We start from the raw sequence: 55,576 nt of genomic DNA on the forward strand, positions 1-55,576 counted from the left end.
CAGGAAGTACAGCGGAATCCAGCTCAGGAACAGCCACAGCGTCCAGCCGTAGCAGAAGTAGACGATCGTGACCGGCGTCATGCGGCGAAACAGCTTGCCCCACGGCAGGCCGGAGACTTTCGGCTTCGGCGTGGGCAGCACCGCGAGTTCCTCGGGCGTGATGCGCGGATGATCTTTCGGATGCTCGGTGAACGTGAGCGCCCACATGACGACCCACACCAGGCTCAGCGCGCCGCAGATATAGAACGATTCGCGCCAGCCCCAGTTGGTCATCACGATCACGATGAGCGCCGGCGCGACCGCGTTGCCGACTCGCGACGCCGCGTGCGTGATGCCCTGCGCGAAGCCGCGTTTTTCTTTCGCGACCCAGCGCGACATCGCCGATGTTGCAGCCGGGAACGTCGCGCCTTCACCGAAACCGAGCACGAGCCGCGCGGCGAGCAACGAAGCGAGTCCGCCCGCGAAGCCCGTGAGCACCGTCGCGAGACCCCAGATGGCGCCGCAGAACAGCAGCGTGCGTCGCGCGCCGAAGCGATCGCTGACCCAGCCGCCGATCACCTGAAACAGCAGATACGGATACGCGAAGGCCGAGAACACGAGCCCGACCTGCGTATGCGTGAGATTGAATTCCTTGCCGAAACCCGCCGCCGCGGTGCTGACGTTCACGCGATCGAGGTACGTGATGAAGTACATGATGCAGAGCATCACTAGAACGATACTGGTCGCACTGGTCAAACGAAACCGCTTCATCGTCTCTCTCCATGGCATCTGTCGACGGCGCGCCTGAAGTGGCGCGCTGCGTCTGTCGCCCGTCGGCCGCGAGGGCCTCTATGGACGCATTGCATGTTGTTCTGGCCGCGTTCTGCGCGCGGCTCGATGAGGGAAGCGCTCCCTGCGCCCGGCAATCAAGCCGCGGCCTTCAACCCCGGCGTCTTCGGTGCCTGGCTCAGCCACTCCATCGCGGCCGGCATGCCGCTTTCCCTGAGCGGCACGCCAGCAAGCCGCAGACCCATTTCGCAGCCAGCCAACGTCGCGAGCAGCATCAGATCGTTGCAATCGCCAAGATGGCCGATGCGGAACATGCGGCCTTTCATCTTGCCGAGGCCCGTGCCGAGCGACATGTCGAAGCGTTTGTAGATCAGCTTGCGCACCGCATCGGCATCGACGCCGTCGGGCGTCATCACGCCCGTCAGCACCGGGCTATAGACGGCAGGATCGGCGCACTGGATTTCGAGCCCCCACGCGCGCACCGCGCGGCGCGTCGCTTCGGCAAGCCGCTCGTGACGCGCGAACACGTTGTCCAGCCCTTCGCCGAGAATCATTTCGATCGCTTCGTGCAGCCCGTACAGCAGGTTCGTGTTCGGCGTGTACGGCCAGTAGCCGGATTTGTTCATCTCGACGATTTCCGCCCAGTCCCAGAAGCTGCGCGGCAGCTTCGCGTGCTGGCTGGCGGCCATCGCCTTCGGCGAGATCGCGTTGAAGCTGATGCCCGGCGGCAGCATCAAGCCCTTTTGCGAGCCCGACACGGTCACGTCGACACCCCACTCGTCATGACGATAATCAGCGCACGCGAGACCGGAGATCGTGTCGACGAGCAGCAGCGCCGGATGGCCCGCGGCGTCGATCGCGCGACGCACGGCGGCGATGTCGGACGTGACGCCGGTCGAGGTTTCGTTGTGCACGACGCAGACCGCCTTGATCGCATGCTGCGTGTCGGCGCGCAGACGCTCTTCGATCATCTGCGGCTGCACGCCGCGCCGCCAGCCTTCGATGCCTGGCAGCCCCAGGAATTCGGGCTTCAGGCCAAGCTGCACGGCCATTTTTTTCCACAACGTCGCGAAATGGCCGGTCTCGAACATCAGCACGTGATCGCCGGGGCTCAGCGTATTCGACAATGCGGCTTCCCATGCGCCCGTGCCGGACGCCGGATAGATGACGACCGGCTGCAGCGTCTTGAAGATCTTCTTGATGCCGTCGAGCACCTTGAGACCCAGCTCGCCGAATTCGGGTCCGCGATGGTCGATGGTCGGATAGCTCATCGCGCGAAGGATGCGATCCGGCACCGGACTCGGCCCCGGAATCTGCAGGAAGTGACGGCCAGCGGGATGAAAGTCTAGCTTTAGCATCGAACTCCTCCAATTGAATTTTGCATGCAAAAAACTATATCAGACGAACCGTGATGCTCCCAAGACGAAAATTGGCCTCTAAGGCCCGTGTTTACCCGCGTGTGCGCATGGATTAACTAATCGATATGGTTCCGATAAAATCCTATTCATGTGAAGCTGAGGATTTTTGTATGCAAAATTCGGATCTCGACGCGGGTCTGACCGCTGCCCCGCTGATGCCGAAGGTCGAGCGTCAGCGCCTGCACGACACGGTGGTGGAGCACATTCGCCGCTTTATCGTCGAGGGAGCGCTGGAGCCCGGCAAGAAACTGAACGAGCGGGAGTTGTGCGAAACGCTCGGCATTTCGCGCACGCCGCTGCGCGAGGCGCTGAAGGTGCTGGCTGCCGAAGGTCTGATCGAGATTTCGCCGAACCGGGGCGCGTCGGTATCGAAGATGTCGGAAGCGGAGGTGCGTGAGACCTTCGAGCTAATGAGCGGCCTCGAAGCGTTTTCGGGCGAACTCGCGGCCGAGCGCATAACGGCGGCCGAACTCGCAGAGATCAAGGCGCTGCATTACGCGATGCTGGCGTGCCGCGCGCAGAACGATCTGCCGGGCTACTACAGTCGCAACCAGGCGATCCACGACAAGATCAACGAAGCGGCGAGAAATTCGGCGCTGCGGCAGACGTATGTGTCGGTCAACCGGCGGCTGCAGGCGCTGCGCTTTCGCTCGAACTATCAGACGCCGAAGTGGGACCGCGCGATTCACGATCACGATGAAATGCTGAAGGCGCTCGAGGCACGCGACGGCAAGAAGCTCAGCGCGATTTTGCGGCAGCATCTGCTCGATAAGCGGGATGCGGTTTTGCAGGTGCAGGTGCAGGAGGAGGTGGTCGCTTCGGCCTCCGGGTTGAAGGCGTGATGCGGACAACTGATGCCGAATCCCGCTCCTCGCCACTCCGTCGGCAAACAATACTTGTCCACCTAAATTGTTGGCAAGCCTGTGGACAACCTTCGCACAGCGAGCTTAAGTGCTTGAAGCATGAGAACTATCCGCGCGCGGTGCACGCGTAGGCAGTGAGCGTCGCTACGGAGTCCGTGATACTGGCGAGTGGGCTTCGCAAGGATGCCGTTTCACTCGCGCCGACCTCGAAGTCCAGTTGTCCACATAATTTGGGAACAAGCTTGTGGACAACCTGCGCACAGGCCTGCCAAGTGTTTGATACGGCAGGCCTATCGTGCACGGATGCGGGAGCGGGCAGCGGCGCGGCACCTCACGCGATGCAAGCCAACGGCCGCGCCCTCCACCCTCGATTTCACTGCGTCGTTTCATGACTGCGCAACGACTCCGGCAACCCATACAGCACGATCAGCGCGCACACCACGCTCATCGCGCCGATCACATACAGCGCCGGCGTCGTGCTGCCGGTCAGATCCTTCACACGTCCGACCATCACCGGGCTCACGATCCCGGCGCGAACGGGCAGCCGCCAAGCCCGCCGAGCGCCGCGTCGAAACGGCGCACGCCGGTTTCATACGCGGCGAGCACGTTGGCGAGACCGAGGCCGCGCGTGTTATGAAAGTGCAGCGTGAGCGCGGCGGCCGGCAGCCGCTCGAGCGTGCGCTTGACAAGTCGCGCCAGCTGGCGCGGATTCGCCATACCGGTGGTATCGGCGAGGGTGATGCCCTCGATGCCCATCTCGCGATACGCGTCGACGATGCCGATCACGCGGTCTTCGTCGATGCGCCCTTCGAACGGACAGCCGAACGCGGTCGCCACGGTCGCGTTGAGCCGCACGCCCGCGGCCATCGCGCAACGCACGATGTCGTCGAACGACGCGAGCGACGACTCGCAGCTCATGCGCATGTTCGCGCGGTTATGCGTCTAACTCGCGGACATCACGAGGTTCAGTTCATCGGCGCGCGTGATGCAACAGCGTTTCTCCGGCCGGCGTCAGCGTCATGCCGCGCGCGTTGCGCTGGAATAGCGACGCGCCGACCGCCTGTTCGAGTTCGACCAGCCGCTTGCTGGCGGCGGACACGGCGATCGCCTCGCGCTCGGCGGCACGCGTGAGCGTGCCCTCTTCGAAGACGGCGAGAAAAAGCTGCAACGTGGTGAGGTCGAGCTTGCGGAGAAGATTTTTGATGACCATGGCGCGGCGACGAAAGTTCGGTCAGTGATAATCATCCTCTAGCTGATGGCGCACCGCCAACACGGTCACGGTTTGGCTGTCGTCGATTTCGAACAGCGAGACGTAGCCCGCGCGACCGAATGGGATCAGCAGCTCGCGCAAAAACGGCGTATCGCGCTGAACCTTTCGGCAAGTGAACGGCGACGTACGCAGCGTGGCGATACCATCGCGGATGGCTTGCAACGCGCGTTCGGCGAGCGGGAAATCCGTGTCGTCCCGCTCGAGGATGAAATCGTACAGTCTCAGCAGGTCCGCCGCCGCTGCGCGTGTGAAACGAACCTGATACGTCATCGGTGCTTCTTCGCGCGGGCCTTCGTTTTTGCTTCGCGGAGCCGCGTTTCAAGACCGGCGAGCACGTCGTCGGCCGATACGTAGTCGCCGCTTTGCTTCGCTTCAGCACGCGACTCGAGCCCTCGCACGACGAATTCACGCACATTCAGGCGCCGCGCGATGTTGTCGCGGATCGCCTGCTCGACGAAACTGGACAGGCTTTCGCCGTCCTGCAGCACGTCCTCGGCCGCGGCCCGCAGCTCGGGCTTGACCCGAACCGACGGGAAAGTAGCGCTTTTCATCGTTCTCTCCATGCATCGCATTAGCGATGCATTATCGCGCTACCTCATTTCTGCCGCAAGCAGCCCTTCACGACTTCCACGCCGAACCCAGAATCATCGTGCAGAAATTCTCGCGATGATAATGCGGGTCTTTCAGCGCGAGCACGTCGGCCTTCACGTTGCCGAACGTCGTGTGCGGCTTGTGGATCGTGCCGTGCGCGAACGCATCGATGATACCTTCCTTGAAGTGCGCGCCGCGCGGATGCGCATGCGTGACTTCCTCGCGCCGCTGCTCGCTAAATTCGTCGTAAGCGAGACCGAGCACGTCCATTTCGACACCCGCAGTGACGAGCGCGATCACCGGCTTCATATGCTGCGGAATGCCTGGTGTCGTGTGCAGCGCGATCGCGGTCCACACCTGCTCGATGTCGTTCTCGCCGATCCGATGCCGCCGCAGAAATTCACGCGCGGCATTCGCGCCGTCGACTTCGAAGCGCTCCTGCTCGCTGCTGTATGGCGCGACGAGACCCATGTCGTGAAACATCGCGCCGATGTACAGCAGTTCGGGGTCGTACTTCAGCTGCTTGCGTTGCCCGGCCAGCGCGCCGAACAGAAACACGCGCCGCGAATGGTGATACAGCAACTCCGTTTCGGTGTCGCGCACGAGCTCGGTGGCTTCACGCGCCATCATGCTGTCGGGAATCTGGATACCTGCGATCGTCGTAGTCATGCGGCGTACTCCTTCGTATGCGAACGTGAATGTGAAAGTAATCAACGGGACGCGCGCCGCCGCTTCCGAGCGCGTTTTGGTATGCTGGTCCGCGCCGTGATGTCGATGCCTGTCGTCTGCCTGTGAGACCGCGCGTCCGACCGATCCAGTATTGGCCAGCGCGGCGCCGCGAACAATTGCCGCGAGCCGTTGAACACTGCCAAACGCACAGCGTTGACTGCCGCGGCGTGCCCTTCACGTTCCCCGTCAATGGAAGTCATCCGATGCCCACCGTCGCGATCGCGATCTTCCCAGGAGTGCAGGCACTCGACGTCGCCGGTCCCGTCGACGTGTTCTCCGAAGCGAACCGCTTTGTCGCGCCCACGCGGCACTACGAGGTCAAACTGCTGGCCGCGGACCCGGCGCCGCTGCGCGCGTCGAACGGGATGACCCTGGTGGCGGACGCGACCTTCGAGCAGTCGCGCGAACCGTTCGATCTCGCGTTCGTCGCCGGCGGCCCCGCGCTACCGCGCAACGAAGTGCCGGACGCGCGCCTGCTCGACTGGCTCGCCAACGTCGCGACACGTTGCGCTCGCTACGGCTCGATCTGCACCGGCGCTTTCGCGCTCGGTCACGCGGGCCTGCTCGATGGGCGCCATGTGACGACGCACTGGCAGCACGCCGCGCAACTCGCCGCGCAGTTTCCGCGCGCGCGCGTCGACTTCGATCGCATCTATCTGCGCGACGGGCCGCTGGTCACCTCTGCGGGCGTGACGGCCGGCATCGATCTGTCGCTCGCGCTGGTGGCCGAGGATCACGGTGCGCATAGCGCGCTCGCGGTCGCCAAGCGGCTCGTCGTGTTCGCGCAGCGGCAAGGCGGTCAGTCGCAATTCAGCCCCTATCTGACCGCGCCCGCCGACGACACCTCGCCCGCCGCGAAAGTGCAGGCGCACGTGATGGCGCGTATCCATGACAGCTTCACCGTCAAGCAACTCGCCGACGTCGCGGGCATGAGCGCGCGTAACTTCGCGCGCGTGTTCGTGCAGGAAACCGGCGTGACGCCGCATGAATTCGTCGAACGCGCGCGCGTGGATGCCGCACGCAAGCTGCTCGAAAGCAGCGCCGCGGCGCTGAAGACGATCGCCTACGATTGCGGCTTCGGCACCGCCGACCGCATGCGCATCGTGTTTACGAAGCGGCTTGGCGTGACGCCGATGCAGTATCGCGAGCGCTTTCGCCCGGTGTGAATACGGCGTGAGAAAATCGTCGACTCTGCACGTCAACGATCACCAGGAACGACATGACCTCCTCTTCTCCGATTCGCGCGATCGTCACCGGCCATACGCGCGGCCTGGGCGCGGCGCTCGCCGAACAACTGCTCGCACGCAACGTCACGGTGCTGGGTCTGTCGCGCTCGCGGCATGCCGCGCTGAAGGCGCGCTTTGCCGCGCGGCTCGAAGAGATCGAGCTGCCGCTGGCCGAGCCCGCACGCGTCGCGCAATGGATCGCCACCGACGCACTGAGCAACTTCGTGCGCGGCGCGCAGACGGTGCTGCTGATCAACAACGCGGGCATGATGCAGCCGATCGGGCCCATCGAAGGACAGGACGCCGCGAGCGTCGCGGACGCGGTGAGCCTGAACGTCGCGACGCCGCTGATGCTCGCGAGCGCGCTCGCCGCCGCGGCCGTCGACGCAACCGACCGCCGCATCGTGCACATTTCGAGCGGCGCGGCGCGCAACGCGTATCCGGGCTGGAGCATCTACTGCGCGACCAAGGCCGCGCTCGATCATCACGCGCGCGCCGTCGCGCTCGACGCGAATCGCGCGCTGCGCATCTGCAGCCTCGCGCCGGGCGTGATCGATACGGACATGCAGGCGCAAATTCGCGGTAGCGGCGAAGAGCAGTTCCCGATGCGCCAGCGCTTCGACGAGCTGAAGCGCAACGGCCAACTGTCGACGCCCGAGCAATGCGCGGCGCAGCTGATCGACTATGCGCTCAGCGATGCGTTCGGGCAGACGCCGGTCGCGGACATTCGCGAGATCGCGAAATCGGCCTGAACGGGCTAGTGCTGCCGGGTATTTGCGCTCCCGAAAATCCTCACCTCAAGCACCGAGCAGTGGCGGATCGGCGTCAGCTACCGTCGTCGTTTCTCCCGAAAAGCCTCACCTTTGAGGTGAAAAGAGGACTCGATGAGGCATTTCAGCGAGCGTATTACGGCGCTCACACACCGCTCCCGAAATCCCTCACCTTTGATCGAACGCAGCCGGATCGCTTCGCCGATGCCGGCCGCGTACGCGGCAGATCGCCTGGACATTCAACGACTTACGTTAACCAGCCGGCGCACGGTCACCCCGACGGATGCCATGATTGGCGACTGCATGAAGCGCGTTTTGTACGTCGGCACGACGGGCCGTCGCCCGATACAGCATCGACGGCTCCCGAATATCCTCACCTATGGCTGACAGGCATGAATGCGCGCATTCCCGCGAGCCTCTTGCCGCGCGGTTTGTGCCGTTCCTGGCCCGGCCGGTTAGTTGCAAAAGAACCGCCCGCGCGCGACTCCCGAAAGTCCTCACCTTTGACGCGATGCACGCGCCACGTTCATTCGATCGGCACGTTCTTCAGCCCCACGCACCGCGACGACGTTCTTCATCGCGTCGACGAACCTGACGAGAATGAAGCAACGTTGGGAATGCGATATGAGTTTCAGAGGAAACCATTCGCAATTTGTAGCGCCGTCCGGGCGACTCCCGAATTCCCTCACCTTCAGTTTTGAAGTGCGCGTACAGGTGCGCATATTCTCACCTCGGCGGCTCCCGAATCTTCTCACCTATCAGGATCGGCGCGTGCGCCGCAGAATATAATCGGGGCCGACGGTCGATGACTCGTCGCGAGGCGGTAGTGCGTTGCGCCGCCTCTTCCCCGCTGGCAGCACGCGGCTCGAACGGCAGTTCCTGACAAACCGGCAAAGGAGGAAGAATGAAAACAAACGGCGCGAGCAGAATCCTCGGTGCAATGTTCTCGGTGGCCATCGCGACTTGCGCGACCTATGCAAACGCACAGACGCGCGAGATGCCGAACGATGCGTCGATGCAAAGCCAGTCGGTCCCAGCGACTTCGAACCGGAACAACAACCGGTCCGACAGCGCAATCGTCCGCGACGTCCGCCGCGCTTTCACGCGCACCACGAACCTCAATTCGGCGAACATCCGTGTCGAAGCGCGTCACGGCGTCGTTACGCTGACCGGCACCGTGCCGCGGCAATCGCAAATCGCGCGAGCCGGCAACGCCGCGCGATCGGTTCGCGGCGTCAGAAGCGTGCATAACCGGCTGACCGAGCGACGGCGCGCCAATCAGTGAGCACGGCGTGGTGGCATCGGCCGGACGGATCGGTGCCGCCTGTTCGACCTCCCCCCTATATCGGCCTCGACCCGCATGTCATTCAAAGTGCCCACCGTCGCGCGCCGCACATTTTTTCTGCTCTGCTTAAGAAACAGGTTGACCTCGGCGGAAGGCGAACCCTAGAATTCAAAAATCATCACCAATGGGGCTCATGCCTTGGACACCTGCAGTAGCCGACTTTCGAACAGATTCGCTGCCTGACCGGCAGGACGTCCGCGCTCTCTTCATCAGCCGCCGTCTTGCCAGTTGGCAGACGGTGCGCGCCGCAGTTTCTTCCCGTGCACCTAAAGTAACGTCGTATCCGCATGACAGGAACGCCGCGTTCACGCGCGTTCACGCGCCGATACGGCGTCGCATCGCGAGCCTTGCGCTTGCGGTCGCGTTTGCGCGCGCGTTGTCAGTCAACGCAAACAGTTCAACGCAATGCGCGCGAACGCGTGGATAAACACGTGTGTAGCGAACGTGTGTAGCGAACGTGCGTAGCGAACGTGCGTAGCGAACGCTTCAGACGCTCGAACGCAGTCCCCGCTACACACCGACAAGGAGCCGCCATGCCCGACAGTGACAGTTATCCCTTATGCCGCTTCCCCGTTCTATCAACTGAGGAAAGCGAGTAGACCTCCACCGCCGCGCCCGGATATACGCGGCCTCCGTGTCTGCTGGCTTTCCACCAGCGCGTCGAAACCGGCGCACGGAGATCCCTCATGCAATTCGGCCTCCTTCTTTCGCAGTTCCCGCGTGTGCAGGAATCGCGCGCCCATTACGACGGCATGCTCGTGCTACACGCACCGCATCCGTTCATCGCCTTCTGCCGTCGCGTGATGTCGCGCGTGGCATAGCGTTTCGCGATCCGACCTTCGACAAATACAACCAGGAGAGAACAACATGTCTACTCCGACGAACATTTCCTCCGCGCGCAGCGCCGTGCTCGATTCGGCACACGTCGGCGATATCAAGGGCGCGCTCGGCACGATCGCTCACCATGACATCGCGCCACGCACGAGCTGGTGGGCGCGCCTGCGCACGCTGCTCGCGATCCTCGGCCCCGGTCTGATCGTGATGGTCGGCGACAACGACGCGGGCGCATTCGGCATCTATACGCAGGCCGGCCAGAACTACGGCACCACGTTGCTGTGGACCATGCTGTTGCTGGTGCCGGTGCTGTTCGTCAATCAGGAGATGGTGTTGCGGCTCGGTGCGGTCACGGGCGTGGGCCACGCGCGGCTTATTTTCGAGCGCTTCGGCAAGTTCTGGGGCGCGTTCAGCGTCGTCGATCTGTTCCTGCTGAACGCGCTAACCATCGTGACGGAATTCATCGGCATCACGTTCGTGCTCGACTTCTTCGGCGTCTCGAAGATCGCGGGCGTGTGTATCGCCGCGGCGCTGACGATGGCCGCCGTCAGCACCGGCGACTTCCGCCGCTTCGAGCGTTTCGCGGTCGCGCTGTGCGTGTTGAGCCTGCTGCTCGTGCCGGTGCTCGTGTCGATTCATCCGCCGGTCGGCCAGATCGCGCGCGACTTCTTCATTCCTAACTGGCCCGCGCACTCGAAGCTGTCCGACGTGATGCTGCTCGTAATCGGCATCGTCGGTACGACGGTTGCTCCGTGGCAGCTGTTCTTCCAGCAGAGCTATGTGGTCGACAAGCGCATCACGCCGCGCTTCATGAACTACGAAAAAGCCGACCTGTGGATCGGCATCGTGTTCGTACTGATCGGCGCGGTCGCGATGATCTCGTTCAGCGCGGCGTTGTTCGACGGACGGCCCGGGTTCGGCAACTTCACGGACGCGGGCGGTGTGATCGCTGGTCTCGAGAGATACGCGGGACGTACCTCGGCCGTGCTGTTCGCGATCGCGCTGTTCGACGCGTGCGTGATCGGCGCGGCGGCTGTGTCGCTATCGACGGCGTATGCGATCGGCGACGTGTTCAAGATTCGCCATTCGCTGCACCGTAGCGTGTCGGATGCGAAGGGCTTCTACGTCGTGTACTTCGCGATCGTCGCGGCCGCCGCGGCATTGGTGCTGATTCCGGGCAGCCCGCTCGGTCTGTTGACCGAAGCGGTGCAGACGCTCGCCGGCGTACTGCTGCCGAGCGCGACCGTGTTCCTGCTGCTGCTGTGCAACGATCGCGCGGTGCTCGGTCCGTGGGCCAATTCGAAGAAGCTCAATCTGTTTACCGGCGCGGTGATCTGGGTGCTCGTGATGCTGTCGATCATCCTGACCGCGTCGGTGATCTATCCGGACATTGCGGCGGAAACGATCGTCGAAGTCCTGGCGGGCGGCACGTTGCTCGCGGTCGTCGGGTATGTGGCGAGCTTCGGGATGCGCAAGCTGCGCGGCGAGTCCGCGGCCGAGCCGGCTCCGGTCTATGCGAAGGACGCGCGCAACACGTGGCGCATGCCGCCCCTCGACGAACTGCCGCCGCCGCGTCTGACGCTCGCCAAACGCGTATGGATGGGGGTGCTGCGCGGCTATCTGCTGCTCGCGATCGCGCTCGTGATCGTCAAGGTCGTGCAGATGGCGTTGCTGAAGTAGTGCGAATGGTGAGGAGTTCCAGGAGGTCCGGGCAATGGTGAGGTTTTACGGGAGCCATGTCCGGAGCGACAACTCAAGCGCTGCCGGAGCCCGAGCTGGCCGGCAGCGCTTCAAATGACTCATTGCCCCTTCCACGCGCGCGGCACCCGGTGAAAATTCCGGTCGAAGTAAATCAGGCTGTCGCCGTCGGCGCGCACGCGAATCTGCGTGGTCTCCACGAACATGACCGAGTGCGAGCCGACTTCGTCGAGAAGCCGTACAACTCGCAGCAGATGCTCGAGCGCATTCAACGCGCAATGAAACTCGCGTCCCAGCGTCACGCGAAACACATGCGCCAATTCGAACTGCGTGAGCGGATCAACTCGCTCACGTCGCGCGAGAAGGAAGTGCTGCACGGTTTGATCGAGGGGAAGCCGAGCAAGGTCATTGCGGCGGACCTGTCGATCAGCGTGACCGTGGACGTGCATCGCGCGAGCATCAAGGAAAAGCTCGGCGCTTCGTCGATTCCGACCCTCGTGCGCCGCGTGCCCGAAGTATGGAGCCCGTCGGACGAGCAGCCGGAATGACCCGGCCGCCTCGGCCCTTGGCAGACGCATCAGCGCATGTACAGGCCTCCGTTGACGTCCCAGCACGCGCCATTGGCGAAATAAGCGTCACCGGAAGCGAGCATCACGGCGACATCGGCAACATACGACGCGGCCCCGAGCTTGCCGACCGGTATCGCTTCGATCACTTTTGCCAGCTTGTCCGCCGCTACGCTCTCGTGAACGATCGGCAGATCGAGCGGCCCCGGCGAGATCGAGTTGACTGTCACACCGCACGCGGCGAGATCGCGCGCGAAGACCTTGGTCAGCGTCAGTACGCCGCCCTTCGCGGCCGCATAGTGCGCGCCCGTTGCCGAGCCGCCATTCTGCCCCGCCAGCGACGCGATATTGACGATGCGGCCCACGCCGCGCTGCGCGAAGTACTGCCCGAATACCTGGCAGCCGAACAGCACGCTGCGCAGATTCACGTTGATGACCTGATCGAACTGCTCGGCGGTAATGTCCATCACGGGCACGACCTTCGAAGCGCCCGCATTGTTGACGAGCGCGTCCACGCCGCCCCAACGTTCGAGCAACGCGTCGCGCGCCGCTTCGAAGTCCGCCTTGCGCGTGACGTCGAGCCGGATTGCGCAGGCGCTCGAGCCGTCGCTGCTGAGTTCATGCGCGAGCGCTTGCGCGGGTTCGATCGCGATATCGGCCAGCGCGACCCTGTAGCCTGCCTCGTGAAAACGACGCGCGACAACGGCGCCAAGTCCGCGCGCGGCGCCCGTCACGAGCGCGACTCTGTTCGACATGTTGCTGACTCCTGGATTGCGTTCAGACGGATTGCGCGAGGCGCGCTTCGAGGTGCGCGGCGACCGCGCACACCGTTTCGTCGTCGTTCTTGCGACCGATGATTTGCAGGCCCGCCTTCAGCGTCGAGCGTTCGATCGGAACGGGCAGGCTCAGCGCCGGATGCCCGCTCAGGTTGAACGGCCGGATCAACGACGACATGCCGATCACCGACGTGCCGGCGCGCGCCGCTTCGAGCGTGATCGGCAATGAGGGCAGCGTCGGCAGCACGAGTACGTCGAGCCGGTCGAGCGCGCGGTCCACTTCGTCGGTGAAGGTGCGGCGCACGCGTTCCGCCGCGTCGAGATCGGCGGCGCTCGTGGCCGCGGCCGCGCGCAGGCGCGCTTCGATATCGGCGCCGAGCTTGCCGCTTGCCACCAGATGGCCGAATGCGCGCGATGTCTCCGCGTTGATCACCGCGAGGCCGGCCGTGAATGCGTCCTTCAGCGATGCGAGTTCGATCGCTTGCGTGGCGAGTTCGGACTTTCCGACCGCGTCGGCGATTGCTTTGGCGATGTCGTCATCCGCGTCGACTGCGACCATGCCAATGCGCAACTGCGAAACGTCTCGACGCGCATCGTCAGCGCGAAACGAAGGATCGATCGCCGTCATCACGCGAATCAGCGTGTCCGTCTCGCGTGTGAATGGTCCAACGCAGTCGAGTGTCGTGACGCGCGGCGCCACGCCGTGCCGCGACACGCGGCCGAACGTCGGCTTCAGCCCGATAACGCCGCAGCATGCGGCGGGGCCGCGGACCGAGCCACCGGTGTCGGTACCGAGCGCGGCGTCCACGAACTTCTGCCCGACCGCCGACGCGGACCCGCTCGACGATCCGCCCGGAATGCGTGCCGCGTCCTGCGGATTGACCGGCGTGCCGGAAAAGTCGTTGATGCCGGTCATGCCGAACGCGAGTTCGTGCATGTTGGTCTTGCCAGTGACGCGCCAGCCGGCGTCGAGCAAACGCCGCACGACTTCGGCGTGCTCCGATGCAAGCGGTGCGTCGGCAAGCGCGCGGCTTGCCGCTGTCGTCGCGTAGCCGGCGACGTCGATGCTGTCCTTGATCGCGATCGTCGGCGCGTCGGCGTTGTCCGTCGCGCTCAGATCGAATGTCTGCAGAAATGCGCTCATGCCGAAACTCCCTGGGCCGGGTTGACTTGCCACGGTGCATCGAAAAGACGCTCGGTACGGAAATGGCGGATCAGCCATGTCGCGCCCGCATCGTGAGCGGCGGGCACGAAGTCGACTTCGAGGCGCGCCGCGATCAGTTCCGCTTTCGCATCGACATAACCCGAAGCCTGCAACATGATCCAGCGACCCTTCGCCGCGTCGCCGTTCACCTCGATATGCTCCGCAGTCAGAAAGTGCACATTGATCGCGAAGTGCGGCGTGGGCGGCAGATAACGCTGCAGCATCGCGACGATCTGCGCCGGCCCTTCGAGACGCCCGAACTTGTTCGCGTACTGCGGGCCGATGCCTTCCCAGATCGCGTCTTCGGCGAACAGCGCGGCGGGCACCTCGCCTTCGAGCGCGCGCATGGGCACATCGCACAGCGCCATGTAGCGCGCGATCGTCTTACGCACCGCGTTCTGTGCTTCTAGCGCTTTGACGCGCGCGAGCAGCGCGTCGATGGCCGGATCGGTCATCGCGTCACGCATGGTTGGCGACCGCTGGCGGCACCGTCAGTGCACGGCCCACGCGCGCCTCGATCTTGCCGTAGCGCCACAGGTTGTAGTCGCCGACCGGCGTCGTCCGATACAGATTGCACACGGCCACCGCGGTATCGAAGTCGACGACGTCGGCCATGATGTAGAACGTCCACGGCGCGCCATCGGCGTTGCCGACCACGAGCCGATCGTCGTCCATCACGCCCAGCACCCGCACGTTTTCCATCGCTTCGATCGCGTTCAGCATCTTGCCGTACGCTTGCCACACTTCGCCGATCTGTTCGCGCGGCAAGTCGAAGAAGTTCTGCGAGACGCCGCAGCAGAACAGCACACGCAAAGGCAGGTTTCGGTTGTCGCTCATGAGAACGTTCCTTGGTTCGGTTGATAGCCTTCGAGTGTCGGCATGATGACCGGTCAGAGCAGGAAGCCGATCGCGCTCAGCGCATCGATGGAATCGATCAGGCGGATCACTTTCTCGACGAGACGCGGCTCGCCGCTCGCCATGCTGATCTTGTGCGTCAGATCGGCCGCGAAGATCGTCGACGTGCCCCGCTTGTAAGCGATGATGATCTGCGACGACTTCACTTCGACCACGTCCGCGCTATCGCTCGCGAGCGTGAAGCGCGACACCGTGCGCACCGTGCGCGCGGCATCCGACGCGGATGCCGAATAGCCCGACGTCATGCGCTGCACGCGCAGCTCGCGCATATGCTGATCGTCGTACGCGTAGTTCAGCGTTGCCGCGTAATCGATCGCCTTCGGATCGATCGGCACCACGTAGTGGCCCGCCGGGTCCCACAACTCGAGCCACTCGCGATAGTCGCGTCGATCGAGCAATTCGGCTTCGCGCCAGATGAATTCGATCGCGCGCGCAAAGGTCTGGTGGGAAAAGAGTGCGTTTCTGTCGTCCATCATGCCTGCTCCATCATTGCGCGCCATTGCCTGTAGGCTTCGCGCATGCCGGTTTCATCGGTTGCGTGGGCGGTTTTCTCGCCGTTCGCGGCGGTCGTTTCGCGATTCAGACCGCGATTGACGAGGATCGGTACGTCCGGTCCCGCATGCGAGCCGCGCTGCACGCGCTCCCACGCTTCGGCGTCGTCGGGACTGCCGAAGCCGAACGGGCCCTGGAAGTGCTCGTGAATGCGCAGGCGCACGCGGTTCGCTTCTTCAGGACCGCCGTCCATTGCGAGCGCGACGTGGCGAATCTCCGTTTCCTCGGCGGAAATCGGCCGCAGCACGCGGAAGAACGCCATCGACAGCGCGAGATTCGGGAACAGGTTCAGATTGAAGCCGACGCCCATCAGCGAGCGCACGATGCGGCGCACTTCTTCCGGCGGGTGCTTTTGCGCGAGTTGCGCGGCGAGTTCGCTGAAGCGCTCGGCCAGCGGCGCGCCATCGTCGCGGTCCAGATCGACGATCTCGGGCATCAGCACCGCGAGGCTGTGACCGTTGCCGAGCGAGCGGCAGAACGCCTGGTCGCTCGTCATGAAGCTGGTGATCGCGGCGGCGGTTTCGTCGTCGATCGACTTCATCCACGACTTGTGCACGACCGGGAAGTGGTACAGATCCGTCGTGTTTTCGAGCTGGATCTTCCAGTTGCCCTTGAACTTGAACTTGTGCTCGCCGTTGGCCTTGATCGGATAGCCCGCGCCCTGCTTCATGAACAGGTCGATCCACGGCTTCGCGCCGCCGAGGAAGTCTTCGAGCGGTTCGATCGTTTCGTTGAAGCTGGCGAAAATGAGGCCCTGATAGACGCCCACGCGCAGCTTCTTGAGCGGCAGATCGCCCTTTTCGCATACGCCTTCGTAACCGTCGCCGTACGGCAGAGCGCGCAGCGTGCCGTCGAGCGCATAAGACCAGCTGTGATACGGGCACGTGAAGCCCTTCGCATTGCCCTTGTGCTCTTCGCACACGGTCGCGCCGCGATGCCGGCAGCGGTTTTGCAGCACGTTGACCGCGCCGCTCTTGTCGCGCACGACGATCACCGGCTGCCGGCCGATCGTCGTCGTGATGAAATCGCCGGGCTTCGGCAGCTCGCTGTCATGCGCGACCCAGATCCACGTCTTGTAGAAAATGCGCTCCAGTTCGACTTCGAACAGCTCGGGATCGTAGTACAGGGAAGGCGCGATGCGATCGGCCTCGGCGCGCCTGGCTAAAGCGCTGGTGTCGATGGTTTGATAGGTCGGCGTACTCATCGTATGCGGGGGCAGTTGCGTGGTTGGAATGAAGACGCACATCGACGCGACGAGTCGCGTGCAACACATCAGCGCATCCTCTCGTTGACATCAGTCTCGCTTTGCGACGATCATGCGTCAAATCGATTAAAAACAGGTTGTCGAATAAGTTCGGCTGATATCACAAGAGACCCCATGACCTCCATCGACCACGTCGATCTCAATCTGCTGAGGGTGTTTCAGGCGATCGTCGAGGAGCGCAGCCTGACGAAAGCGGGCGAACGCCTCGCGCTGTCGCAGCCCGCGGTCAGCTACTCGCTCGGCCGTCTGCGCGCGATGTTCGACGATCCGCTCTTTATCCGTACGCGCGCCGGTATGCAGCCGACCCCCGTCGCGCTCGAGCTCGCGGAAATCGTCGGCCACGCGCTCGATACCGTGCGTCAGGCGCTGCGTTACGCGGAGCGTTTCGATCCGGCGACGAGCACGCGCACGTTTCGTCTGTCGCTATCGGATGCGGGCGAAATGGCCTATCTGCCCGCGCTGTGCGCGGCGCTGCAGAAGTCCGCGCCGCGCGTGAAGCTGGTCGTCGAGCCGTTGCCGGTGGAGGAGATCGAGGAGGCGCTGCGCTCGAGCCGGTTGGACTTCGCGATCGGCAATCTGCCGTCGCTGCTGCCGCGCACGCGGCATAGCCTGCTGTTCGAGGAATCGTATGTTTGCATGACGCGCAAGCGCCGCGACCTGCCGAGCGGTGACACGCTGAAGCTCGAACGGTTTCTGGCCGCGTCGCACATCCAGGTGCGCTCGCTCGAACATAGCCACCATGCGCTCGACGACGCGCTGCGCGCGCAAGGCGTCGGCCGCAATATCGCGTTCGCGTTGCCGCACTTCGTCGCGGTGCCTGGCGTGCTGGCCGCGACGGATCTGTTCGCGACGCTACCCGAACGGCTCGCGCATATCCTCAATCGCGGCGACGCGTTCCGGATCTATGCACTGCCCGTGCCGCTGCCGAAGGCCGCCGTGACGATGCACTGGCACGAGCACTTCCACGAAGACGAAGGCATCGCGTGGATGCGCGGCCTCATCACCGAGATCCTCGCGGGCTTCGAGAAGATGTGATTGCGCGGAGGCAAATCAGAGGTCGAGCACGAGCACGGGAGTGCGCGAGCGCGACACACAGCAGCAGATCACGCTATTGCTCGCGCGCTCGGCCTTGCTCAGGCAGTGATCGCGATGCTCGGGCTCGCCGCTGACCACATCGACCATGCAGGTACCGCACACGCCTTCGCCGCATGACGTGTCCACTTCGACACCGATCGACGCGAGCGCGTCGACGATCGACGTGTTCGCATCGACTCGCACCGTCTGACCGCTGCTCGCCAATTGCACGTCGAAGCTATCGAGCGATGCTTCGGCCACGGGAGCCGGCTCCGCCTTGAAGCGCTCGAGATGAATCGCTTCCGCGGGCAAGCGTTGCTGAGCGCCGGCGACGACAAAATCCATGAACGGCGAGGGACCGCACGTGTAGACATGCGCGTTCGCGCCTGCATCGAGCAGGCACGCATCGAGCGCGGGTTTCAGCTCCTCGGGCCTCACGCCGAAATGCAGCTTCACGTGCCGTGCGAACGGCTCGCGCCTGAGCAGCGTCATGAAGGCCGCGTGCGCCTCGCTGCGGGCGAAATAGTGCAGCGTGAAGCGCGCGTGCCGCGCGGCGAGCCGAAAAGCCATCGACAGCAACGGCGTAATGCCGATGCCCGCGCCGATCAGGATGTGCTCGTCCGCGCTTTCTTCGAGACGAAAAAGGTTGCGCGGCGCGCCGACCGATAGCTCGGTGCCGACCCTCACCTCTTCATGAAGCGAGCGCGAGCCGCCGCGCGATTGCTCCTCCTTCTTCACCGCGAAAATCTGCGACTCGATACACTCCGGGTCGCCGCACAACGAGTATTGCCGCGTGACGCCCGAAGGACTCGTGACGTCGATATGTGCGCCGGGTTCGTAGCGCTCGAACGGCAGCCCATCGAGCCGCGAAATGCTGAACGAGCGGACCCCGTGCGCTTCTTCGCACAAGGCGTCGACCCGAACCTTCAGGGTTTGCGCTTGCATGATTGCCTTCCGATGTATTCCTGGCGGGGACGATATGCCGAGATTAGCGCCCCGCATCGGATAAGCAAAATAGATTAAAAAACCGTGCTTGCATCAATGCGATTTATTTTATGCTGAAGTGTCAAGCGCCCGACAGCGCGTCCTCCTTGCGTTGCGGTTCGCTGCGCGGCTGCGTCGCGTCATTCGAAAACGGCATGTTCGGCTTCACGAAGAAGCTCAGCACGATGCCGAAAAGCATCACGGCGATCGACAGTACGAACGTCAGATCCCAGCTGTGCAACCGGTCGGCGACCAACCCGGCGATGACTGGGCTCACGATCGCCGCAGTGAAGCCGGTGCCGCTCATGATGCCGCTGGCCGTGCCGGAGCGGTCGTAGGCGACGTCCATCGGAATCGCCCACATCGGGCCGACGTTCATTTCGTTGAAGAACATCGCCGCGGCAAGGAAGATCAGCGAAATCGTCGGATCGTGCAGCCATCGCGCTGGTCGAGGCCGGAAACGTCGCGCCTTCGCCGAGACCCAGCAGCAGGCGCGCCGCGATCAGCGAAGCGAAACCGCCCGCCATGCCGGTCAGCGCGGTCGCCACGGCCCAGATTGCCGCACATGCAAGCAGCGTGCGGCGCGCGCCGAAGCGGTCGCTGACCCATCCGCCGACAAACTGGAAGATCACGTACGGATACGCGAATGCCGAAAAAATGATGCCGAGCTGCGTATTGCTGAGGCCAAGCTCGCTCTTGAACTGCCCCGCTGCCGTACTGATGTTGACGCGATCCACATAGGTGATGAAATACATCAGGCACAACATCACCAGCACGGTGGTGGTGGCCTTCAGCGACAGGCGTTTCATGTGTCGTCCTCCAGATGTCATTTATTTTTTGCGGTGAAGCCCTGCCATTGCGCGTGCAGCGCAGGACGCTCAGCCCTTCGGCGTTCCCGAGCCGAAGGCCGCGACGGCGTCGCGGAACCGCTGGCTGCCGTACACCTGCTCGACGAGATCCTCGTCTGCGAGGCTTTGATCGATCACGATGCGCCGCAAGCTCTCCTTGACCGCATGCTGCGTCACGGGCGATAGCGCAACGAGCCGCGCGGCGAGCGCGCACGCCGCGTTGCCGACCTGTTCCTTTGCCGTGACGTCATACACATAGCCGCACGCGTGCGCTTCGGCGGCGCTGAGGAAATCGGAGAGCAGCAGCATCTTCTTCACGCGCGGCACGCCGAATGCCGCCACGAGCCTCGCGAGATTGCGTGACGACAGCGTGTTCGATAACGTCTTTGCGATCGGCGCGCCGAAGCGCGAGCCCTCCGCACAGATGCGGAAGTCACACGCGGTAGCGATGGCGAGTCCGCCACCCACGGCCCAACCGTCGATCGCGGCGACGGTGGGCACCGCAATGCGTTCGACCGCGTCGATCACCTGTTCGACGAGCGCTTCGTATTCGACGCCCTGCGAGCCTGCCGTAAAGTCGCGGAAGTAGTCGATGTCGGTGCCCGAGATAAAGGACTTGCCGCCCGCGCCGCGTAGAACGATGCAACCTACGGTTTCGTCCGCACGGCATTGGTCGATCAATGCCAGCAAGGTCTCGTACATCGGCATCGACATCGCGTTGTGCCGCTCGGGGCGGTCGATCACGATCTGCGCGACCGACTCCGTCAGACGTTCGAGCCTGACTTTCTCACTCGTCGCTTCGCTCATTTCGCGGCCCCGTTGATCTCTGCGTAAAGCTCGTCGTTGTGCTCGCCCAGCCGCGGCGGATGGCGTCGCACGCGCTGCGGCGTACCGAGCATCTTGACCGGAAAGCCGATGTTCTTGACCTTGCCTTCAACCGGATGGTCGATCTCCATGCACATGCGGCGATACTGCGCATGTTCGCTGCTGAAGGCTTGCGGATACGACAGGATCGGTCCGGCAGGAATGCCCGCGGCCAGCATCGTCTCGATCCATGCCTCGCAGTCGCGCTGGCCGAACGACTTCTCGAGCGATTCGATCAGCGCCTCGCGGTTCTTCAGGCGCAGCGAAACGGTCTCGAACTCGGGATTCGTCAGCAGATCGGTCCGCTCCAGCAGTTCGCAAAGACGCGACCACAGCTTCTGGTTGGTTGCGCCCATCACGAAGTAACCGTCGCGCGCCTTCACGGCCTGATACGGCGCGCTCATCTTGTTGCTGGTGCCAAGCGGCGTCGGCTCGACACCCGTTCCCCAGTAATCCGACATGTCCCAGATCGAGAAGGCCATCGCCGAATCGAACAAAGACGCGTCGACGTGTTGCCCCTGCCCGGTCTTCTGCGCGCCGATATAAGCGGAAAGCACGCCGTACACGGCGAACAGCGCACAGCCGATGTCCGCCACCGGCACGCCGGCCTTCACGGGCTTGCCGCCTTTGTGGCCCGTCACGCTCATGACGCCGGACATGGCCTGCGCCATCAGGTCGAAGCCGGGGCGCTGCGACCACGGGCCGCTCTGACCGAAGCCCGAGATGCTCGCGTAGACGATCTTCGGGTTGATTTCACGGATCGTCCCGTAATCGATCCGCAGCCGCTGAACCACGCCGGGCCGATAGTTCTCGACGATCACGTCGGCGGTCCTGGCCAGCTTGTAGAAAAACTCGCGCCCTTCGTCGGTCTTCAGGTCCAGCGCGACCGAGCGCTTGTTGCGGTTCATGTTCAGAAAACCCATGCTGTCCGGGCCTTTCATCTTGAAGCCCATGGCGCCGCGCGTCTGGTCGCCTTCGAGGGGTTCGACCTTGATGACGTCCGCGCCGAGATCGGCGAGCATCATGCAGGCGAACGGGCCGGCCATCACCTGGCTGACGTCGAGCACACGGATGCCCTGCAGCGGCAACGGCCGGTTGTCCGTATCCGCGTCGTCGCTGGATGGTGTTTGTGCGTGGTTTTGCGTCATGTCGTCTCCTGTTTTTCCTGCCGGGCCGCTGTCGCGCGGCCGGCCGTTGCAGCACCGTGTTGGCGTGCGTCAACTGTCGCGCACGCGAGGGTGCCGCCGCAAGAATGCGACGGTCATACCTGGTTTCGCAAAAGACGAAGGGGGTGCCTTGCAGTCGAGGGCGTCGAGCGCAGGAACTGCTGCGCCCGCGCTTCAGCGGCCGGCCACGCGCCGTCCGGCCGTGAGCGCGGCTTCGACGTTGCGCAGCGTCTGCGCCTGCGCATGTCCTTCCACACAAGACAGTACGTAGCTACGTTGATGCCAGTCACCCGCGAGCTCGACGACACCGAGGCCGTCCTCGGGATGGAAGCTGCGCAGCACGTCGGGCGGCATCAGACCCACGCTGAGCCCGTGCCGCACGACGGCGAGCATCGTGTCGAAACCATTGACCAGATAGTCGCAATCGAAGCGGCGGCCGCGGCTGTGAAACGCGCGCTGCACGGCGGCAAGGATTGCCGAGCCCTTGCCGAGGCTGACGAGCGGAAGCTCGAGCAAGGCGTCGAGCGTGATCGGCTGCGGGTCAAGATGGAAATGTGCGCGGCTATAAACGAGCACCAGCCGGTCCTCGCGATAGCGCATTTGCGGCAGATCGAGAAAGCCGCTCTTCTTTTCGTAGATGCCGATGTCGATCATCTTGTCGCGCAACATCTGCTGCACGATGCGGCTGTTCTCTTCGACGATCTTCAGCGAGATGCCCGGATAGGCATTCCGGATCGCGGCGATATCCGCGGCGAGAAACTCGATGATCACGGCTTTCGGCGCGCCGATCACGATGCGTCCGTCGAACCCGCTCACGAGTGCCTGCGCCTCGCTCGCGAGCCGGTCAACCAGCGTGTCGACCTGCTGCAGATAGCCGAGCAGCTTGCCACCCGACTCGGTCATTTCTACGCCATGCGGTACGCGCCTGAAGAGCTTCGTGCCGAGTTGCTCCTCGAGATCCGACACGCGCCGCGACGCCGCCGCCACCGCGAGCCCCAGCCGGTTGGCCGCCCGCGAGATGCTGCCCTCTTCGACCATCGCGACGACGAGACGAACGGTGGTGGTGTCGACTTTCATGCGCTGACATGAGGACCGGGTCTTGAGGGAGTGCCATGTTACCGCACTCCTTTACCTCGGACTGCGCGGGCCAAAGCGAAGCCTTCGCGCGATACACGTCACCGCGCGAAGGCTTGCACGCCAGGCAGGCGAAGCATTACGGCTGACGCGTTTCGTGCGTGAACTTCAGCGTGACGACGGTAACGAGACCGAGCAAGATCAGGAACACGGCAACCGGCCAGTAGGCCTGGTAGTGCGCGAGCAGCGCGGTCGCGACCAGCGGCGACAGGCCGCCCGCGAAGATCGACGCGACTTCGTGACCGAGCGCCACGCCGGAATAACGGACTTCGGTGCTGAACAGTTCGCCGACGAGCGCTGGCAGCGTGCCGATCATCGCGCCGTGGCAGACGGCCGTGCCGAGCAAAAGCGCGAGCCAGATCAGCGGCGTGGACTGCGTGTTGAGCAGCCAGAAGAACGGAAACGCCATCACCACGAGCGACACCGCGCCGATCATATACACCGGCTTGCGCCCGATGCGGTCCGACAGCTTGCCCCACGCGAGCATCGCGCCCATTTCGACCACCATCGCGAGCATCACGCCGGTCAGCATCACCGAATTCGAAATGCCGACGAACTTGCCGTACACGAGCGAGAACGCGAGAAAGATATAAGCGCCGCCGTTTTCCGCGACCCGCAGACCCATCGCCATCAGGATCTCTTTCGGGTGACGCTTGATCGCTTCGAGCACCGGCATATGCGCGGTCTTGCCGGCTTTCTCCGCGTTCTCGAAGTCGCGGCTCTCCGGCAGGTTGTGACGGATGTACACGCCGAGCGCGAAAATCACGATGCTCGCGAGAAACGGCAGACGCCATCCCCATGACATGAACTGATCGTGAGGCAGCGCTTGCACCGCGAGGAACGCGCCCGCCGACAGCACGAAGCCGCCGCCCACGCCGAGCTGACTCCACGCCGCGAAATAGCCGCGTTTTTCGGGCGGCGCGTTCTCGCTGATCATCAGCACGCCGCCGCCCCATTCGCCACCTGATGCGATGCCTTGCAGCAAGCGCAAGCCCGCGAGCGCCGCGGGGGCGGCCAGACCGACGTGCTCATAGGTCGGCAGCAGCCCGATGCCGAAGGTCGCAAAGCCCATGATCAGCAGCGTCCAGACGAGCGACGCGCGGCGTCCATAGCGGTCGCCGATATGCCCGAACACGATGCCGCCCAGCGGACGCGCGACGAAGCCGATCGCAAACGCGGCAAACGCCCCGATCGTGCCGATCAACGGGTCCGCGTGCGCGGGAAAGAACAGTTGCCCGAGCACCAGCGCAGCCGCGGTGCCGTACACGAAAAAGTCGTACCACTCCATCGCGTTGCCGGCCACCGACGCAATGATGATTTTCCTGAGTGCGCGATCCGACTCTGCCGTGGCGCGCCCGGCCGCGATCGGGGATTGAACGGAGGACATGTCTGCTCGCATTTGAATTGGGGGGATGGCGGCCTTTCAGAAAAGGCTTCGCACGATACGCAGTGTCGAGGCGACAGATAGTGGCGTCAAATTAGCCGAAAAGCAGGGCGGGTATCAGTGCAGCTAATATGCCCGGCGTGTCCGGGCACCCGCGGGCAAGCTCACGCTCGCTCAGCGTGCCGGCTGATGAAACATCGTATGGATGGTCTCGCGCAGCCACGCGATGCCGGGGTCCGCCGCGAACTGCGAGTGGCAGTGCACCTGAATTTCGATCGGCGGCAGCGGAAACGGCAGCGGCAGAATCCGGAACGCCTTGCCGCGGTTGAAGCGCTTGGCGATGCTTTTCGGAAAGATCACGGCAAGATCGGTATTCATCACGATCTCGGGCGCGACGACGAAATGCGGCAGCCGCAGCACGACCTCGCGCTTCAGGTTCAGCTCGTCGAGCCATTGCTCGACCATCCGATGCCCGGTCGCATTGGTGCTCGCGTACACGTAGCGTAGCGCGGTCAGATCTTCGCGGCTCGGCCTCGTCTTGCGCAGCGGATGACCGGCGCGCACCACGCACACGTGCTCGTCGACGAACAGCGTCCGGCTCACGCAGCCCGCGTCGAGACCAGGCACATAGCCGAGCGCGAGATCGACTTCGCCGGCGCGCATCGCCGCGCTGACCGACTCGACCGCCACATTGGCAACCTCGATGCGGATGCCGCGCGCTTCGCGATCGAGCAGCGCGGCGAGCGGGGGCAAGAAGTAGAACTCCGACATGTCCGACATCGACACGCGAAACACCCGTCGCGCGGTCGACGGCTCGAACTTCGCCAGCTGCTGCACGGCTTCGTTGATGATCGCGAACGCTTGCGCGAGCGGCGGATAGAGGCGGTACGCGGCATCGGTGGGGACCATGCCGTTGGGCGTGCGCGAAAACAGCGGGTCTTCGAACAGAGTGCGCAGGCGGCGCAGCGCATGACTGACCGCCGGTTGCGTGAGACCGAGCCGATCGCCGGCCGCCGTCAGACTGCGCAGGTCCCAGATCGCGAGGAACACGCGCAGAAGATTCAGATCGGCGATGCCGGGATTCAGCTTGTTCATGCGCAGCTCTCGCAAACTAAGGCATGTCGCTGGCCGCGCGACGCGCCGGTCAATATGCGGCGAGGTTACCGTAGATGCTGCGCATTGCAAAATGCGGCGTCGCGCCGCTGTACGGCGGCAGCGCGTGGAAGTCGCGGCGCATCGCATCGCGCACCGGCGACGCGAGCGCATCGGTGAGCGCGCTCGCATCGTCGAACACGACCTTGTTGCGTTGCATCGCGCTCGCGCGCGCAAACGGCAAACCGCTGCGGCTGTCGATGCGCGTGTAGATCTCCATTTCGCGCAGCGCCAGCAATTGCAGCATCAACGGCGGATGATGCGCCAGATAGTGCGTAAGCCACGCGTTGAAGTCTTGCGCGACGCCTTCGTATGCGACCAGATAGGTGCAGCGTTGCGCGTTGTCTTCGACCGACGCAGCCTGCGGTGGCGCGAAGATGCGCACGGCCATCACCTGCTGCGAGAAGCTTTGCGGGCTGAATTCGGCGCGCATGGCCGAATGCAACGCGTGCGCGATCGCGCCGTCAGGTTCGAGCGCGGCTTCGAGCGGCTCGAGTTCGTCGAAGTACCACTGCAGCACGCACGACGGCGCATCCGCCGCCGGCGCGATACGCGCATCGACCTGTCCCGCGATCGGCTCGTGCACGATCAGCTTGCGCAGGCCCGCGACTTGCGTGGCGGCCCGCAGCAGCGCGCGCGGGTCCGTGAGCGATTGCCGCGCGTCGCTCGTGCCGATCAGAAAGAGACAGACCTGCATCGTCATGCCGCCTCGCAAGCCGCGACACCGGCACGCGCAAGCCGGTGGAACTGCCTGCCGAAGTAGACGAGGCCATCGCCGTCATCGCGCGTGGCGATCCGCTCGATCCGCACGAACATCACCGAGTGCGAGCCCACCGTCCTGCTGTCGACGATCTGTCCTTCGAGGCTCGCGAGCGCGTCGCCAAGCACTGGAGCGCCGAGCGCTCCCGGCTGCCACGCGCATTGATCGAAACGTGCGTCCATCGAGCAACCCGTCATGCCCGCGAACACGCGCGCCAGGTCCTGGCAGTGCGCGCCAAGGATGTTGATGCACAGGTTCGCGTTTTCGTGCATCACGTCATGCACATAGCTCGATTGATTGATGCACACCAGCATGGTCGGCGGCGTATCGGTCACCGAACAGACCGCGCTCGCGGTGATGCCGCAGCGCCCGCGCGGACCATCGGTCGTGATGATGTTGACGGCCGCGCCGAGGCAAGCCATCGCGTTGCGGAAGTGCGTGCGCGTTTCGTCGTGCGTCATGACAGTCGCTCCTATGTCGCTCAGGGATAGGGCGTGACCGGCGGTATGCCGACGAACAGCGCGCCCGACGCGTCGTAGGTGCCTTCGCCGAGAAACGCGTGCTGCGTGACGACGATCGAATCGCGCACCATCCGCTGCATGCGGCTCTCGCGATAGATCGCGCCGATGCCAGCCATCTTGTATGCCTGCATGACCACCTCGGCGCACGTATGCGCTGCATGCGTCGCGGAGAGCCGCAGCAGATTGGCCTCGCTGGGCGATACGGGGTCGCCCGCCATGACCGTGCGCCACGAAGTTTGCGCCGACTCGAAGAAGAACGCGCGCGCGCTGCGCAGATTCGCTTCGGCCTGCGCGAGACCCGAGCGATAGTACGCGCGGTCGGCAAGACGCGGCGCGCCGGTCGTCGTTCTGGTTACGCCGGACATACCGGCCAGCAGGTCGAGCGCCGCGCGCGCGAGCCCGAGGTTCACAGCCGCATGCACCTGCGCCTGATATGCGACGGCGGGGTAGCGGTAGAGCGGCTCGTCGATCAGCGGCGCACCGCCGCGCACGAAGGTCCATTGCTCGTCGACGAACTTGTTTTTCAGGCGCAGATCGTGGCTCCCGGTGCCTTGCATGCCGACCACGTTCCAGTTGTCGACGATCTCGACTTCGCTCGCCGGAAACACGGCCGTGAACGGCTTGCCCGCGTTCGCGTCGCCGACCTTGCCCGGCGCGCCACCGATGCCGACGCCGAGCCAGTCCGCGCCCTTGCAGCCGCTCGCGAAACGCCATTGACCCGACACGACGTAGCCGCCGGGCGCACGCTCGGCCGGTTGCAGGGGATACAGGCCGCCCGCGAAAACCTGGTCCGGACCGGATGCGTAGATGCGGGCCTGAGTCTCGACCGGCAGCGACGCAAGATACGTGTTCGCGGAGCCAAAGGCCGCGACCCATGCGGTCGACCCATCGGCGATCGCGATGCGTTCGAGCATCGCCAGAAACTGTGGCGGCGGCAGCGCGTCGCCGCCGAAGCGTTTCGGCGTGCTCGCGCGGAAGATGCCCGCGCGCTTCATCTTCACGATCATGTCGCGCGGGACGTGTGAAACCGCGTCGAACTCGTCGCGGCGACGCTCGACTTCGGTGATCAGGTCATCGAGCGACAGCGGGCCCGTGTATTCGGGGTAGTCCTCCTGCGTGTCGATGATGGGTGCGTCGGCGGTGCAAGCGCGGGCGCTGGCGGTATGAACGGCGTGCATGCGCGTTACCTCTTGATTCGGTGATGTGAACGATGTCATTCGGTTTTCTGATGCGCTTCGATGCGCATCGCTTTCGGATAGGTCTCCCGGGCGAGCAGCGTCGCGATCACGGTAATCAGGCCGAGCACGCCGAGGTACAGAGCGACCGGCGTCGCGCTGCGATAGTGCGCGAGCAGCGCCGTGGCGATCATCGGCGACAGGCCGCCGCCGAGCACCGAGGAGACTTCGCGCCCGATGCCAAGCCCCGAGAAGCGCAGATGTACCGGCAACAGTTCGCTGATGAACGCGGGCTGCGCGCCTTCGAGGATGCCGAGCGTGAGGCTGTTCGCCAGCACGAGGGCCGTGATCACTTTCCAGTATTCGCCGGAGCCGAGCAGCGCAAAGTACGGCCATGCGACGAGCACCAACGCAATCGCGCCGGCGAGATACACGGGCTTGCGTCCGACCTTGTCGGTCAGGTAGCCGAAGAACAGCGAGAACGGAATCATCAGCAGCATCGAAAGAGTCAGGCCGCCGAGGATCCAGCTCGATTTGATGCCGAGGAACTGGCCATACGCGATCGAGAACGCGAAGAAGATGTACGACGCACCGCCTTCGCCGAAGCGCAAACCGAAGATCGTCAGCACTTCGCGAGGACATTGCCGCAACACTTCGATCACCGGCATGCGGGTGTCGCGACGCGTTGCCTTCGCTCGAGCGAACGCGGCGCTTTCGCCGACCGAGCGGCGCATCCACAAGCCCAGTGCGACGAGTGCGGCGCTGCAGAGAAACGGAATGCGCCAGCCCCAGCTCAGGAAATCGGCAGACGACAGGTTCTGCACCAGCAGGAACGCACCGGTCGACAGCACGAAGCCGAGCGCCGCGCCGCACGGACTCCATGCGGCGAGCGCGCCGCGCTTCGATTGCGGCGCGTTCTCATGGATCAGCAGGATGCTGCCGCTCCATTCGCCGCCCGCGGCGAGCCCCTGCACGATGCGCAGACACACGAGCAGCGCCGGCGCGGCGAGGCCGATCTGCTGGTAGGTGGGCAGCACGCCCATCAACATGGTCGCCGTGCCCATCGCGAACAGCGTCAGCATCGTCACGAGCTTGCGCCCGTAGCGGTCACCGAGATGTCCGCACAGCACACCGCCGATCGGCCGCGCGATAAAGCCGACCGTGAAGCCGCCGAACGCGGCGATGGTGCCGGTGAGCGGATCGCTGCCGACGGGGAAGAACAGCTTGTCGAATACCAGCGCGGCGGCCGTTCCATACAGGAAGAAGTCATACCATTCGAGGATTTGACCCAGCACGGCGGTCGTGACCGCGCGTCGTACGCCGCTCGTCGCGGCGGCGGATCGGCGTGATGCGAGCGGGGCACTCAGATCGGAATTCACGGCGTCAGAGTTCATGGCTCAGGGAGAACGAAGATTGAGGTTCCCGCGTGACGATGGCTCTACGCAGCGGGGCGAATCACATCCGGACGACATGGCTGCACGATATGAGCGGCGATAAACGCGGTCAAATTCGGGCCAAAAATGGTCGATATGAATGGCGTGCATGGGCGAGGCCCGGATCGAGCGACGCGCGAATGGTGAGGAATTCCAGGAGGTGGCGCTACGGTGAGGGTTTACGGGAGCAGTGGGCGGGATGCGCGACGGCTCACACGGTGTGCGTCGGAACGGCGATGGGGATGAGGTGCGTCGAAGTGCGCAGCGCGTGCTTCGCTGGCTTCAGCGTTGCGGTCAACGATTGCGTTTCGAACCAGCGAGCGCGGAGCGCGTCGGTGTCCAGTGCGCGAGAAACACGCTGAAATGCAGGGCTAAAAGTTGAAGCGAGCCTGTTGAGGTGAGATCTTCCAGGATGGTGAGGATTTCCAGGAGTCGAGAGAACGACGCTTTGTGCGCCATGGTGAGGAGTTCCAGGAGGTCGGCCCCGCATTCGAGACCTCGCGCTCGCGGCAATTGCTCAATCCGGGTAGAACGGAAGCCTTTGGCTCCCGAAAAACCTCACCTTGGGGGCAATCGCCCACGTTGCTTACGGCGCCTCTCAGTTATCAAAAAAGTGGCGACTTGCAATCTCTGCTGTGCAGGGGATTTAGCCGACCAACGCTTGACGCGGCAATTGGGCAATGTCGCGACCTACATCGCAAGTTTTGGCTACTGCGCCACCGAGTTTGGCGAAAGTTGCGACTTGGACCCTCACATAACGCTTTGCGCCACACTGAAAAAAGGGCGAGCTTTCATCCTTAGTCGACGCTGGGGTTCGAGACCGTCGCTTGATGTTCAATCGCCACCTATTTGGCACGCCGCATTTTTTACTCTGATTGGTGCGACAGTGGCTTGCCGCGCATACGATCGAGATTTGCGACGGTTTTGCTGTCGAGGTTAAGAGACGCTCCGATTTCCCGACGAGTCCTTCCTTGTGCGCGCAGCGCAAGTACTGCTTGCCCCAAAGATGAACGCAATACGCCGCTTGCAGGTCGGCAAGGTTCGGCGTCGGTGGCATTGTGCCCGACCCATTTGGTAAATTTGAAATGCGCGCCACAGGTACACTGAGCTGCATAATGATCGCCTCGCCGTCTTAAAGCGTCGACAGGATGGCGAGAGCCATGGGCGGCGCCGACATTCATGCAGTAGATCACCAGCCGCGGCCTCTTCACGCTAAAAGTAAGTTTTCCGACGTTCTCCCCGCTCATCGCATCGCAACATGCAGCCAGCATGACTATCGAAACCGGCATTAGCGAATACGTACTTCTGCTTCCAAACCGCCTTCGCCCTACATGAGGATCCTGCCTGTCTGGCACTCCGACCCACCGCAGGAAAGCAGAGCACCGACGCTGCACGACGCCGGCTGGCTCGATGGCACGGGGGGTAGTAACATGCGCGCCAGGGCGGTACGCCGCAATCGCGCCAGGCTCGTTTTAGAGAGCAAGACACGCTTTCACAAAGGAGTGTCAACCATGATGCAAGTCAGCGAAATCCAGAAGCGTTTCACGCACCTGCAGCAATCCATCGAGCAGGCTTCACAAACCTGTCATGCCGACGCAACCCTCCCCAAGGACCTCGTCAAGTGCGTTGATGAGCTAGATCAACAATCCGCGTCGGCAAAGAAAGTGATAGCTTCGAACGATCAGGATCGCATGCGCCAATGGGTGGACGATCTTGAGCGGATCGGCGACAGCGCGGAAAAAGCGTGCGAACGCGCTGCGAATGTCAATGCCAGGATCAGGAAAGCAGTCAGTTCGGTTCATGCCGAACTGAGCGATCTAAAGAAGCAGTTACATTAGTCTCATTCACGTCATGTGAGCGGTCGCCGCGTGCGTGAGCGACCTGCGGCGGGGACATTCACGCTGATCGGCCCCGCCGCCAATATTTCACGCAGTTCTTCCCCGCGTCGAACACGATGCCGATCGCGACGTTTGGCTGGTGCGAGCAGGAATGCCTTACTTGCGTATAGGCTTTCAAAGCCTGATGCTCTCCGGTGGCGCCACAAGGAATAAACGTCCAGTGCTCCAATGGCCGTGCCGCAGTCTCAGCTTCACACTACCGCTGTCGACGGGCGCTGAACGATCCGCTGCTGCCACTCGGACTGCGTCCTCCGTAATGGCCGCTTGCAAAGGGCTATTTCGGTCATCCACATAAGCCGCCTATCCAGTCCAGATGCGCGGTGGCGCTCGCATACCCATCGCCCCCGAAATCCGTCATGTACTGGTTAGATGGCTTGGCCGAATCCGATCCGAGTTCTGTGAGGGCCGAAGGCGTTCCTTGACAGTGCGTCCATGCCCCATGATTGGGCGCCGCTGCCCCTGTATCGCCGGCTCGGACAGGCTTGCAACGACACGAGGTACGCCAGTCCCGGCAACGAATCTCTGGCATGGATATCGCTTAAAGCGTTGCAGAGTATAAGCGGCTAGCGTCGGCGTATCTGACCGGCGTGGGGCATTGCTCTTGGGGCGCATCGCGCGCCTACGTCGACCAGCCTCGACGTTCGAACGGAATCGTCCGGATTCCGTCGACAGGAAGCGTTGCGTGAATCGCCCCGAATCTTCCTCGATCGTCATCCGGCACGCCGAGCGCATCGCGCCCGACACGTTCTTACGTCCGCATGGTCTTCCTACGTTCTAACAGGGGAGCCCTTTTCATGCGTGTATTGAATCGCATCTTGAGCAGCATCGTTCTGGCCGCGAGTATCTGTTCGACGACATCGGCGCACGCCGACGATCACATCACCATCCTGACGAGCTGGTATGCGCAGGCCGAGCACGGCGGCTTCTATCAGGCGCAGGCCACGGGCCTCTACAAGAAAGCCGGGCTCGACATCACGATCAAGATGGGCGGCCCGCAGGTCAACGGTATGCAGTTGCTCGTCGGCGGCCAGGCTGATTTCATTCTCGGCTACGACTTCCAGGTGCTGTCGAGCGTCGAGGCGGGGATTCCGGTGACGACGGTCGCCGCCTCGTTCCAGTTTGACCCGCAAGGCATGCTCACGCACGACGACGTGAAGAGCCTCGCGGACCTCAAAGGCAAGACGATCCTCGTCGCGGGCTCGGGCCGCACGTCGTGGTGGCCCTGGCTCAAGGAGAAGTATGGCTATAGCGACGGTCAGACGCGTCCCTATACGTTCAACATCCAGCCGTTCTTCGCTGATGCGAACGTCGCAATGCAGGCGTATCCGTCATCCGAGACGTTCCAGGCCGATCGCGCGAACGTGAAAACGCACTTTTTCCTTTTTGCCGACGCCGGCTATCCGCCCTACAACACCACCATCGTCGGCATGAAGAAGACTCTTGCCGAGAAGCCCGATGTGGTCGCGCGCTTCGTGAAGGCGTCGATGGAAGGCTGGAAAAGCTATCTCGCCAATCCGGCGCCGGGCAACGCGCTCATCAAGAAGGACAATCCCGAGATGACCGATGCGCAGCTCGCGTTCGGCGTGGCGCAACTGAAGAAACTGAAGCTCGTGACGGGCGGAGATGCATCGACGCTCGGCATCGGCGCGATGACCGACACGCGCTGGAAGAAGACCTACGACTACATGGTCGGCGCGAAGCTGCTCAAGGCGAGCACCGACTACAAGAGCGCCTATACGCTGCAGTACATCCAGAACGCGAAAGTCATGCCCTGAGCGGGCTTCACGGAATCAAGGAGTCCGATCATGCTGGTCACACGTCAGAAAGTCTTGCGCCGCTTCTGGTACGCGGTCATGCCGATCTCGCAACTGGACGAAGGTCCGCAGCCGTTCACGCTGCTTAACGAACCGATCGTCCTGTGGAAAGGCGCGGGCGGCAAGCCGCATGCGCTGCGCGACCGCTGTTGCCATCGCACGGCGAAGCTGTCGAAGGGATTCGTCGATGCCGATGGCAACATCGCTTGCGGCTATCACGGCTGGACCTACGACTGCAGCGGCAAGTGCGTGCGCATTCCGCAAAACGCGGGCGGCGAGATTCCCTCGCGCGCGATCGTGCAGTCGTATCGCTGCGAGGAGCGCTACGGTTACGCGTGGGTTGCGCTCGACGATCCGCTGCAGCCGATTCCCCAATTTGCCGAGGAAACCGCACCGGGCTACCGGCGCATCCTACAGTTCTACGAACAGTGGAACACGAGCGCGCTGCGCATGATGGAGAATTCGTTCGACAACTCGCACTTCAGCTTCGTGCACAAGTCGAACTTCGGTCTCTTCGACAATCCGAAGCCATCGAAGTACGAGTTCCGTCCGAGCGAATGGGGCTTTGAGGCCGAGACGCGCGTGCCGATCCGCAACCCGCAAGCGAGCTTCCGCATCACGGGCACTACCGACGACATCACCGAGCGCCATCTGATGAACCGATGGTACGTGCCGTTCGCGCGGCGCTTCGGCTGCATGTATCCGGCAAGCGGCGTGCATCACATCATCTACAACTGCGCAACGCCGATCGACGACAGGACGATGATGCTCGTGCAATGGCTCTATCGCAACGACACCGAAGCGCAATGTTCGACCCAGGAGCTGATCGACTGGGACCGGCCGATCACCGATGAAGACCGCGAGATTCTCGAAGCCACCGACTACGACGCGTGCATCGACGTGCGCCGCCAGCAGGAATGCCACATGGCATCCGATCAGCCCGGACTGCTGATGCGCCGCATGCTGCTCGAGCTACTCGAAGAGCATGGCGAGCGCGAAGTGTTCCGCATCGATACAGAGGAGGCATGAGGCCATGAGCGATGACAGCAAAGACACGGCGCTCGCCGTCCAGCGTATCGACAAGGTATATCCGAACGGCACGATCGCACTGGACGATGTATGCCTCACCATCGGCGCGGGAGAATTCGTCTCGCTGCTCGGACCGTCGGGTTGTGGCAAGAGCACGCTGCTCAAGATGTTCGCCGGCATCGAGACACCCACGCACGGTCACATGCGGTGGTGGGGCCAGTCGTTCAGCGTCGTCGGATCGGTTGGGCGGCGCATGTCGATGGTGTTCCAGGAAGCCACGCTGATGCCCTGGGCGTCGATTGCCGACAACGTGCGCCTGCCGCTCGACCTCGCGCACGTACCGCGACGCGAAGCCGACGCGCGTGTCGCCATTGCGCTCGCGAACGTCGGTCTTGCCGGCTTCGGCACGGTGCGTCCGCGCGAGCTGTCGGGCGGGATGCAGATGCGTGCGTCGCTGGCACGGGCGCTCGTCACGGAACCCGACCTGCTGCTGCTCGACGAGCCATTCGGCGCGCTCGACGAATTCACGCGCAACAAGCTCGATGCTGATCTGCGCGCGCTCTGGAGGAAGCGCGGCATGACCGTGGTGTTCGTCACGCACAGCATCTACGAGGCGGTGTATCTGTCGGGACGCGTGGTTGTGATGCAGGCGCGGCCAGGACGCATGATCGCCGACGTGCCGATCGGCGGGCCGGCCGAACGCGACGAAGCGTATCGCGTTTCGACACCTTTCATGCAGCATTGCAAGGCGCTGTCGGACCTGATCACCGACGCGCATCTGGCATCGAGTGAAAACAGGCAGGTCGATACCCAGGGAGCGCAATCATGAGTAGTCAGACGCTTGTAACGAAGCATGCGATGCATTCGAAAGCCGAGCGCCGGCGCAGCCCTCCGCTGTTACAGCGGCCCGGCGTGGCGAAGGCGATGGCGCCCTGTGTCGTCGGCATATTGATGCTGCTGGTCTGGGAAGGCTGGTGCGCGCTCTTCAAGGTGCCGGTGTATCTCGTGCCCGCGCCGCATGACATCGCGCTGCAATTGGTCGCCGATGGTCCGATGCTCGTCATGAGTCTTCTCGCGACGCTCAAGATCACGCTGCTCGCCTTCGCACTCGCAACGGTCCTGGGCGTGGCGATCGCACTGCTATTCGCGCAAAGTCCGCTGATCGAGGCGAGCTTTTTTCCTTACGCGATCTTGCTGCAGGTCACGCCAGTTGTCGCGATTGCGCCGCTCATCATCATCTGGGTGAAGGACACGACGTTCGCGCTCGTGATCTGCGCGACGCTCGTCGCGTTGTTCCCTATCATCTCGAACACCGCACTCGGCTTGCGCAGCGTTAATCCGGGCCTTGTCAGCCTGTTTCGCATCAATCGCGCGACACGCTGGCAGACGCTTGTGCGTCTGCGCGTCCCGAGCGCGCTGCCGTATTTCTTCGGCGGCTTGCGGATTTCGAGCGGACTTTCGCTGATCGGTGCGGTCGTTGCGGAGTTCGTCGCGGGAACCGGCGGCAGCGGTTCGGGTCTGGCTTATCAGATTCTGCAGGCGGGATTCCGGTTGAACATTCCGCGCCTTTTTGCGGCGCTTTTTCTGATCACGCTGACGGGCGTAGTGCTGTTCGGTATCACCGTGTGGGTCGCGCGCATCGGCTTGCGCGGCTGGCACGAGAGCGAACTCTGAGACCATCGATATGAGCATACTGATTCGCAACGCAGCCGCCATCATGACCGGCGGCGACGGCAGCGCCGAAGAACCGGCGCGCGTCGACGGACCGGACATCCGCATCGAAGGCGAGACGATCGCAGCGATTGGCAGGCTCGCGCCGCGCGAAGGCGAGACGATTGTCGATGCCACCGATTGCGTGGTCTATCCGGCGTGGGTCAACACGCATCATCATCTCTTCCAGTCGCTGCTCAAGGGCGATCCTGCGGGACTCAACGCCTCCCTCACGCCGTGGCTCGCCGCGACGCCGTATCGCTTTCGCGCGCTCTTCGATGAGAAGCGCTTCCGCCTCGCTGCTCGCATCGGGTTGATCGAACTGATACGCTCGGGATGCACGACGGTCGCGGACCACAACTACCTGTACTACCCGGGCATGCCGTTCGACAGTTCGGCGATCCTCTTCGACGAAGCGGGCAAGCTCGGCCTGCGCTTCGTGCTGCTACGCGGCGGTGCGACGCGCACGCGCCAGCTCGAAGCCGAGTTGCCGACCGCGCTTCGGCCCGAATCGCTCGATGCATATATCGCCGATATCGAGCGGCTGGCATCGACTTATCACGATGCCTCGCCGCGCGCGATGCGTCGTGTCGCGATGGCGCCGACCACCGTGCTCTATTCGATCTCGCCGCACGAGATGCGCGAGACCGCCCGCGTCGCGCGCAGGCTCGGCTTGAGGATGCACAGTCATCTGTCGGAGACGGTTGGCTATCAGGACAGCGCGAAGGCGATGCATGGCGCGACGCCCGTCGAGTTCTGCGGCGAACACGACTGGCTCGGCGACGATGTCTGGTACGCGCATCTCGTCAAGCTCGATGCGCGCGAGATCGCGCTGCTCGCCGAGACCGGGACCGGGGTCGCGCATTGTCCGCAATCGAACGGGCGGCTCGGCAGCGGCATCGCGCCGGTGCGCCAGATGGCGGACGCGGGCGTGCCGGTGTCGATCGGCGTCGATGGCGCGGCGTCCAACGAAGCCGCCGACATGATCTCCGAGGTCCACATGGCGTGGCTCGCGCAGCGCGCGCGGCGCGGCATGGCGGCGCAACCTGTCTATCGCGGCGGCACGTTCGAAGGCGGCGCCGACGTCGCTTCGGTGGAAGAGGTCGTGCACTGGGGGACGGCGGGTGGCGCGCGCGTGCTTGGGCTCGAAGGCGTCGGGCGGATTGCGCCGGGCTACTCGGCCGATATCGCCGTGTACCGGCTCGACGATCCCCGCTACTTCGGCCTGCACGATCCAGCGATCGGACCGGTGGCGTCGGGCGGACGGCCGACGGTCGCGGCACTATTCTCGGCCGGACGCTGCGTGGTGGAGGACGATGTCGTGGCGAATGTCGATCTCGGCGAACTGCGACGGCAAGCGCTGGCCGAGGTCAGCGGGATACTGACAGGAGTGGCGTAACGGCGGCCTTCGCCCGCTTGTGCATCTCCGGTGGCGAAGTCAGGCCCGCGACTGCATCAAGAACTCCCGGAACGCGTTAGTGAACTGCCAAATGGCATCATTGAATAGATGACCGCTCTTCCTTGGAATCTGCCACCTGAGCCGGACCAAGGGGGACGGCCGAAACGGGTCGCGTGCTGCCGACCGCAGCCCTGCGAAGCTCGGGGTGTGTTTGCCGCGTACATGAGGCAGCAACCGGCCAATAGTTGCCGTTCGCGAAACACACAAAGCCGCCATTCCAACGGCCGGTTCACTTCGGAACCGGCCGGACGCTCGATGGAAGAAACTCGGCCATTGCGGCCGTTGGAGTGTCGGCCGCTGTGAGGCAGTTCATAGGCGCATTGCCGCCGTTCGCTCCGTCGTTAATGCGAATGTCAGATATCGTTGGAGTGAACGAGTACTTGCGACCCCATTGCTGACAGTCGAGCGGTCAGAGGTGCAACGGCGGGTATCGGAGTTGAGCCGTCGCTCGATACTGCAGCTCACGGACGTCAAATAGAGCGAAACCTGCTGCCAGCAGCCAGGTCCCAGTCTGGATTCCGCACACCGGCACGCGAAGGCCTAACTCTTTGCGACGGGTGCAGGAGGTACGGGCAGGATGATCTCAGAAGCAACCTTCCAGTCCTTTCCGACCTTTATCCAGTTGATGATCATCAGAAACGGCTTGGGAGTTCCGTCCTGCCCTGCATACGAAACCGTGATGTTCACCGGCGCGTAGGATTGCGCTACGTCCGGCGTCAAGCCGACGACCTTGAGCTTTGAGTAATCCGGTCGGAGGACGACCGGGCCGGAGGTGCCGATGTCGTGCAGCTTCCGATCGATTGCCTCGTTGCCCCAGAAGCCTGCCCAGTTCCCCTCGGAGGGAATTGCGCTTTTGGCGACGAGAAGGGCCGAGGGGGATTGCCAGAACATCTCGTGCAGAGCCTTGAAATCGTGCCGGTTGGCTAATTCCATGAGCTCGCCGAACTCTGATTTGATCGTGTTCAAGGCCTGAGCGTCCAGCGGCTCCTTGTAAGCGGCAGGAGCAGCCGCGAGAGATCCGGCGGAGACGGTCAAGGTGACGGCAGCGGCCAATAACGTCCTGTGCATGGTCAGCATTCCTTTGGGGATTCCATAGCTTCGTTGTGGTGCGGAGCAATCCTACGCGGCCTTCCTGGCGGAGTTCGCCGCGCCCCAGAGCGAGCCCGGATTAGGGTGGTCGGGGTAGAGTTCGAGCATCGCGTCGTAGAGTTGGACGACCACCTCGGGACACAAGGCCCAGCATATTCGATCGGCTGATCGGAAATCTTTAAATTCGCTACGTCCGTTTTCTGGCGTGCGCTTAACTCCTCCCGCTGGGGATGCGGATTTCGCGTCATTGCGCTCGTATGTGCGCGGCGTCGAGCCATGCCCGTCACCCCTTCAACTCAAAGATACTGTCAATCTCAACCGGGATGCCCATCGGCAACGAATGCACTCCCAGCGCGCTTCGAGCCGGCAGATTGTCTTGCCCAAACAGGGTCAGCAACAGATCACTGGCGCCATTGGCCACTTGCGGATGCTGGGTGAACGACTGTGCTGTACGCACGTAAACTGTTAGCCGGCTGCATCGCCGGACGTTGTCGAGTCCGCAGGCCTGTTCGACACAGGCCAAGATCATGAGCATCGTTAGGCGCGCCGCGTCTTGAGCCTTTTCCAGAGAAATATCGCGGGCGACCATTCCGACGATTGGCTTGCCATCCTCGAAAGGGCCGAGCCCCGATACATACAGTTGATTCCCCGAAACGGAAACCGTTCGATAGGACCCAAGTGGGTTGATGGGCGATGGCAATTTTAGGCCCGCTTGCGCGAGGCGTTCGGATACGTTCATGTTCGGGCTCAACGTAACGTGAAAAGGAAATGGACTTGGCCTGATGAAATTAGTGCGATGCAGTGAGCTCAACCGTCCGATACACCGAACGACGTTCGTCGGTTGAGGCTCGATACGCTCGCGGATGCTTGTCCTGGTTACGATGCATTGACGCAATCGATCAGTTCGGTCAACGCATCACGTATCAAGAAGCGTGCGAGTCCCGTTGTTCAGGCCCTGATATGTACGCACTACGGGAAAGTCAATCTCCGTGTTTGCAACGACGTTGGCGTAGTTCGTCAAGACACTCAGTGCGATGTGCACGACAATCTCGACGATCTGCGCATCAGTGTAGCCGGCCTCCTTGAGGACGCGCAGATCTTCGTCGGATACGCGGCCACGTTCGTGCGCGACCTTCGCGGCGAACTGCACGGCAGGGGCAGCCGTTGGTTCATTCGAGCCGCCATTTCGATTGGCGGACATTTCCGCATCGTCAAGCTTCGCCACGTTCTTTCCTAAATAGCTGTGCGCCGACATGCAATAGTCGCAGCCGTTGATTTCGGCGACGGCGAGAGCTATACGTTCGCCGGTTTGTGCTGGAAGTGCGCCTTTTGCCAAGGCTCCGGCCAGACCGAGGTACCCCTCTAGCGCCGCGGGGCTGTTGGCTATCAGACGAAACAGATTCGGTACAACACCCAGTTTCTTGTTGACGGCCGCCAGGAAGGGCTGAGAAGCAGCTGGTGCATCTGCGATCGTGGCGGGTATCTGAAGACGGGACATATCGGTTCTGCCTTTTGAAAACACGAGAAATTGTCGAAGACAACGGACGCGTATGCTTCTATTGGAAAGAGCATCCCGGCACAGACCATCGAAGAGCGGCCTGCAGGACGGTGCGCGGAAGCCCGGATACCGCAGCCCTCTGCCCAGAGCAACACACTCGAAGGCAAAGCGCGGGATGACGAAGCCTCCCGCCTTCGCTTCCCCGGACCGACCGTAAGCCGCCTATTTCGCAGCGGCCTCGATCGCCTTTGCCAGACCGTCGGGATCGGTGAGGAACGGCGTATGACCGGTCGGCAGGGAGTACTCGGCTCTCACGGGGGTGGCGGCAACCATCTTGGCCTGGAACGAGGGGCTGATGACCTGGTCCATGGCTGTGTGGATATAGACCTTGTCGACCTGACCAAAGTTGGGGGAAGTCACGTGTACAGGCGTAGCCAGCGGGCCGACGGGTTCATCCAGGATCAGATCCGGGATTGCCTCGCGTAGTTTGTCAGGACCTCCATTGGCAAACAGATCGGCACGTGCCGGATATTCGATGGAGGCAATGCCCTTTTCCTTATCGATCTGCAGGTGCGGGCCGATCTTGGCGTCGGCATCCTTACTGGCCATTGAAACGAGCGAGTCGCCGTCTTGCGGCAGGTAGGCAGCAACAAAGACCAAAGTCTTGATCTTCTTCGGTGCCGTTTCCGCGGCGTCGGCGATGACGATGCCGCCGAAGCTGTGACCGACCACGACGGCCGGGCGATGGGACTTGTTCAGCGCTGGGACCACGGTGTCGCGATAGAGGTCAAGGCTGACTTTGTCCGGTGTGGCTGGCGCGCCCGGACGCCCTGGCAGATCAACAGCCACCACCTTAAAGCCGTCGGTTTGAAGCCTGGATGTGACATAACCCCAGACCTGGGCGTCTTCGAAAGCGCCGTGGACCAGAACGATGGGGGGCTTTTCCGCAGCCATCGCACCGGTACCAAAGGCGAATGCTGACATGGCGAGAACAGCGAGGATGAGTTTCATCTACATTGCTTCCTTGAAGAGACATCGGTGCCGATGTCGTGAATTGAAACCTGCATTTGAAAGATCCGTGGGCATGCCTCGATCTCTCGATTCCGTTTAGGAATCCAGAACTCTATTATGTTGGGGCGGAACTGAACGGCACCAGATCGACGAATTGCCCGAGATCAGCCGACGTTACTTATGCATCGCGGCATGCCCGGCCTTCATGCCGCCTATACGACGGTGAAGCTAGCGGCTCCGCTCCAGCTTCCGATCCAGACGCATGACGGAAGCGTGGGTGCTGCAACGAGAAGTGTTATCGCAAACCGTCTGGGCTGCCTGAGCATGAGAGATCCGAACCATAGTGCGTGGGAGCCTTTCCTCCTATTCAGATACCGGAGGACCTTGGCTATCCACTCTAAAGAATGTATTCGAGACTGACCATATCTCGGCGTCTGATATGCATGATCCATCGTACGATCGACGCACTCGGACAAGCGAGCAGATCGGCGCCGCCTGGGGACCGACGCGATGCCATTGAAAGGAAACCGCCGCAATGACAGTTTCAACTGACGAATCAAGCCAACGGTGTAAAGAGGACTCTCAAGGGAGTTCCGCACTTCGCGCGACAAAGGCCCCGGTCTGTGCGATTCGATGCGCGTCACGCGGTGGATAGCCAAACTCCTCCTTGAAGGCGCGACTGAAGGCAGCCTCCGAACCATAGCCGGCACCGTGGGCCACTTCGGTCACCTTCAGGGTCCCTCCGCTTAGCAAGTCTGCTGCGATTGTCAATCTCCAGCGTGTCAGGTAACGCAACGGTGGAAGTCCCACCACCGCCGTGAAGCGATCCGAGAACGTCGATCGCGACATCATCGCCGTCTCGGCGAGGGCCGAGACCGTCCATGCACGGTCAGGTTCCAGATGCATTGCGTTTAACGCACGGCCTACGCGTTCGTCGCTAAGTCCGGACAGCCAGCCAAGCCGATCGCCTTGCTGGCTGACCCACATCCGCAAGGTGCGGATAACGAGTAGATCAATAAGCCGCGAGATCATCAGCGATGACCCTGGGCCGGCGCTACGCGATTCCACGTCAAGGAAATGCGAGATAGAGGCCAGCCAAGGGGGCTCGCTGACTTTGTCGCATGTCAGATGAATCAGACCGGGAAGCCCGGTGAGCAAAGAGCGTAACGGCGCCCCGTCAAAATAGAATGATCCTGCGAGAAAGGATCCTGCCATGCCGTCATCAGCCGCCCATTTGAACGTCTGAGCATCTCTGCTGGGGGTAAAGTCCACCGCCGCCTCGAAGCGTTGATGTGCTTTCCGGCCCGGCTTGCTTCGAATCGTATGTCCGTCCGCATGTGGCAAAAGAACGAAGTCGCCTGACCGCAGCGTCACGGAGGGGCCATTGCGTTGAGACACCGACAGTTCGCCGGCACGCAGATGCAAAAACGTTGCCGGCCCTGGCGGAAAAATCACTTCGGTGGAACTGCCCAGCTCGCCGTGGAAAACATGATCTCCGCGAAGGCGAATCAGCCTGAGTACCTGTGACAAGACATCGGCGTGCTCGGACGGCATGGGCTACTCCTCTGGGGCATATTCACAGGGCTGCGCCCATCAACGATGTATGCGAGGTCAAGAGACTGACGGTTGCCTCAGGGCCACCATCGTACCGTGCCGCTTCCGGTATGCGGACATATCTTCGGCGGAACGAACGCCACGCGGGGCGGGTTGTCCGATCTCAGCTTGTCTTCAGCCATTCGAGCTTTTCTCACAAATGGCCGCTGCTGGCCGAAGGATAGGGGTAGGAAACGGCGCTCGCCGTCCCCTCCCTCCGAACCCGGTGTGCAGTTTTCCCGCGACGGGCTCTCCAGTCAGTTGTTTCCACATCGGGATTGGCGCGCCAATCGATGAGCCTCGGACATCGTGAACAGCCCAAGATTAGCGAAGAAGGCATTTGGCCATCGGGCGTGATCGCGCAAGCATTTACCTTGACCCGGACGGTGTAACTGTCGGCGCAGGATCGCTCGCAGACGGCGGCGAACAAAGCCGTCGACCGACGAGAAGGTGTATCGGTGGGCATTCTGGAAATAGCCGAACCAGCCGCGCAGGATCGGGTTGATCGACGCAACGATGCCCTCGATCGAATCGCCCCTGTTACGTCTGGTCAGGGCGCGGATTTTGTCCCGCAGCCCCATGAGACTCTTCTTGCGCACCCAACGCTCGCCGGCTTCGAACCGGTAGCCCAGAAACTCGAACCCTTGACCTTCCAGCCGGCAATCCCCAACGTGGGTTTTGTCCGGATGCAGTGTCAAGCCGTTCGCATTCACCCAGGCCCGCATGCGAGTGAGCGCAGCTTCCGCTTCCTCGCGCGTGCGGCATAACACCACGGCGTCATCCGCGTAGCGCACCATTACCAGCCCGGCTTCGCGCATTTCCACGTCAAGCTCGTGCAGGTACAGATTTGCCAACAAGGGGCTGACAACCGCCCCTTGAGGACTGCCGGAAGTCGGCGTCCAACGCGTCATGTCTTCCATGATGTCCTGCTTGAGAAAGTACTGGATGAGTTCCAGAACCCGGCCGTCCGAGATTCGCCCTGCCACTCTTGCAAGAAGAGGTGAGTGTGGAATCGAGTCAAAATAGCTTTGCAGGTCAGCATCGACCACCCAGCAGTAGCCCGCTTTCACATGCCGATCCACTTCGCGCAGCGCATCCTTGCAGCCTAGGCCCGGGCGAAAGCCGTAGCTTCTCGGCTCGAACTCATGCTCAAAGATCGGCTCGATCACCAGCTTCAGGGCCGCCTGAACGACGCGATCCTTTACAGCGGGTATACCGAGCGGACGACGTCCTTTACCTTTCGGTATGTAGACGCGCCGCACTGGCTGCGGGCGATAGCTACCATCCTGCAATGCTTGCGCCAGTTCAGCGAGGTATCGGTCCCGCGCTTGCGCGAATCGCTTCACGCTCATGCGATCCACTCCCGCCGCCCCGGCGTTCTTCTCGACCTGAGCCCATCCCAGCGCGAGAGCTTCCAGGCGAAACACCTTGTCGATCAGACTGTGCCACTTGCCTCCTTTAACTCCGTTTTGTAGAGCAGCCAACATAGCGTCCGTCCAGATTGAAGCCGACGCGAATTTCCGCTGCACGCAGCTTCCCAGCGCGTCTGCATCTCGTCTAGTCGTTTCCGACACTGGCGATGCTTCGATCTTCATCTCTGCTTCCTTCCGGTCTTTTGCTATCAACTTTCCTGCCCCGCTTCCCTAGTGCGCCTTTTGCTCTGACGCAGGTCTCCACGGCTTGACGCTGCCGTGTGCAGTACTATCGGGACTCTGACTCCTGCCAGCGTTCACCTCGCTGACAGGTCTCCCCGCTTGCTTCGCACTACCGTCCCATCGTTCCGTCCTCAACCACGTGGTACGCCACCGCACCGCTTTGTCCGCCACGACAGCGTGCTGTGTTGTTTCCAGGCTTCGCCACTTTAGTGCAGGCTCGCCGCCATACCCCGCCGAAACAGGTTCGTTAACCTACGGACCGACAGTTCGCTTCCGGTTACTCCCCACCCCGCCTCACGACGACGCAGTTACCTTCAGCTACGGAGCTGTGGCCAACTCCGGCGGGGACTTACACCCCGCAGATAGCACGCCATCACGGGCGTACACTAAACCGCTCGCGCGGTAGGGGCTACGGTCTGAAGCTGGAGATCAGGGAGAGGTCGGTCACGCGGCTTTATGTTGGCGAATGAGGCAATCCGCCTCGTTCTTCAACAGGAGCCGAATCATGACCTCCTCACCGGCAAACGTCAGCCGATTGCGCCAACGCATGACCGACGACATGCGCATGCGCCAGCTTGCCCCCAAGACGCAGGACATCTATCTGCACATTGTGCGTGAGTTCGCCCGGTTTCTCGGGCGCTCACCTGCCACCGCCACCGTCGAGGACCTGCGCCGCTACCAGCTCTATCTGGTCGACCACGGCACATCGGCCGTATCGCTGAACCACGCGATCACCGGCCTGAAGTTCTTCTTCACAGTCACGCTCGACTGCCCCGAGCTGATGGTCAGGATGCAACCGGTGCGCGTGCCCCGCATATTGCCCGTCGTGCTCAGTCCCGATGAAGTGCGGCGACTCATCGAGGCGGCCGGCAACCTGAAGCACCAGACCGCGCTGTCGGTCGCGTACGGCGCGGGGCTACGCGCCGGCGAAGTGGTCGCGCTGAAGGTCACCGACGTCGACAGCGAACGCATGACACTGCGTATCGAGCAGGGCAAGGGGCGCCGTGACCGCTACGCAATGCTCTCCCCGGTGCTGCTCGAGCGTCTGCGTGTGTGGTGGCGCGTGGCCCGTGCGCAGGGCAGGATGCCCGATGGTGGGTGGCTGTTTCCCGGGCTCGATCCGCTCGACCAGTTAAGCACGCGACAGCTGAACCGTGCCATTCATGCCGCCGCCGAGGCTGCGAACATCGACAAGCGCGTATCCATGCATACCTTGAGGCACAGTTTTGCGACACACCTGCTCGAACAAAAGGTGGACATCCGCGTGATCCAGGTGCTGCTCGGCCACGCGAAGCTCGAGAACACCGCGCTCTACGTTCAGGTGGCCACCGACCTGCTGCACGAGGTCACGAGTCCGCTGGACCGCCTGCCTGCCGGGTAAGCTGCGCGCTGTAGCGCCTCATGCTGGAGGTTGCGGATATCTTCCGCAGCCACGGGCCAGCGTGGCGAGCCACGACACATCTGAGCCTGGGGCAGCTGAAGGTCATGTCGGCCATCGAACGGTGCCGCACGGCGGCACTGGGCGGACATGTGCTGCGCTGTTCAGGCTGCGCAAGCACAGAGGTGTCCTTCAACTCGTGCCGGGACCGCCATTGCCCAAAGTGCCAGGCCAGCGCCGCACACCGCTGGCTGGAGGCACGCCAGGCCGATCTGCTGCCCGTCGAATACTTCCACGTCGTCTTCACGCTGCCCGCACCCATCAGTTCGATCGCCTGGTACAACAAACGGATCATCTACGGCCTGCTGTTCGACATCGCCGCTGACACGCTGCGCACGATCGCCGGGGATCCCGGGCATCTCGGCGCCCAGATCGGCGCCACGCTCGTACTGCACACCTGGGGCTCGGCGCTGACGCATCACCCGCATGTGCACGGCATCGTCCCCGGTGGCGGGCTGTCGCCTGACGGTGAGCGCTGGATCGCCTGCCGGCCGGGATTCTTCCTGCCGGTGCGCGTCCTGTCACGCCTGTTCCGCCGGCGCTTCCTCGAAGCACTCGAAGCGGCCCACCGGCATGGCCAGCTGCAGTTCTTCGGCGAGTACACCGGGCTCGCTGACCGCGCCACCTTTGCCCGGTGGCTTGCGCCGCTAAGTAGCTGCGAATGGGTGGTCTACGCCAAGCGCCCGTTCGCCGGACCCAAGGCGGTGCTCGAGTACCTCTCACGCTACACGCACCGCGTCGCCATCTCCAACCAGCGCCTGATCGCCTTCGATGAGCGCGGCGTGACGTTCCGCTGGAAGGACTACCGGGCGAAGGGACGCACCCGCTACAAGACCATGACGCTGGAGGCCGGCGAATTCATGCGCCGCTTTCTGCTCCATGTGCTGCCCGGTGGTTTCCATCGGATCCGTCACTACGGGCTGCTCGCCAACCCGGTGCGTCGCGCCAGTCTCGCGAAGGTGCGCGATCTGCTCCACGTCGCACCCCGGATCAGCCCGTCACCGGACGACGCCGTCATCGAAACCCGCCCCGTCTTCATCTGCCGGCACTGCGGTGCACCGATGATCGTCATCGACATCCTCGCGCGCAGCGCACCGATCCGCGCACCGCCGATGTGCCGGGATCAGACATGAGCACAACGGTTCCCCGATATCTGAACCGACCGTCGGCTTTGCGGCAACGCGGCCCACGAAGGGACGTATGCACGCGTCGCTTCGCACAGGCCCTCGCACGTCCGCTTCGCCGTCACGATGGCGCAACTGCACCGCTTCGTCATGGCGTCAGCGCCCATCCAGCATCCCGCCTGGCCGCGCCGCATCCGGCATCGCTGGGCATCCTGACCGATCAATCGCCATAGCCGCCAGGCTCCAACCGCATCGGGGCACTCCGCGGTTTCCTCCATCGGGGCTTATTCGACGCCTGCCAACACGCGGAGAGGCACCCTCTCATTCCTGCGGCCGAAGGCAGGCATCGAATAACCCTTAACGACCGCTGCCTGATGCATCTGATGCATCCCGACCCAAACCCGTCCTCTACGACACCACCAACGAATGACCACTCGCCATCATTCAAGCGCGCAGTGGACGTCGAATTTGATGAGATTCGTCGGACCGAATGTGTTGCTGATCGCAACGTCGGCGGCATCGCGGCCGCGCGCCATCAGCACACGACCGATACGCGGCACGTTGTTGCGCGGATCGAAGGTCTGCCAGGAGCCGCCCACATAGGCTTCGAACCATGCCGCGAAATCCATCGTGCTCCACGGCGGCGGCACACCGACGTCACTGATGTAGCCCGTGCAGTAGCGCGCCGGAATATTCATCGCGCGGCATAGCGCCACGGCCAGATGAGCGAAGTCGCGACACACGCCCTTGCGTTCCTGCCACGCCTGAAACGCGGTCTTGGTCGGCCGTGCAAATTCGTATCCGAACGTGACATGGCGATGCACGTAGTCGCAAATCGCCTGCACCCGGTGGCGGCCCGGAGGCGTATTGGAAAACAGTTTCCAGGCAATGTCGGACAGCAGATCGGTTTCGCAATAGCGGCTGCCGAGCAGGAACACCAGACATTCATCCGGAAGCGTTTCGACGGCATGCTGATAGTCGAACGGCTCGCGCGTCTCGGGTTGATCGGAGACGTTGAGCAGCGCGCTTGTGGAAAGCGAAATCAGCCCCTGCGGCGCGACGATGCGGCTGCACAGATTGCCGAAGCTATCGCGATACTGCGTGATCGCCACCGGCGGATCGACCACCAGCAGATCGGCAGACAGGACATCCTGCACGCGGGAAAAATGCGTGTTCAGCATCAACATCATTGGCGTCGGCTGCGCGCACTCGTAGATCAGTTCATAGCCCACGCGAAGTTTCATCTGACCATCCTTCCATTGATAAAGTCGTAACGCGCTGAGCGCTCAGGCGTCTTCGGTCACGCTCACGTCGACCTCAAGACTGCGGAACGAATGCATCGCGCCGTGCCATGTGCCCCAGAGCGGCAGCGCCTGATCGTAATTCCACGCTACCGCCACACGAATCAGATGCCGGTTGCCGACGATGCTGTTGGTCGGATCGAAATCGACCCAGCCTGCACCGGGAAGATAGATCTGCAGCCATGCGTGGGTCGCGCCGCCGCCCAGGGTGGTGTCGTGGTCCGGCACGAAGATATATCCGCTGACAAACCGGGCCGCGAGGCCAAGCGAGCGGACGGCATCCATCATCAGCACCGCGAAATCGCGGCAACTGCCGCTGCGCAGGCGTAGCGTGTCGGCAGGACGATTGACGCCCTTCTCGACGCGCCGCACGTACATGAAGTTGTTCTTGATCTCGAGCGTCATGCTGCGCAACAACGTCATCGTGCCCGTCGTGCCGCCGGGGTCGATAAAGCGTCGCGCCCACAGGTCGACATCCTCGTTCGGAAACTGTCGGCTTCGCGCGTTCACCAGATCAGAGGCTTCCTCGCTCGTATACGCGAAGGGCCAGGTCGACGCATAGGCTTCCAGCGAATAGTCAGGCAGCGGCGCCTCGTAATGTTCGAGCGTCACCTCGCTTCTGAAGAGCAGTTCGGATGCTTCGACCGAAAACGTGGCGACTGCGACCGAGTTGTCGAAGACATCGTGCAACCAATACAGCCGTTCAGGTGTGGGCGTGATCAGCAACTGCGCGGTGAGAAGCCGCAGATCATGACTCGCACGCGGGCGGAACATCATGCGATGCTCGCCGAAGCGCACTGGCTCCAAGTAGTGGTAGACGCTCTGGTGCCGCACGGTTAGACGTTGCGGCGCGCTCATTGCGTTTCGCCGCGAACAAACTTGCTCACCATTTCGCCCCCAAAAGGAAAGCCCACCGCGACAGCACGAACCGGGGCGGCAATCGGTCACGACTCAGACACGCGCTGAAAACGATCAGCAATGAGAGGCAACAAGGTGCAGCCCGAATTGCAATGACGCTCTTTCTACCGGGCCGCTGCTACACCTTCGTCGAAAGTGCGCACAAGCAAAGTGAAACGACCGCGCGTCACATGCGCGTGTCGGTTACTTCTTCGTCACGCCGCTCGACACAGAAGTCTTCGGGGTAGACGTCTTGAACAGACCTGCTCCGGGAGATGGTAACTTTTTAGGTTGTTTAGGCTTCTTTGCCTCGCGATTACTACGCAGTTGACCTTTTGCCATTTCGCTCCCCATTTAGGCGCCCACGGAAGGGGCCGCTCTGCGACTCATTCTGGGCGCATTTTTAATTACTGTCGCGATCTATTTAAAAGACCCGATCACACACCTTAAGGGGTAAGTGCACAAGTTTGCTGATACTGCGCAAGTCTGCTGATAGTGCCTGCTCTCTTCATGCACCCAGCCGCCGGTTTGCCGATTGTTCTTGCTTTGTCGCGCCATGCGGCGCACTCTCGGATAGCCAACTTGAGTGCGCAAGCGGCTTTCATCGACTCGCCACTCGTGTCCGGCTCGCCAGTACCGGCGGGAATACGCGTTGAATCTCGCACGCGAATGAGCATTGCGACCTTGATGTGGCGCGTCGCCGTGCTCAAGCGTGCTTTCTGGCCTCAGGCCACTGCCTTGAAGTTGCACGCTCTTTTTGCAGGCGTCCAGATGCTGAAGCGAACCCCAATGAGCCCGATCATGTCGGGCAGACCGCAAGACTATGTGGCGACCCAGAAAGCTCGCGTCGAAGCCTTGCGGCAGGCGGAGTCCGACCGCGCCCAGAAGCGGCTCGACGATGATGCGCGCATCGATATCAACGCCGCGAAGTGGCGCTACGTCTCTTCGAGAGATTAGATGGCAAAAAGCAAGATCGTGCTCAGCTTCCCAAATCCCAGTCGCTCTTACGACACCTCCTAGGCATCGTGTATGTTTCTGGGGCTACGACAATTCTCGCGAGATCGCGTTTCTCGTCGATGGTCAAATGCTGACGAAGCTCAACCCCGGAATCCGTAGCGAGGAAACCGACCTGCTCGCGGCGTTCGATCGTAATCGCGACCGGATACTGGAACTGGCCAAAACGTGATATAAGGGTGGCCCGCAGATCAGGTACACGATTTCCTGAATCGAAGATCGGGCGCGATCACTTTTTAGTTACGGGGATGCGAGGCGCGAGCAGGGTTCGAACACGCAGCCAATATTACTCGGCCCGAACGCCCCCGTACGTTCAATATGAAGCAGGCAGCAGATCGCCCAGCGCCTGATACACCGCTTCACGAAAAAGCGCAACCGCTGAAGACTGGCCAAACTCCACGGTGCGATCGACAATCTTGCCTGTCGCCTAATCCGGGCCGAGCGACACTCGCGATGTCGTGAACAATACATAGGCGGTCGGCGCCTGGGGTAAAAAGCTCACCTGAGTAGCAGTCCCGCAACGCGGCCGCGACGTGGAAGCGGTGTTCGGAGCGACCTGGCTACATTTGCGGGAGCGCCACGAGCACGCTCACACGCACGAGACACCGGAACCAAACCACCGAGGTCGCCATGACGAGCACCATCAGCACGTTCATGACTTCCCGTGGGACGGGCAGGAACCACATACCCCCACATAAGCGTGAACCCGTAACACACAAGCATCGCCATCATCGTCATTGACTTCGCGTGATTTCAATGTCCGCAGCAGCGCGATTATCGGTCGCTCACTCTATCGCTTTGATCGACTCCTAAATGGCCGACTGTACTCGCTCACAGAGGCCGCCCCTAAGCCGCCGTTGAAGTTTTCAACGGCAGTTCTTCGGAACGTTCATTGAACTGGTGCTATCGGCCACAAGAAGCCGTTCATACTGAGGCGCTGGAGGGCTAATGAACGGCCGCTGAACGCAACAGAGCGGACGCAGCGGACGTGTCGACCGACCCGCCCGTTGAGACGGCGGGTCGTAACACGGCGGAGGATAAGCTGGAGTGCCTATATTAGCGTCCTACAAAACTTCTGAATCTCCCCGCATGCAGCGAGCAGCGACGCTTCGTCGTTCGCATAGGCAATCCTGATGTGCCCGGCAAGGCCGAAGGCGCTGCCCTGCACGACTGCGACACCCGCCTCATCCAGCAGCGCAGTCGCTACCTCTTCATCGGTGTTGAGCATCGTACCCGCGGCCGTACGTCGACCGACCAATTCCGCGCACGACGCGAATGCGTAGAACGCACCGCCGGGCATCTCGCACCGCAGACCGGGAGCAGCGTTGAGTGCGTGTACGACAAGGTTTCTTCGATGTTCGAAGACCGCGCGCGTTTTACCGATGAAATCCTGCGGCCCGCTCAGCGCCGCAAGCGCCGCATGTTGGGAGATGGAGCACGCCCCTGACGTTTGCTGCCCCTGCAGCTTTTCCATCGCGTCAAGCAGCCAGCGCGGACCGGTTCCGTAGCCGATGCGCCAACCTGTCATCGCGTAGGCCTTCGAGACGCCGTTCATCGTCAGCGTACGAGGTGCAAGCCGAGGTTCGACTTGAGCGATCGTGAAGAAGCGTGCGCCATCGAAGATCAGATGCTCGTAGATGTCGTCCGAGAGCACCAGAACATGCGGATTCGCGAGCAACACTTTGGTCAGTGCAGCGAGCTCATCGCGGGTATAGACGGCGCCCGTCGGATTCGAGGGTGAATTGAGAACGAGCCATCGAGTGCGTGGACCGATCGCTTTCGAAAGTGCCTGCGGCGTCAGCTTGAACCCGCTCTCGATGCCACACGGCACGATGACAGCTTGCGCGCCGCAGAGCCCGACCATTTCCGGATAACTCACCCAGTACGGTGCAGGAAGGATGACTTCGTCGCCTTCGTTGAGCGTCGCGGCCAATGCGTTATAGATGACCTGCTTGCCGCCGCTGCACACGATGGTGTCCAGCCAGCCAACGTCCAGTCCGTTCTCGCGCTGGAACTTGGCGGCGACCGCTTCGCGCAGACTTCGCATGCCCGCGACTTGCGTGTAGCGCGTGTGGCCCGCGCGGATCGCTTCGATTGCGGCTTGCCTGATGTGCTCCGCCGTATCGAAGTCGGGCTCGCCCGCACTCAACGAGATGACGCTTGCACCGCTCGCGCGCCGGGCCGTGGCGCGATCCATCATGCGATACGTCGCAGAAGGTTGCGCCTGCGCGAGATTCGCATTCAGCCGTTGAGCCGATGCATCCATCATGACTTCCTCTGCAAGGTGTGGTAGCCGAGCGCTGCGCGTGCCTCGCCGAGTGTCATGCCATCTGCGATGCGCGCGCGAATTTGCGACTCGGTGTCTTCGATCTTGCGCGCGAGCGCAGCCACTTCACGAGCGCGATCGCGTGGCACGACGACGACGCCGTTCGCATCCGCGACGACGATGTCGCGCGCGGTCACACGCGCCGTGCCGATCGACACCGGAGCATTCACAGATTCCACTTGCACGCGATCCTTACCCGTACGCATGAAGCGCCCGCGGCTGAACATCGGATAACCGTCGTCGAGTGCCTTGGCCACATCGCGGCACACGCCGTCGATTACCGTCGCGGCAATTTTCCGCGCACCCGCATACTGGGTCATGATGTCGCCCCAGACAGTGCAATCGGTCCGGCCGTCGTTGTCGATCACGATCACATCCCCTTGCGCGACGTCATCGATGAAATCTCCGACGCTGCCGGGCGGTGTACTCGCGCTCACGTACTTGACCGTGAACGCCGGACCGACGACCGTCTTCCGATAATCGTCCAGCGCGATGATGCCGAGGCATTGTCCCGGCAGACCGAGTTTGTCCATTGCATCGGAAACGCCTGGCGTGTCCAGTCCTTCGAAAAGGGCGACGAGTTCCCTGACTTCAGCGCTCATTTCGCCTCCTTGACGTAGATGGCTTCGAATTCCTTGTCGTGCATGACATCCGCGACGGAGCGCCCTGCGCGAACGGCCTTCACCATGCCGTCCTGACGCCTTGCGATGCGCTCGCCGAGTTCGACTGTTTCTTCAATGCGCGCCGCGGGCACAAACACCGTTCCGCAGCGATCTGCGATGACGTAGTCGTCCTCATTCACGACGACATCCGCGAACTTCACCTGCTTGCCCGAGCTGATCTGCGCGACGCGGTTGCGGGCGCTGATCATCGTGATGCCGCGTCCGAACACCGGATAGCCGATCGACTCGCTGCCCTCAATGTCGCGGCTGCATCCGTCAATGACCGAGCCGCGAATCTCTTTCGCGGTGGCAGCGTTGGCGATGATGTCGCCCCAGCACGAAATGCCTTCGAAGCCGCCTGCGATGACGAGTACGCGATCGTCCGTACGGATTTCATCGATGACGGGCGTAATCAGGTGAAATGTCGGCGTTGCGTCGGTCTTGGGTCCGAGTTGAATGGTGCTGGCGCGTCCGACGATCCGCGGGCAATCCCACAGCGGCCGGATGCCGAACGTGGCGCCAGGAAGGCCGAGAAAATCGAGCGCATCGGAGACCGTGTTGGAGTCCAGCGAAGCGAGCCGGTCGAGCAGGGAATTCTTCGTCATGATCGGGACTGGAAGCGTTGCGGAGCTTGCAGTTTCGGCGCTAGAGTCGCATATGTATATTCCGAAGAACGGAACCCTTTCATACGCCGAAACTATCGATACCATGATAAATTTTCGACTCGTTCGCCATCTATGGTTGTTTCTCGCGGTTGCCGAAGAGGAGCATTTCGGCCGTGCCGCGCAGCGGCTCGGCATGTCGCAGCCGCCTCTGACGGAACAGATTCAGGTGCTCGAACAGGCGCTGAAAGTAAAGCTGTTTGAACGCGGACGGCATGGTGCGAAGCTCACGCAAGTCGGCGCGGCCATCTTGCCTGCCGTTCGAAAGTTCGCCGAGCAACTCGAGCGCTTGGAGCTCGCAGTGCAGGAAGCGACGCAGGGAAACAGCGGCGTATTGACGATCGGCGCAATCGCGTCTGCGATGATCGATACGCTTCCACCATTCATCGAAGACTTGAAGACTCAGTTTCCGCAGTTGACCGTGTCTGTCAAAGAGATCGATAGCGTAGAAGCCGTGCCCGCGCTCGAGCGCGGCGATATCGATCTGGCTTTCGCGCGTCTCGAAGGTAAGCTGGGGCCGTCGATTCAGTCGTTGGCTCTCAAGCAGGATCGTCTTGCGGTGGCCCTCCCGAGAACGCATCGGTTTGCGAAGATACCACGTGTGCGGCTGGCGTCGCTCGCGGACGAAGCGTTCGTCATGTTCTCGCGGCACTTCAGCCCCAATTACTACGACAGCATCATCGCGACGTGTCGCGGCGCCGGGTTTTCGCCACGCGTGTTGCACGAAGTGCGCTCGGTCTCTTCGCAGATTGCGTTCGTCGGATGTGGACAGGGCATTGCGCTCGTACCCGATTCGTTGAAGAAGATGGCGGCCGAGAACGTCGTATTTCGCCCGCTGAAGGAAGCGGTCACCGTCGTCACCTCGGCCGTCGCCTGGTCTTCCGAGCGGGCAAATCCGATCGTCGACACGGCTGTAGCGGCGCTATCCAGGAGCCGGATCATTCAGACGGAAAAGGGATCCATGGCGCGCAAAAAAAGGGCGATTCAGGCGTAACAGGGGCCACATTCGATACGGCCGGCAGATGAATTCGTTCCGATTTTCGGAATTTACGGAATGGCCACGACGCCCCATATTGATCGCGCTCTCCCGCGCGGTCGCGGGAAGTTCGCCAGTTACCGAAGAGGAGCGTTACCGTGTCGAGTTCCCAGTTCGTCATTCATTCGCCGCCTGTGCTCGCGCCCGCCGAGATCATCGAGGCTCTGCGAGAGATCGTCACACCACACATCAGCGACAGCCTTCAGCGCGTGTCGGGCGTAGTCGGCTTGAAGCGATATCACCGCAGCCGGAAGCTGGTTGGCACGGCTTTCACAGTCAAGACACGTCCCGGCGACAATCTTCTGATCTACAAGGCCTTGATGGATATGTCGCCCGGTCACGTTCTCGTCGTCGATGGCGGAACGGATACAACCAACGCACTGGTGGGCGAACTCATCATGCTTTACGCGCAGCAGCGCGGCTGCGCGGGCTTCGTGCTCGATGCCGCCATTCGGGACAGCGCGGCATTCTTCGAAGCCGACTTCCCCTGCTATGCGCGTGGATCGAGTCACCGAGGCCCATACAAAGTCGGTCCGGGCGCTATAAACGTGCCGGTTTCGGTGGGCGGACAGGTCATTTCACCGGGCGACGTGATCGTCGGAGACGAAGACGGCGTCGTCTCTTTCCAGGCGAGTGAAGCACCAAAGATTCTCGATGCAGTGGCGACGATCGCAGCAAACGAGTCGCGCATCAAGGATGAGATCGCGACGGGCGCACGCGAACAGAGCTGGCTTCAAAAGGTGCTGGCCCCGCATGGGTTGAGCGAATAGCGCGTCAGTATCGAATGCGCGAGAGAGAACGGCGATGTCGATTGGCATCGCCGTTTTTTTGCCGCCAATTCGATAGCCTTGGCATATCGAATCCTTCCTGAAATCGGAATGGACGTGGCATTTTGGGCATCCGAGCATGTGTCCACAACGCGTATTTCATGGACTCGAAAGAATCGGAGGTAGACGATGAAAAGCTTGATGGTGGTCGCAATGGCCTGTTGCCTGACGAGCCAGATAGCCGCAGCCGAAGAATCGACGCTCGCGAAGATCAAGGCGTCGCAGTCGATCACGCTCGGCGTTCGCGAC

The 55,576-nt window shown here is 62.5% G+C and carries 54 protein-coding genes and 8 pseudogenes (2 of these 62 cut by a window edge); 23 read left to right on the plus strand and 39 right to left on the minus strand.

The features are described from left to right. Both HDG37_RS19985 and HDG37_RS19990 read right to left on the minus strand, forming a co-directional pair. On the minus strand, positions 1 to 750 hold the 5' portion of the coding sequence (locus HDG37_RS19985; RefSeq protein ID WP_184050638.1) for an MFS transporter. It extends 537 nt beyond the left edge of the window; 750 of the gene's 1,287 nt are visible here — the first part of the coding sequence; the start codon lies at positions 748 to 750; its stop codon lies off the left edge, out of view. 155 nt (positions 751 to 905) lie between these two features. Beyond that, on the minus strand, positions 906 to 2,126 hold the full coding sequence (locus tag HDG37_RS19990) for an alanine--glyoxylate aminotransferase family protein (protein ID WP_184050640.1): 1,221 nt from the start codon (positions 2,124 to 2,126) through the stop codon (positions 906 to 908). Between the two features lie 170 nt (positions 2,127 to 2,296). On the opposite strand from HDG37_RS19990, the gene HDG37_RS19995 reads away from it, so the two are divergent. Beyond that, complete coding sequence (locus HDG37_RS19995; RefSeq protein WP_184037898.1) at positions 2,297 to 3,028, plus strand: GntR family transcriptional regulator; 732 nt, start codon at positions 2,297 to 2,299, stop codon at positions 3,026 to 3,028. A gap of 394 nt (positions 3,029 to 3,422) precedes the next feature. On the opposite strand, the pseudogene HDG37_RS20000 reads toward HDG37_RS19995, so the two are convergent. The 6 genes and pseudogenes from HDG37_RS20000 to HDG37_RS20025 form a co-directional block, all read right to left on the minus strand. Then, positions 3,423 to 3,578: pseudogene (locus HDG37_RS20000) on the minus strand (MFS transporter); the annotation flags it as partial. Beyond that, positions 3,572 to 4,030 (minus strand): annotated as a pseudogene (locus HDG37_RS20005) (hydroxymethylglutaryl-CoA lyase); the annotation flags it as partial. The pseudogenes HDG37_RS20005 and HDG37_RS20000, both read right to left, overlap by 7 nt. Then, positions 4,023 to 4,259: pseudogene (locus HDG37_RS20010) on the minus strand (LysR family transcriptional regulator); the annotation flags it as partial. The pseudogenes HDG37_RS20005 and HDG37_RS20010, both read right to left, overlap by 8 nt. A gap of 21 nt (positions 4,260 to 4,280) precedes the next feature. Then, positions 4,281 to 4,589, minus strand: a complete 309-nt coding sequence (locus HDG37_RS20015) for a type II toxin-antitoxin system RelE/ParE family toxin (RefSeq protein WP_184050642.1) — start codon at positions 4,587 to 4,589, stop codon at positions 4,281 to 4,283. After that, the gene (locus HDG37_RS20020) at positions 4,586 to 4,870 is read right to left on the minus strand and encodes a YlcI/YnfO family protein (RefSeq protein WP_090808191.1); all 285 of its coding nucleotides are present in this window, start codon (positions 4,868 to 4,870) and stop codon (positions 4,586 to 4,588) included. Before HDG37_RS20020 ends, HDG37_RS20015 begins: the two co-directional genes overlap by 4 nt. Before the next feature lie 67 nt (positions 4,871 to 4,937). After that, positions 4,938 to 5,579 (minus strand): HD domain-containing protein, encoded by a 642-nt coding sequence (locus HDG37_RS20025; protein ID WP_184050644.1) that lies wholly within the window; start codon positions 5,577 to 5,579, stop codon positions 4,938 to 4,940. A 263-nt stretch (positions 5,580 to 5,842) separates the two neighbouring features. Between HDG37_RS20025 and HDG37_RS20030 the strand changes: the two genes are divergently transcribed. From HDG37_RS20030 to HDG37_RS20050, 6 genes are all read left to right on the plus strand, one after another. Then, positions 5,843 to 6,805, plus strand: a complete 963-nt coding sequence (locus HDG37_RS20030) for a GlxA family transcriptional regulator (protein ID WP_184050646.1) — start codon at positions 5,843 to 5,845, stop codon at positions 6,803 to 6,805. 53 nt (positions 6,806 to 6,858) lie between these two features. Further along, complete coding sequence (locus HDG37_RS20035) at positions 6,859 to 7,617, plus strand: SDR family oxidoreductase (RefSeq protein ID WP_184050648.1); 759 nt, start codon at positions 6,859 to 6,861, stop codon at positions 7,615 to 7,617. A 132-nt stretch (positions 7,618 to 7,749) separates the two neighbouring features. After that, positions 7,750 to 8,022 carry a hypothetical protein gene (locus HDG37_RS20040; RefSeq protein ID WP_184050650.1) on the plus strand — a complete coding sequence of 91 codons (273 nt, stop codon included), beginning with the start codon at positions 7,750 to 7,752 and terminating at the stop codon, positions 8,020 to 8,022. 517 nt (positions 8,023 to 8,539) lie between these two features. Next, a complete protein-coding gene (locus HDG37_RS20045) occupies positions 8,540 to 8,920 on the plus strand; it encodes a BON domain-containing protein (protein WP_184050651.1) in 381 nt (126 codons plus the stop codon). A gap of 746 nt (positions 8,921 to 9,666) precedes the next feature. Continuing rightward, positions 9,667 to 9,801, plus strand: a complete 135-nt coding sequence (locus tag HDG37_RS39405) for a hypothetical protein (protein ID WP_018424053.1) — start codon at positions 9,667 to 9,669, stop codon at positions 9,799 to 9,801. A gap of 46 nt (positions 9,802 to 9,847) precedes the next feature. Next, positions 9,848 to 11,494 (plus strand): NRAMP family divalent metal transporter, encoded by a 1,647-nt coding sequence (locus HDG37_RS20050; protein WP_184050653.1) that lies wholly within the window; start codon positions 9,848 to 9,850, stop codon positions 11,492 to 11,494. Between the two features lie 119 nt (positions 11,495 to 11,613). On the opposite strand, the pseudogene HDG37_RS39410 reads toward HDG37_RS20050, so the two are convergent. Further along, positions 11,614 to 11,739: pseudogene (locus tag HDG37_RS39410) on the minus strand (4-hydroxyphenylacetate 3-monooxygenase reductase subunit); the annotation flags it as partial. Here HDG37_RS39410 and HDG37_RS39415 point away from each other — a divergent pair. Next, positions 11,734 to 12,060: pseudogene (locus HDG37_RS39415) on the plus strand (response regulator transcription factor); the annotation flags it as partial. The pseudogenes HDG37_RS39410 and HDG37_RS39415 overlap by 6 nt on opposite strands. Positions 12,061 to 12,089: 29 nt before the next feature. On the opposite strand, the gene HDG37_RS20065 reads toward HDG37_RS39415, so the two are convergent. From HDG37_RS20065 to HDG37_RS20090, 6 genes are read right to left on the minus strand one after another with little or no spacing between them, the layout of a single operon-like run. Beyond that, positions 12,090 to 12,833 carry an SDR family NAD(P)-dependent oxidoreductase gene (locus tag HDG37_RS20065; protein ID WP_184050655.1) on the minus strand — a complete coding sequence of 248 codons (744 nt, stop codon included), beginning with the start codon at positions 12,831 to 12,833 and terminating at the stop codon, positions 12,090 to 12,092. A gap of 22 nt (positions 12,834 to 12,855) precedes the next feature. Continuing rightward, positions 12,856 to 13,998 carry an amidase gene (locus HDG37_RS20070; protein WP_184050657.1) on the minus strand — a complete coding sequence of 381 codons (1,143 nt, stop codon included), beginning with the start codon at positions 13,996 to 13,998 and terminating at the stop codon, positions 12,856 to 12,858. After that, positions 13,995 to 14,513 (minus strand): nuclear transport factor 2 family protein, encoded by a 519-nt coding sequence (locus HDG37_RS20075; RefSeq protein WP_184050659.1) that lies wholly within the window; start codon positions 14,511 to 14,513, stop codon positions 13,995 to 13,997. The genes HDG37_RS20070 and HDG37_RS20075 overlap by 4 nt, the downstream gene beginning before the upstream one ends. A gap of 4 nt (positions 14,514 to 14,517) precedes the next feature. Beyond that, positions 14,518 to 14,895 carry a hypothetical protein gene (locus HDG37_RS20080; protein ID WP_184050661.1) on the minus strand — a complete coding sequence of 126 codons (378 nt, stop codon included), beginning with the start codon at positions 14,893 to 14,895 and terminating at the stop codon, positions 14,518 to 14,520. A gap of 53 nt (positions 14,896 to 14,948) precedes the next feature. Then, entirely contained in the window at positions 14,949 to 15,449 is a 501-nt protein-coding gene (locus HDG37_RS20085; protein ID WP_184050663.1) for an aromatic-ring-hydroxylating dioxygenase subunit beta, read from the minus strand. Beyond that, positions 15,446 to 16,729, minus strand: coding sequence for a Rieske 2Fe-2S domain-containing protein (locus tag HDG37_RS20090; RefSeq protein ID WP_184050780.1), 1,284 nt, complete (start codon positions 16,727 to 16,729; stop codon positions 15,446 to 15,448). Before HDG37_RS20090 ends, HDG37_RS20085 begins: the two co-directional genes overlap by 4 nt. A 174-nt stretch (positions 16,730 to 16,903) precedes the next feature. Here HDG37_RS20090 and HDG37_RS20095 point away from each other — a divergent pair, with 174 nt between their 5' ends. After that, complete coding sequence (locus tag HDG37_RS20095; RefSeq protein WP_184050665.1) at positions 16,904 to 17,824, plus strand: LysR family transcriptional regulator; 921 nt, start codon at positions 16,904 to 16,906, stop codon at positions 17,822 to 17,824. Positions 17,825 to 17,839: 15 nt separating this feature from the next. Here the strand turns inward: HDG37_RS20095 and HDG37_RS20100 are convergent, their stop codons facing one another. From HDG37_RS20100 to HDG37_RS20155, 13 genes and pseudogenes are all read right to left on the minus strand, one after another. Next, positions 17,840 to 18,808 (minus strand): PDR/VanB family oxidoreductase, encoded by a 969-nt coding sequence (locus HDG37_RS20100; protein ID WP_184050667.1) that lies wholly within the window; start codon positions 18,806 to 18,808, stop codon positions 17,840 to 17,842. Between the two features lie 121 nt (positions 18,809 to 18,929). Next, a complete protein-coding gene (locus tag HDG37_RS40395; protein ID WP_409260218.1) occupies positions 18,930 to 19,241 on the minus strand; it encodes an MFS transporter in 312 nt (103 codons plus the stop codon). 40 nt (positions 19,242 to 19,281) lie between these two features. Then, positions 19,282 to 19,656: pseudogene (locus HDG37_RS40400) on the minus strand (MFS transporter); the annotation flags it as partial. 69 nt (positions 19,657 to 19,725) lie between these two features. Further along, complete coding sequence (locus HDG37_RS20110) at positions 19,726 to 20,502, minus strand: enoyl-CoA hydratase (protein WP_184050669.1); 777 nt, start codon at positions 20,500 to 20,502, stop codon at positions 19,726 to 19,728. After that, positions 20,499 to 21,707: a CaiB/BaiF CoA-transferase family protein gene (locus HDG37_RS20115; protein ID WP_184050671.1), complete on the minus strand. Its 1,209-nt coding sequence runs from the start codon at positions 21,705 to 21,707 to the stop codon at positions 20,499 to 20,501. Before HDG37_RS20115 ends, HDG37_RS20110 begins: the two co-directional genes overlap by 4 nt. A gap of 192 nt (positions 21,708 to 21,899) precedes the next feature. Next, positions 21,900 to 22,802 carry a LysR family transcriptional regulator gene (locus tag HDG37_RS20120; RefSeq protein WP_184050672.1) on the minus strand — a complete coding sequence of 301 codons (903 nt, stop codon included), beginning with the start codon at positions 22,800 to 22,802 and terminating at the stop codon, positions 21,900 to 21,902. Between the two features lie 136 nt (positions 22,803 to 22,938). Beyond that, complete coding sequence (locus tag HDG37_RS20125) at positions 22,939 to 24,246, minus strand: MFS transporter (RefSeq protein WP_184050674.1); 1,308 nt, start codon at positions 24,244 to 24,246, stop codon at positions 22,939 to 22,941. Positions 24,247 to 24,417: 171 nt separating this feature from the next. Continuing rightward, positions 24,418 to 25,338: a LysR family transcriptional regulator gene (locus tag HDG37_RS20130; protein ID WP_184050676.1), complete on the minus strand. Its 921-nt coding sequence runs from the start codon at positions 25,336 to 25,338 to the stop codon at positions 24,418 to 24,420. 49 nt (positions 25,339 to 25,387) lie between these two features. After that, positions 25,388 to 26,092 (minus strand): EthD family reductase, encoded by a 705-nt coding sequence (locus tag HDG37_RS20135; RefSeq protein ID WP_184050782.1) that lies wholly within the window; start codon positions 26,090 to 26,092, stop codon positions 25,388 to 25,390. Between the two features lie 2 nt (positions 26,093 to 26,094). Continuing rightward, on the minus strand, positions 26,095 to 26,616 hold the full coding sequence (gene hpaC / locus HDG37_RS20140; protein ID WP_184050678.1) for a 4-hydroxyphenylacetate 3-monooxygenase, reductase component: 522 nt from the start codon (positions 26,614 to 26,616) through the stop codon (positions 26,095 to 26,097). Positions 26,617 to 26,636: 20 nt separating this feature from the next. Then, a complete protein-coding gene (locus HDG37_RS20145; RefSeq protein ID WP_184050680.1) occupies positions 26,637 to 27,854 on the minus strand; it encodes an acyl-CoA dehydrogenase family protein in 1,218 nt (405 codons plus the stop codon). A 35-nt stretch (positions 27,855 to 27,889) separates the two neighbouring features. After that, complete coding sequence (locus HDG37_RS20150; protein WP_184050682.1) at positions 27,890 to 29,245, minus strand: MFS transporter; 1,356 nt, start codon at positions 29,243 to 29,245, stop codon at positions 27,890 to 27,892. 333 nt (positions 29,246 to 29,578) lie between these two features. Next, positions 29,579 to 29,743: a hypothetical protein gene (locus tag HDG37_RS20155; RefSeq protein WP_184050684.1), complete on the minus strand. Its 165-nt coding sequence runs from the start codon at positions 29,741 to 29,743 to the stop codon at positions 29,579 to 29,581. Positions 29,744 to 30,795: 1,052 nt separating this feature from the next. Between HDG37_RS20155 and HDG37_RS20160 the strand changes: the two genes are divergently transcribed. The 6 genes from HDG37_RS20160 (at position 30,796) to HDG37_RS20185 (ending at position 37,134) form a co-directional block, all read left to right on the plus strand. After that, complete coding sequence (locus tag HDG37_RS20160; RefSeq protein ID WP_184050686.1) at positions 30,796 to 31,122, plus strand: hypothetical protein; 327 nt, start codon at positions 30,796 to 30,798, stop codon at positions 31,120 to 31,122. A gap of 854 nt (positions 31,123 to 31,976) precedes the next feature. Beyond that, positions 31,977 to 32,957 (plus strand): ABC transporter substrate-binding protein, encoded by a 981-nt coding sequence (locus tag HDG37_RS20165; RefSeq protein WP_176106855.1) that lies wholly within the window; start codon positions 31,977 to 31,979, stop codon positions 32,955 to 32,957. A 30-nt stretch (positions 32,958 to 32,987) separates the two neighbouring features. Next, on the plus strand, positions 32,988 to 34,025 hold the full coding sequence (locus HDG37_RS20170) for an aromatic ring-hydroxylating dioxygenase subunit alpha (protein ID WP_184050688.1): 1,038 nt from the start codon (positions 32,988 to 32,990) through the stop codon (positions 34,023 to 34,025). Positions 34,026 to 34,029: 4 nt separating this feature from the next. Beyond that, positions 34,030 to 34,854, plus strand: coding sequence for an ABC transporter ATP-binding protein (locus HDG37_RS20175; RefSeq protein WP_184050690.1), 825 nt, complete (start codon positions 34,030 to 34,032; stop codon positions 34,852 to 34,854). Positions 34,855 to 34,883: 29 nt separating this feature from the next. Then, positions 34,884 to 35,699 (plus strand): ABC transporter permease, encoded by an 816-nt coding sequence (locus HDG37_RS20180; RefSeq protein ID WP_409260237.1) that lies wholly within the window; start codon positions 34,884 to 34,886, stop codon positions 35,697 to 35,699. Between the two features lie 10 nt (positions 35,700 to 35,709). After that, entirely contained in the window at positions 35,710 to 37,134 is a 1,425-nt protein-coding gene (locus HDG37_RS20185; RefSeq protein ID WP_184050694.1) for an amidohydrolase family protein, read from the plus strand. Between the two features lie 600 nt (positions 37,135 to 37,734). On the opposite strand, the gene HDG37_RS20190 is transcribed toward HDG37_RS20185, so the two are convergent. From HDG37_RS20190 to ltrA, 6 genes are all read right to left on the minus strand, one after another. Next, positions 37,735 to 38,271 carry a hypothetical protein gene (locus tag HDG37_RS20190; protein WP_260334944.1) on the minus strand — a complete coding sequence of 179 codons (537 nt, stop codon included), beginning with the start codon at positions 38,269 to 38,271 and terminating at the stop codon, positions 37,735 to 37,737. A gap of 295 nt (positions 38,272 to 38,566) precedes the next feature. Beyond that, the gene (locus tag HDG37_RS20195; RefSeq protein ID WP_026225479.1) at positions 38,567 to 39,022 is read right to left on the minus strand and encodes a RidA family protein; all 456 of its coding nucleotides are present in this window, start codon (positions 39,020 to 39,022) and stop codon (positions 38,567 to 38,569) included. A gap of 177 nt (positions 39,023 to 39,199) precedes the next feature. After that, a complete protein-coding gene (locus HDG37_RS20200; RefSeq protein WP_184050696.1) occupies positions 39,200 to 39,781 on the minus strand; it encodes a carboxymuconolactone decarboxylase family protein in 582 nt (193 codons plus the stop codon). A gap of 222 nt (positions 39,782 to 40,003) precedes the next feature. Then, the gene (locus tag HDG37_RS20205; RefSeq protein WP_184050698.1) at positions 40,004 to 40,792 is read right to left on the minus strand and encodes an alpha/beta fold hydrolase; all 789 of its coding nucleotides are present in this window, start codon (positions 40,790 to 40,792) and stop codon (positions 40,004 to 40,006) included. 582 nt (positions 40,793 to 41,374) lie between these two features. Next, entirely contained in the window at positions 41,375 to 42,346 is a 972-nt protein-coding gene (locus tag HDG37_RS20210) for an AraC family transcriptional regulator (RefSeq protein ID WP_018418539.1), read from the minus strand. A gap of 296 nt (positions 42,347 to 42,642) precedes the next feature. Next, on the minus strand, positions 42,643 to 43,980 hold the full coding sequence (ltrA, locus tag HDG37_RS20215) for a group II intron reverse transcriptase/maturase (RefSeq protein ID WP_184050700.1): 1,338 nt from the start codon (positions 43,978 to 43,980) through the stop codon (positions 42,643 to 42,645). A gap of 565 nt (positions 43,981 to 44,545) precedes the next feature. Here ltrA and HDG37_RS20220 point away from each other — a divergent pair. Both HDG37_RS20220 and HDG37_RS20225 read left to right on the plus strand, forming a co-directional pair. Then, positions 44,546 to 45,421, plus strand: coding sequence for a site-specific integrase (locus tag HDG37_RS20220; protein ID WP_184050702.1), 876 nt, complete (start codon positions 44,546 to 44,548; stop codon positions 45,419 to 45,421). Between the two features lie 20 nt (positions 45,422 to 45,441). Beyond that, a complete protein-coding gene (locus HDG37_RS20225) occupies positions 45,442 to 46,611 on the plus strand; it encodes an IS91 family transposase (protein WP_184050704.1) in 1,170 nt (389 codons plus the stop codon). A gap of 431 nt (positions 46,612 to 47,042) precedes the next feature. On the opposite strand, the gene HDG37_RS20230 is transcribed toward HDG37_RS20225, so the two are convergent. Continuing rightward, positions 47,043 to 47,846 (minus strand): transglutaminase family protein, encoded by an 804-nt coding sequence (locus tag HDG37_RS20230; RefSeq protein WP_184050706.1) that lies wholly within the window; start codon positions 47,844 to 47,846, stop codon positions 47,043 to 47,045. A gap of 42 nt (positions 47,847 to 47,888) precedes the next feature. Further along, entirely contained in the window at positions 47,889 to 48,761 is an 873-nt protein-coding gene (locus tag HDG37_RS20235; RefSeq protein ID WP_184050708.1) for a transglutaminase family protein, read from the minus strand. 708 nt (positions 48,762 to 49,469) lie between these two features. On the opposite strand from HDG37_RS20235, the gene HDG37_RS20240 reads away from it, so the two are divergent. The 3 genes and pseudogenes from HDG37_RS20240 to HDG37_RS20250 all read left to right on the plus strand — a co-directional run. Next, on the plus strand, positions 49,470 to 49,757 hold the full coding sequence (locus HDG37_RS20240; protein WP_184050798.1) for a hypothetical protein: 288 nt from the start codon (positions 49,470 to 49,472) through the stop codon (positions 49,755 to 49,757). Continuing rightward, positions 49,758 to 49,986 (plus strand): annotated as a pseudogene (locus HDG37_RS20245) (DUF1488 domain-containing protein). 385 nt (positions 49,987 to 50,371) lie between these two features. Beyond that, a pseudogene (locus tag HDG37_RS20250) lies at positions 50,372 to 50,555 on the plus strand (EamA family transporter); the annotation flags it as partial. Between the two features lie 310 nt (positions 50,556 to 50,865). On the opposite strand, the gene HDG37_RS20255 reads toward HDG37_RS20250, so the two are convergent. From HDG37_RS20255 to HDG37_RS20265, 3 genes are read right to left on the minus strand one after another with little or no spacing between them, the layout of a single operon-like run. Then, entirely contained in the window at positions 50,866 to 52,080 is a 1,215-nt protein-coding gene (locus HDG37_RS20255) for a pyridoxal phosphate-dependent aminotransferase (protein WP_184050786.1), read from the minus strand. Further along, positions 52,080 to 52,742, minus strand: a complete 663-nt coding sequence (locus HDG37_RS20260) for an RraA family protein (protein WP_184050710.1) — start codon at positions 52,740 to 52,742, stop codon at positions 52,080 to 52,082. Before HDG37_RS20260 ends, HDG37_RS20255 begins: the two co-directional genes overlap by 1 nt. Further along, positions 52,739 to 53,407, minus strand: a complete 669-nt coding sequence (locus HDG37_RS20265) for an RraA family protein (protein ID WP_184050712.1) — start codon at positions 53,405 to 53,407, stop codon at positions 52,739 to 52,741. The genes HDG37_RS20260 and HDG37_RS20265 overlap by 4 nt, the downstream gene beginning before the upstream one ends. A 103-nt stretch (positions 53,408 to 53,510) precedes the next feature. Between HDG37_RS20265 and HDG37_RS20270 the strand changes: the two genes are divergently transcribed. From HDG37_RS20270 to HDG37_RS20280, 3 genes are all read left to right on the plus strand, one after another. Further along, positions 53,511 to 54,458, plus strand: a complete 948-nt coding sequence (locus HDG37_RS20270; protein WP_184050714.1) for a LysR substrate-binding domain-containing protein — start codon at positions 53,511 to 53,513, stop codon at positions 54,456 to 54,458. 140 nt (positions 54,459 to 54,598) lie between these two features. Then, positions 54,599 to 55,270 carry an RraA family protein gene (locus tag HDG37_RS20275; protein WP_184050716.1) on the plus strand — a complete coding sequence of 224 codons (672 nt, stop codon included), beginning with the start codon at positions 54,599 to 54,601 and terminating at the stop codon, positions 55,268 to 55,270. A gap of 186 nt (positions 55,271 to 55,456) precedes the next feature. Then, positions 55,457 to 55,576: the 5' portion of an amino acid ABC transporter substrate-binding protein gene (locus HDG37_RS20280; protein WP_184050718.1), read on the plus strand. 780 nt of this gene lie beyond the right edge of the window; only the first 120 of its 900 coding nucleotides appear in the window; the start codon lies at positions 55,457 to 55,459; its stop codon lies off the right edge, out of view.

Origin of the sequence: Paraburkholderia sp. MM5384-R2 (genome assembly GCF_014201025.1) — a bacterium.
GTDB classification, from domain to species: Bacteria; Pseudomonadota; Gammaproteobacteria; order Burkholderiales; family Burkholderiaceae; genus Paraburkholderia; species Paraburkholderia tuberum.

Excerpts from the sequence above, each read along its gene's own strand:
- HDG37_RS19990 (WP_184050640.1), bottom strand. The coding sequence starts at position 2,126 with ATGCTAAAGCTAGACTTTCATCCCGCTGGCCGTCACTTCCTGCAGATT.
- HDG37_RS19995 (WP_184037898.1), top strand. The coding sequence starts at position 2,297 with ATGCAAAATTCGGATCTCGACGCGGGTCTGACCGCTGCCCCGCTGATG.
- HDG37_RS20015 (WP_184050642.1), bottom strand. The coding sequence starts at position 4,589 with ATGACGTATCAGGTTCGTTTCACACGCGCAGCGGCGGCGGACCTGCTG.
- HDG37_RS20020 (WP_090808191.1), bottom strand. The coding sequence starts at position 4,870 with ATGAAAAGCGCTACTTTCCCGTCGGTTCGGGTCAAGCCCGAGCTGCGG.
- HDG37_RS20025 (WP_184050644.1), bottom strand. The coding sequence starts at position 5,579 with ATGACTACGACGATCGCAGGTATCCAGATTCCCGACAGCATGATGGCG.
- HDG37_RS20030 (WP_184050646.1), top strand. The coding sequence starts at position 5,843 with ATGCCCACCGTCGCGATCGCGATCTTCCCAGGAGTGCAGGCACTCGAC.
- HDG37_RS20035 (WP_184050648.1), top strand. The coding sequence starts at position 6,859 with ATGACCTCCTCTTCTCCGATTCGCGCGATCGTCACCGGCCATACGCGC.
- HDG37_RS20040 (WP_184050650.1), top strand. The coding sequence starts at position 7,750 with ATGAGGCATTTCAGCGAGCGTATTACGGCGCTCACACACCGCTCCCGA.
- HDG37_RS20045 (WP_184050651.1), top strand. The coding sequence starts at position 8,540 with ATGAAAACAAACGGCGCGAGCAGAATCCTCGGTGCAATGTTCTCGGTG.
- HDG37_RS39405 (WP_018424053.1), top strand. The coding sequence starts at position 9,667 with ATGCAATTCGGCCTCCTTCTTTCGCAGTTCCCGCGTGTGCAGGAATCG.
- HDG37_RS20050 (WP_184050653.1), top strand. The coding sequence starts at position 9,848 with ATGTCTACTCCGACGAACATTTCCTCCGCGCGCAGCGCCGTGCTCGAT.
- HDG37_RS20065 (WP_184050655.1), bottom strand. The coding sequence starts at position 12,833 with ATGTCGAACAGAGTCGCGCTCGTGACGGGCGCCGCGCGCGGACTTGGC.
- HDG37_RS20070 (WP_184050657.1), bottom strand. The coding sequence starts at position 13,998 with ATGAGCGCATTTCTGCAGACATTCGATCTGAGCGCGACGGACAACGCC.
- HDG37_RS20075 (WP_184050659.1), bottom strand. The coding sequence starts at position 14,513 with ATGACCGATCCGGCCATCGACGCGCTGCTCGCGCGCGTCAAAGCGCTA.
- HDG37_RS20080 (WP_184050661.1), bottom strand. The coding sequence starts at position 14,895 with ATGAGCGACAACCGAAACCTGCCTTTGCGTGTGCTGTTCTGCTGCGGC.
- HDG37_RS20085 (WP_184050663.1), bottom strand. The coding sequence starts at position 15,449 with ATGATGGACGACAGAAACGCACTCTTTTCCCACCAGACCTTTGCGCGC.
- HDG37_RS20090 (WP_184050780.1), bottom strand. The coding sequence starts at position 16,729 with ATGAGTACGCCGACCTATCAAACCATCGACACCAGCGCTTTAGCCAGG.
- HDG37_RS20095 (WP_184050665.1), top strand. The coding sequence starts at position 16,904 with ATGACCTCCATCGACCACGTCGATCTCAATCTGCTGAGGGTGTTTCAG.
- HDG37_RS20100 (WP_184050667.1), bottom strand. The coding sequence starts at position 18,808 with ATGCAAGCGCAAACCCTGAAGGTTCGGGTCGACGCCTTGTGCGAAGAA.
- HDG37_RS40395 (WP_409260218.1), bottom strand. The coding sequence starts at position 19,241 with ATGTTCTTCAACGAAATGAACGTCGGCCCGATGTGGGCGATTCCGATG.
- HDG37_RS20110 (WP_184050669.1), bottom strand. The coding sequence starts at position 20,502 with ATGAGCGAAGCGACGAGTGAGAAAGTCAGGCTCGAACGTCTGACGGAG.
- HDG37_RS20115 (WP_184050671.1), bottom strand. The coding sequence starts at position 21,707 with ATGACGCAAAACCACGCACAAACACCATCCAGCGACGACGCGGATACG.
- HDG37_RS20120 (WP_184050672.1), bottom strand. The coding sequence starts at position 22,802 with ATGAAAGTCGACACCACCACCGTTCGTCTCGTCGTCGCGATGGTCGAA.
- HDG37_RS20125 (WP_184050674.1), bottom strand. The coding sequence starts at position 24,246 with ATGTCCTCCGTTCAATCCCCGATCGCGGCCGGGCGCGCCACGGCAGAG.
- HDG37_RS20130 (WP_184050676.1), bottom strand. The coding sequence starts at position 25,338 with ATGAACAAGCTGAATCCCGGCATCGCCGATCTGAATCTTCTGCGCGTG.
- HDG37_RS20135 (WP_184050782.1), bottom strand. The coding sequence starts at position 26,092 with ATGCAGGTCTGTCTCTTTCTGATCGGCACGAGCGACGCGCGGCAATCG.
- hpaC (WP_184050678.1), bottom strand. The coding sequence starts at position 26,616 with ATGACGCACGACGAAACGCGCACGCACTTCCGCAACGCGATGGCTTGC.
- HDG37_RS20145 (WP_184050680.1), bottom strand. The coding sequence starts at position 27,854 with ATGCACGCCGTTCATACCGCCAGCGCCCGCGCTTGCACCGCCGACGCA.
- HDG37_RS20150 (WP_184050682.1), bottom strand. The coding sequence starts at position 29,245 with ATGAACTCTGACGCCGTGAATTCCGATCTGAGTGCCCCGCTCGCATCA.
- HDG37_RS20155 (WP_184050684.1), bottom strand. The coding sequence starts at position 29,743 with ATGGCGCACAAAGCGTCGTTCTCTCGACTCCTGGAAATCCTCACCATC.
- HDG37_RS20160 (WP_184050686.1), top strand. The coding sequence starts at position 30,796 with ATGATGCAAGTCAGCGAAATCCAGAAGCGTTTCACGCACCTGCAGCAA.
- HDG37_RS20165 (WP_176106855.1), top strand. The coding sequence starts at position 31,977 with ATGCGTGTATTGAATCGCATCTTGAGCAGCATCGTTCTGGCCGCGAGT.
- HDG37_RS20170 (WP_184050688.1), top strand. The coding sequence starts at position 32,988 with ATGCTGGTCACACGTCAGAAAGTCTTGCGCCGCTTCTGGTACGCGGTC.
- HDG37_RS20175 (WP_184050690.1), top strand. The coding sequence starts at position 34,030 with ATGAGCGATGACAGCAAAGACACGGCGCTCGCCGTCCAGCGTATCGAC.
- HDG37_RS20180 (WP_409260237.1), top strand. The coding sequence starts at position 34,884 with ATGCATTCGAAAGCCGAGCGCCGGCGCAGCCCTCCGCTGTTACAGCGG.
- HDG37_RS20185 (WP_184050694.1), top strand. The coding sequence starts at position 35,710 with ATGAGCATACTGATTCGCAACGCAGCCGCCATCATGACCGGCGGCGAC.
- HDG37_RS20190 (WP_260334944.1), bottom strand. The coding sequence starts at position 38,271 with ATGCTGACCATGCACAGGACGTTATTGGCCGCTGCCGTCACCTTGACC.
- HDG37_RS20195 (WP_026225479.1), bottom strand. The coding sequence starts at position 39,022 with ATGAACGTATCCGAACGCCTCGCGCAAGCGGGCCTAAAATTGCCATCG.
- HDG37_RS20200 (WP_184050696.1), bottom strand. The coding sequence starts at position 39,781 with ATGTCCCGTCTTCAGATACCCGCCACGATCGCAGATGCACCAGCTGCT.
- HDG37_RS20205 (WP_184050698.1), bottom strand. The coding sequence starts at position 40,792 with ATGAAACTCATCCTCGCTGTTCTCGCCATGTCAGCATTCGCCTTTGGT.
- HDG37_RS20210 (WP_018418539.1), bottom strand. The coding sequence starts at position 42,346 with ATGCCGTCCGAGCACGCCGATGTCTTGTCACAGGTACTCAGGCTGATT.
- ltrA (WP_184050700.1), bottom strand. The coding sequence starts at position 43,980 with ATGAAGATCGAAGCATCGCCAGTGTCGGAAACGACTAGACGAGATGCA.
- HDG37_RS20220 (WP_184050702.1), top strand. The coding sequence starts at position 44,546 with ATGACCTCCTCACCGGCAAACGTCAGCCGATTGCGCCAACGCATGACC.
- HDG37_RS20225 (WP_184050704.1), top strand. The coding sequence starts at position 45,442 with ATGCTGGAGGTTGCGGATATCTTCCGCAGCCACGGGCCAGCGTGGCGA.
- HDG37_RS20230 (WP_184050706.1), bottom strand. The coding sequence starts at position 47,846 with ATGAAACTTCGCGTGGGCTATGAACTGATCTACGAGTGCGCGCAGCCG.
- HDG37_RS20235 (WP_184050708.1), bottom strand. The coding sequence starts at position 48,761 with ATGAGCGCGCCGCAACGTCTAACCGTGCGGCACCAGAGCGTCTACCAC.
- HDG37_RS20240 (WP_184050798.1), top strand. The coding sequence starts at position 49,470 with ATGAGCATTGCGACCTTGATGTGGCGCGTCGCCGTGCTCAAGCGTGCT.
- HDG37_RS20255 (WP_184050786.1), bottom strand. The coding sequence starts at position 52,080 with ATGGATGCATCGGCTCAACGGCTGAATGCGAATCTCGCGCAGGCGCAA.
- HDG37_RS20260 (WP_184050710.1), bottom strand. The coding sequence starts at position 52,742 with ATGAGCGCTGAAGTCAGGGAACTCGTCGCCCTTTTCGAAGGACTGGAC.
- HDG37_RS20265 (WP_184050712.1), bottom strand. The coding sequence starts at position 53,407 with ATGACGAAGAATTCCCTGCTCGACCGGCTCGCTTCGCTGGACTCCAAC.
- HDG37_RS20270 (WP_184050714.1), top strand. The coding sequence starts at position 53,511 with ATGATAAATTTTCGACTCGTTCGCCATCTATGGTTGTTTCTCGCGGTT.